Source organism: Streptomyces sp. NPDC049541, assembly GCF_044465725.1.
Classification (GTDB): Bacteria; Actinomycetota; Actinomycetes; order Streptomycetales; family Streptomycetaceae; genus Streptomyces.
In genome coordinates, this window is sequence record NZ_JBITLY010000001.1 from 571,054 (window position 1) to 620,331 (window position 49,278).

A 49,278-nucleotide genomic window follows, 5' to 3' on the forward strand; every position below is an offset into this window, starting at 1 on the left:
TTCCCCGAACGGGCGGGGGAATGGCGCGAGTCGGGGGCAGGACCGCCGCTCGCGACCGTCGAGGAGGGCAACCGTCCCGTGGGCGGGGCGGCCGCCGAGAGCCCGGACGACCGCCGATCCGCAGAGGCCTGGCGCATGCGGGCGGGGCTTGCGCTGCGGGAGCGGATGCCGCTGTGGCTGCAGGCCAGGTGCGGCCTGGAGCGGCGGAGCGTGGTCGCGCTCTCGACGCTGCTCGTCATTGCCGCGGTGCTCGCCGCCCAGCACTTCTGGGCCGGGCGGCCCCAGTCCGTGCGGGCGCCCGAGGTGGTGCGGGCGGCGGCTCCCTTCGGCGAACGGAAGGGGAGCGGGCGGCCAGGGCCGGAGGCTTCGCCCGGGGCGCCCAGTGCCGCAGGCACGGCCGGGGCCGAGATCGTCGTGGACGTCAGCGGCAAGGTCCGCGAGCCCGGGATCCATCGCCTGCCCGCCGGTTCACGCGTGGCCGACGCCTTGCGCGCGGCCGGTGGGGTGCGTCCCGGCACGAGCACCGACGGGCTGAACCGGGCCCGTGTCCTCGTGGACGGGGAGCAGGTGATGGTCGGCGGCCCCGCCGCCCCGGCCCCCGCCGGCGTGCCGGCCGGTTCGGCGGCGGGCACCGCACCCGCCGCTCCGGTCCCGCTCAACACCGCCACCCTGGACCAGCTCGAGACCCTGCCCGGCGTCGGACCCGTACTGGCCCAGCACATCGTCGACTACCGCACCCAGCACGGCGGTTTCCGCTCGGTGGACCAGCTGCGCGAGGTCAACGGCATCGGTGACCGCCGATTCGCCGATCTCCGGAATCTCGTACGGCCATGAGGCGCGCTCCCGATCCCCGGGCCGGGCGCGCGGCCGTCCACGCCGCCTCCCCGGGACGTCTCGGAGCCGCTCACCCCCGCCAGGAAGGACCGACGGACCTGCGCCTCGTACCGCCCGCACTCGCGGTCTGGGCGACGGCTGCGGTGATGCTGGACGCGACGGCGGCGTGGACCACGGTCACGGCGGTGGTGTGCCTCCTCGCGGCCGGTGCGCTGGTGCTCATGCGGAGACGGGCAGCAGCGGGCGGCGGTGGAAGCCGCGGGGGGCAGGGGCAGGGCGGTCACGGCGCCGGGGGTGGAAACTCCGGTGGTGGCCGGCAGGGCGGCGGTGCTCCCTCCCGCGACCCGCGGGCGAGCGGCGCTCCGGCCGGTGGCAAGCAGGGCGGCGGTCCGTTGCCCGAGCAGTCGGCGCCGGTGCCTGTGCCCGTGGGCCGGGCCTCGCGGGCGGGCGGTCGGCCCGCGGGTGCAGCGTGGCCGCGGGTCTCCGTCGCCGCCGTACTGCTCTGCGTCGCCGCGGCTGCCGTGTCTGCGGGGCTGCACGGCGCCGACGTCCGGCGTGGCCCCGTGCCGGATCTGGCGCGGCAGTACGCCACCGTGACCGCCGAGGTCGAGGTCGGCTCCGACCCACGGCTCAGCCGGCCCCGGATCAGCGGGGACCATGTCGCCCCGGCCTCCGTGCTGATCGACGGGGAGGTCCGGCGGGTGGAGGAGGCGGGCGGTACGGCGCTGGTGACGCGGGCGCCTGTGTTGCTCATCGTCGACGCGGGACCACGTGCTGCCGGAGAGGCGGGGCCACGGTCGCCGTGGCTCGAGCTGTTGCCCTCCACTCGGGTTCGGGTCGTCGTGCGGTTGGCGCCCGCGGCGGTCGAGGGCGACCGGGTCGCGGCCGTGCTGCGGGTGCGGGGCAAGACCGCGCCGGAGGTGGTGGTTGGACCGTCGGGGGTGCAGCGGTTCGCGGGACGGTTGCGGGCCGGGCTGCGGGAGGCGACCGACGGGCTGCCGGCGGACGCCAGGGCGTTGCTGCCCGGCCTGGTCGTCGGGGACACCTCGCGGATCACCCCGGAGCTGGACGAGGCCTTCAAGGAGACCGACCTGGCCCACACGCTCGCCGTGTCCGGGAGCAACCTCACGATCATCCTCGCCCTGCTCATCGGACCACCCGGCACGGCACAACTGGTGGAGCGCCGCGGACTCGCACCCCGGCTCGGTATCCCGCTCAGGACGACCGCGCTGCTCGGAGGAGCCCTCACGCTCGCCTTCGTGATCGTGTGCAGACCGGATCCGAGTGTGCTGCGGGCCGCGGCCTGCGGGGCCGTCGTCCTGCTGGCCCTGGCCACCGGACGCCGCAGATCGCTCATCCCGGCGCTGGCGACGGCGGTCCTGCTCCTGGTGCTGTACGACCCCTGGCTGGCCCGCAGTTACGGCTTCCTGCTCTCGGTCCTGGCCACCGGCGCCCTCCTCACGCTCGCGCCCCGCTGGAGCGAGGCTCTGTGCCGGCGCCGGGTCCCGCCGAGGCTCGCCGAGGGGCTGGCCGCGGCGGCCGCGGCACAGGCGTTGTGCGCGCCTGTCGTCGCCGTGCTGTCGGCGCGGGTGAGTCTGGTGGCGGTGCCGTGCAATCTGCTCGCCGAGATCGCGGTGGCGCCGGCCACCGTGCTGGGCTTCGCGGCGCTGGCGACGGCGCCGGTGCTGATGCCGGTGGCGAAGGTGCTGGCCTGGTGCGCGGGTTGGCCGACGGGCTGGATCGCGGGCGTCGCCCGGACGGGAGCCGCCCTGCCCGGCGGGGGAGTGGACTGGCCCGGCACCTGGGGCGGGGCGGGGCTGCTCGCCCTGGTCACGGCGACAGTGCTGCTGATCGGCCGGAGGCTGCTGAGACATCCGTGGTGGTGCACTGCCTGCGGGGTGCTGCTCGTGCTCGTCGTCGTGCAGCCGCCACCGCTGACCAGAGTGATCACGGGATGGCCGCCGCCTGGCTGGCGGTTCGCCATGTGCGACGTGGGGCAGGGCGACGCGACGGTCCTCGCGGCGGGGGACGGCACCGGTGTGGTGGTGGACGCCGGGCCCGATCCCACGCTCGTCGACCACTGCCTGCGCACCCTCGGCATCACCAGGATCCCCCTGGTCGTCCTCACCCACTTCCACGCCGACCACGTGGCCGGGCTGCCCGGTGTGCTGCGCGGACGTTCGGTGGGCGCCATCGAGACGACCGGCTTCGAAGAACCCGCGGACCAGGCGCGGTTCGTACGGAAGGAGGCGGCGGCACGACACATCCGGCTCACCCGCGCCGTGGCCGGGGAGCAGCGCCGGACCGGTTCGCTCTCCTGGCAGGTGCTGTGGCCCCCGCCCCGCCCGGCACCGGATCCGGACGGCCCGAACGACGCCAGTGTCGCCCTGCTCGCCAGGTCGGGCGGGCTGCGGCTGCTGCTGCTCGGGGATCTCGAACCCCCGGCCCAGCAGGCGCTGTTGAGATCGCCGCAGGGCGCGCTGCTCGGCGGTGTGGACGTGCTCAAGGTGGCCCATCACGGCTCGGCGTACCAGGATCCGGAGCTGATGCGCAGGGTGGCGCCGCGGATCGCCCTGATCAGCTGCGGGGAGCACAACATGTACGGCCACCCGGCCCCCAGCACGGTCGCGGCTCTGCAGGCCGAGGGCGCGGTGGTGCTGCGGACGGACCGGGACGGGGCCCTCGCGGTCGCGGGGGAAGGCGGGGAGCTGGGGGTGGCGCGAGACTGAGGACATGAATTCAGCACAGGTCGATGCCTACCTCCGCCGCCTGGGAGCCCCACGTCCGAAGCCGGCCGCCGGCGCCACCGCCGACGTGCTGCGCGAACTGCACCTGCGACACCTGCGGACAGTGCCCTTCGAGAACCTGTCGATCCACCTCGGCGAGGAGATCGTGCTGGAGGAGGAGCGGCTGCTGGACAAGGTGGTCGGGGCACGGCGGGGCGGGTTCTGCTACGAACTCAACGGGGCGTTCGGGGCCTTGCTCCGTGCGCTGGGGTTCGAGGTCACGCTGCTCGCGGCGCGGGTGCACGGGGACGAGGGGCGGCTCGGGATCCCGTACGACCATCTCGCGCTGCGGGTGCGGGCGTCGGACGGGAGCGAGTGGCTCGCGGACGTGGGCTTCGGGGCGCACAGCCACTACCCGCTGGCGTTCGGGGACAGGGGCGAGCAGAAGGATCCCGGTGGCGGCTTCCGGATCGTCGAGGCGGGGCCGGACCTGGACGTCGTCGTGAACGGCAGGCCGCAGTACCGGCTTGAGGTGCGGCCCCGCGAGCTCGGTGACTTCGTGGCCGGGGCGTGGTGGCACAGCACCTCGCCGGCGTCGCACTTCGTGCAGTCGCTGGTGTGTTCAAGGGTGACGGAGGACGGAGGGAGGATCACGCTCAGCGGGCGCACGTTCAAGGTCACGGGCGTGGACGGGGCGCGTCTGGAGCGGGAGTTGGGCACGGACGAGGAGGTGCTTCGGGCGTACCGGGAGCGGTTCGGGATCGAACTCGCCCGTGTGCCGACTGTGCGAAATCCCCTAGTGGCGACTGATTGAGGTCACATGGCGTCACATGGGACCAGAGAGGGCCAGTCATGGCTACTCGTGCGTAGGCACCCCGTGTTGCCTCGAAAGCCGCATCGGTGATCGAATGTCTCTTCGGCAACGGAAGATGTCGAGGCGCACAGGGGTGGCGTGGATGTTCGGCCGCTGGCTGGGAAACCGAACGAACAGGGTGCAACGGACGAGTCCCCTGGCGGCGGTACAGACCCCGCCGAATGCCGGGGTGCTGAGCTGCCGGGTGCTGGATCCGGTCCACGAGCCCGTGAAACACGCGGAGTTCGCGGTCAGCGACGCCATGGGACGCAAGGTGGTCGGCGGGGAGACGGACCCCTACGGTTCGTTCGTGACCGCGGTGCCCGCCGGGGAGTACCGGCTCGCGGTGTCCGCCGAGGGATACACGCCCTACCGGGCCGCCGCGACCGTCGGGGAGAACGAGCTCGCCTCGCTCGGGGATGTGACGCTTCAGGTCGCGAGGCCGCCGGAGCTGCCGCCTGCGGGGGACTGGGAGATCGAGCCCACGCATTCCTCGATCGGGTTCACCGCGCGGCACATCGGGCTGGCCCGGATCCACGGGCGGTTCAACTCCTTCGCCGGGGCCGTCCGGATCACCGAGCCGGTGGAGCAGTCGGCGATGCATGTGGTGATCGACGCGGCGTCCATCGACACGAACGTCCGGATGCGGGACGACCATCTGCGCTCCGGTGACTTCCTGGACGTGGCGCGCTTTCCGACGCTGGAGTTCTACAGCGAGCGGTTCGTGCACAAGGGCGGGAACCGGTGGGCGGTCACGGGTGCGCTGTCGCTGCACGGCGTGACGCGTACCGTCACGCTCGACACCGAGTACCTCGGGCTCGGCAACGGCATGGAGGGCGAGGTGCGGGCGGCCTGCCGGGCCACCACGGAACTGCACCGGGACGACTTCACGGTGAGCTGGCAGACCATGCTGGCGCGGGGGATCGCGGTGGTGGGCCCGAGCATCCAGGTCGACCTCGACGTGCAGATCGTCCGCAAAGGGTGACCTGCGGGCGCCCGCAGGGGGTGCCGGACAATGGCTGCCGTGAGCGATGTGAGACATGTACTGGTGCTGCCCGACCGGGATGCCGCGGAGGCGGTGGCCGAGGCGCTCGGGGAGCGGTTCGGGGTGGCCGAGGAGCCGCTGCTCGTACGGGACGCGCTGGCCGGTGAGGACGACGCGGAGGACGCCCAGTGGCTGGTCGTCCTGCGCGACGAGGACGGGCGGCTGGACCCCGGGGAACTGGACGAGTTCGCGGGGGAGTGGGACGGGTGGCGGGAGGAACCGTAGCGCTCCGCCGGGTCGCCGCTGGTGAGTGCGTGCTGAGTGCCGGCCGCGGGCGGGATCTGGTGCGCGGCCGTACCGACCGCGTTGTCAGTGCCGCATGCCATGCTTGTCGCGATGGCCAGGAAGACTGCTGAAGACGACCCTCTCGCCCCGGTGACGCTTGCCGTGGGCCAGGAGGACCTCCTGCTCGACCGTGCCGTGCAGGAGGTGGTGGCCGCCGCCAGGGCCGCCGACGCCGACACGGACGTACGTGACCTGACACCGGAGCAGCTGCAGCCCGGCACGCTCGCCGAGCTGACCAGCCCCTCGCTCTTCGCCGAGCGCAAGGTCGTGGTCGTACGCAATGCCCAGGACCTTTCCGCCGACACGGTCAAGGACGTGAAGGCCTATCTCGGGGCGCCCGCCGAGGAGATCACCCTCGTGCTGGTGCATGCGGGCGGAGCCAAGGGCAAGGCCCTTCTCGACGCCGCGCGCAAGGCCGGGGCGCGGGAGGTGGCCTGTCCGAAGATGACCAAGCCGGCGGATCGCCTGGCCTTCGTGCGCGGGGAGTTCAGGGCGGCCGGGAGGTCTGCCACGCCCGAGGCCTGCCAGGCGCTCGTCGACGCCATCGGGAGCGATCTGCGGGAGCTGGCGTCCGCCGTCTCCCAGCTGGTCGCCGATGTCGAGGGGACCATCGACGAGGCCGTCGTCGGGCGGTACTACACGGGGCGGGCCGAGGCGTCGAGCTTCACGGTTGCCGACCGGGCCGTGGAGGGGCGGGCGGCCGAGGCACTGGAGGCACTCAGGTGGTCCCTGGCCACCGGGGTGGCGCCCGTGATGATCACCAGTGCGCTGGCGCAGGGCGTGCGGGCGATCGGGAAGCTGTCGTCCGCGCGTGGGGGGCGGCCGGCCGACCTGGCGCGTGAGCTGGGGATGCCGCCGTGGAAGATCGACCGGGTGCGACAGCAGATGCGGGGGTGGACGCCGGACGGGGTGGCGGTCGCCCTGCGGGCGGTCGCCGAGGCGGATGCGGGAGTGAAGGGAGGCGGGGACGATCCCGAGTACGCGCTGGAGAAGGCGGTCGTGGTGATCGCCCGCGCTGCCCGGTCCCGGGGGCGGGCGTAAGGCCCACCGTCGAGGAGTACCGGCCAGGAATGCCCAAGGCCCCGGTATCCCGCCCTGGGGAAGGGCTGGATACCGGGGCCTTCGGCTCAAGCTGTCGGATCCGCGCCCGCGTGGCGAACGCAGGCCGCGCGCGGATCCCCGGTGCCGGTCGGGAGCGGATGAGAGAGGGCCCGCTCTGGGTCCTTCCGGCGGTTCGGTCCCGGGGGACCGGTCAGATCAGTAAGAGGTTCAGCCCTTGATGGAGGCGACCTTGGAAGCAAGCGCCGACTTCTTGTTGGCGGCCTGGTTCTTGTGGATGACGCCCTTCGAGACGGCCTTGTCGAGCTGACGCGCGGCAGCGCGCTGGTACTCGGTGGCCTTCTCGACGTCACCCGCGGCAGCGGCCTCGCGGGCCTTGCGGATCGCGGTCTTCAGGGAGGACTTGACGGCCTTGTTGCGCAGCCGGGCCTTCTCGTTGGTCTTGATCCGCTTGATCTGGGACTTGATGTTCGCCACTGATTGAGCCTTTTCAGGTTCAGGCACAGGGCCAGGAGCACTCCGCGCAGAGATACGCAGGAGATACCGGGTCCCGTACCAGGTGATTTCTTGGGAGTTGTGCCTCGCGCTGAGAGGGCATGAGACACAGCCACCCAGAGTACCAGTGGGCGTCCCGACGGCCCAAAACGGTCCCCGGTCGCCACCCGTGGGACGATGGAACCTACGTATCGATCCGACCCGAGGCATAAGGCGCCTCAAGAGACAGGACCCTGCGTGCCCGCGACCCCTAACAATGTGCCCGAGCCGAGCCGTACCGACCCGGCTCTGATCCGCAATTTCTGCATCATCGCGCACATCGACCACGGCAAGTCCACGCTCGCCGACCGGATGCTCCAGCTGACCGGTGTGGTCGAGCAGCGGCAGATGCGTGCTCAGTACCTCGACCGGATGGACATCGAGCGCGAGCGTGGCATCACGATCAAGTCCCAGGCGGTGCGGCTGCCCTGGGCTCCGACCCATGAGCCCGGCAACACGCACATCCTCAACATGATCGACACCCCGGGGCACGTCGACTTCACCTACGAGGTCTCGCGGTCGCTCGCCGCCTGCGAGGGCACCGTCCTCCTCGTCGACGCCGCCCAGGGCATCGAGGCCCAGACCCTCGCCAATCTGTACCTGGCGATGGAGAACGACCTCACGATCATCCCCGTACTGAACAAGATCGACCTGCCGGCCGCGCAGCCCGAGAAGTTCGCCGAGGAGCTCGCGAACCTCGTCGGCTGCGATCCGGACGACGTGCTGCGGGTCTCCGCCAAGACCGGTCTCGGCGTCGACGCCCTGCTCGACAAGGTGGTCAAGGAGATCCCGGCGCCGGTCGGCGTCGCGGACGCCCCCGCCCGCGCGATGATCTTCGACTCCGTATACGACTCCTACCGCGGTGTCGTGACGTATGTACGAGTCGTCGACGGCCAGCTCAACAAGCGCGAGCGGATCCGGATGATGTCCACCGGTGCCACCCACGAGCTGCTGGAGATCGGCACGAACTCGCCCGAGATGCTCGGCGCCGACGGCCTCGGTGTCGGTGAGGTGGGCTACCTGATCACCGGTGTGAAGGACGTCCGCCAGTCCAAGGTCGGTGACACCATCACCAGCCTGGCCAAGGGTGCGACCGAGGCCCTCGGGGGATACAAGGACCCGAAGCCGATGGTCTTCTCCGGGCTGTATCCGCTGGACGGCTCCGACTACCCGGAGCTGCGCGACGCCCTCGACAAGCTCCAGCTCAACGACGCGGCGCTCGTCTACGAGCCGGAGACCTCCGCCGCCCTCGGCTTCGGCTTCCGCGTCGGTTTCCTGGGGCTGCTGCACCTGGACGTCATCCGTGAGCGGCTGGAGCGCGAGTTCGGCCTCGATCTCATCGCGACCGCGCCGAACGTGGTCTACCGCGTGCTCATGGAGGACGGCAGCGAGCACACGGTCACCAACCCCAGCGAGTTCCCCGAGGGCAAGATCAACGAGGTGTACGAGCCCGTCGTACGCGCCACGATCCTCGCCCCCAGCGAGTTCATCGGCTCGATCATGGAGCTGTGCCAGACCCGGCGCGGCACCCTCCTCGGCATGGACTACCTCTCCGAGGACCGCGTCGAGATCCGCTACACGCTGCCCCTCGCGGAGATCGTCTTCGACTTCTTCGACCAGCTGAAGTCGAAGACGCGCGGTTACGCCTCGCTGGACTACGAGCCCACCGGCGAGCAGACCTCCAGCCTGGTCAAGGTCGACATCCTGCTGCACGGCGACAAGGTCGACGCCTTCTCCGCGATCACCCACAAGGACGCGGCCTACGCCTACGGTGTGCGGCTCGTCGCCAAGCTGCGCGAGCTCATCCCGCGGCAGGCCTTCGAGGTGCCCATCCAGGCCGCCATCGGCTCCCGGGTGATCGCCCGCGAGACCATCCGCGCCATCCGCAAGGACGTCCTCGCCAAGTGCTACGGCGGTGACATCTCCCGTAAGCGCAAGCTGCTCGAAAAGCAGAAGGAGGGCAAGAAGCGGATGAAGATGGTGGGTTCCGTGGAGGTTCCGCAGGAGGCCTTCATCGCCGTGCTCTCCAGCGATGACAGCGCGGGGTCGGGCAAGGGCAAGAAGTAACCGGGAGTAACAACGGGTTGCGGCACCAATCCGGACACAACAGGGGCTCGGCGTACGAAAGTGCGGCGGGCCCCTACGCGTGCGTAGTGTCGCTCTCTGTAGGAAGTGACAGGCCGCCGCCCCTTACGAACCGGCCGGTCGGGCTCTACCCTGATCTCTGCTCGATAGTTACTCGCGAGTTAAACAACGGCTTGCGAGTGGATTACAGCCGCAGTCAATACCGCCGCACTTGAGCCAGCCGCGCTGCCGCGGGCCCCGGAGGATGTCGTGAGCGACACACAGACACTGATCGAGAACCGTCCGCCGAGCGTGGCGACCCTCTTCCTGGAACGCGTTGCGGCCACACCGGACGCGGAGGCCTACCGCTACCCGGTGGCGCCCGCCTCCGGCGAGGGCCCCGACGACTGGAAGTCGCTCAGCTGGGCGCAGGCCGCCGAGCGTGTCTACGCGATCGCGGCCGGTCTGATCGAACTCGGAGTGCAGCCCGAGCAGCGCGTGGCGCTCGCCTCCTCCACCCGGGTCGAGTGGATCCTCGCCGATCTCGGCATCCTGTGCGCCGGAGCGGCCACCACCACGGTCTACCCGCAGACCAACGCCGACGAGTCGGCGTTCATCCTGTCCGACTCCGACAGCCGGGTGCTGATCGCGGAGGACGCGGCCCAGCTCGCCAAGGCGGTCGAGAAGCGCGCCGATCTGCCCGACCTCACCCATGTCGTCGTGATCGACCCGGCCGGCGTCGAGACCAGTGACTGGGTGCTCACGCTCTCCGAGCTGGAGGCCCGTGGCGCCGCCCGTCTGGAGAAGGACCCCGACCTGATCAAGGAGCGGGTCGGTGCGATCACGTCCGATCAGCTCGCGACCCTGATCTACACCTCGGGCACGACCGGCCGCCCCAAGGGTGTGCGACTGCCGCACGACAACTGGTCGTACATGGCGAAGGCGATCGCCGCGACCGGGCTGATCAGCGGCGAGGACGTGCAGTACCTGTGGCTGCCGCTCGCCCACGTCTTCGGCAAGGTCCTCACCTCGGGGCAGATCGAGGTCGGGCACGTCACCGCCGTCGACGGCCGCGTCGACAAGATCATCGAAAATCTGCCGGTCGTGAAGCCGACGTACATGGCGGCCGTCCCGCGCATCTTCGAGAAGGTCTACAACGGGGTCGCGGCCAAGGCGAAGGCCGGCGGCGGCGCCAAGTACAAGATCTTCCAGTGGGCGGCCGGGGTCGCCCGCGAGTACGCCAAGGTCGCGCAGGACAACTTCCGGCGCACCGGCACGGCCTCCGTCCCGTTCTCGCTCGGCGCCAAGCACAAGGTCGCCGACGCGCTGGTCTTCGCCAAGATCCGCGAGGCGTTCGGCGGGAACCTGCGGGCGTGCGTCTCCGGATCGGCCGCGCTCGCGCCCGAGATCGGCTACTTCTTCTCCGGCGCCGGCATCCACATCCTCGAGGGCTACGGCCTCACGGAGTCCTCGGCGGCCTCCTTCGTGAACCCCGGCGAGGCCTACCGCACCGGCACGGTCGGCAAGCCGCTGCCCGGCACGGAGGTGCGGATCGCGGACGACGGGGAGATCCTGCTGCGCAGCCCGGGCATCATGGAGGGCTACCACGGGCTGCCCGAGAAGACCGCCGAGGTGCTGGAGTCGGACGGCTGGTTCCACACCGGTGACATCGGGGAGCTGTCGCCCGACGGGTATCTGCGCATCACGGACCGCAAGAAGGACCTCATCAAGACGTCCGGCGGCAAGTACATCGCGCCCGCGGAGGTCGAGGGGCAGTTCAAGGCGGTCTGCCCGTACGTCTCCAACATCCTGGTGCACGGGGCCGACCGGAACTTCTGCACGGCGCTGATCGCTCTGGACGAGCCGTCCATTCTCGACTGGGCCAAGGAGAACGGGCTGGAGGGCAAGTCGTACGCCGAGGTGGTGGCCGCGCCGGCGACGGTCGCGCTCATCGAGGGGTACGTCAAGGAGCTCAACCAGGGGTTGCAGCGGTGGCAGACGGTCAAGAAGTTCCGGCTGCTGCCGCGGGACCTCGACGTCGAGCACGGGGAGATCACGCCCAGCCTGAAGCTGAAGCGGCCGGTTGTCGAGCGGGAGTACAAGCACCTCATCGATGAGATGTACGCCGGTACGCGCGAGGCGTAGGGGGGTGAACGGGGATCGTTGGCGGCTGACCCGCCGTCGTGGCTGGTCGCGCAGTTCCCCGCGCCCATAAAAACTAAAACCCGCGGCCCCTGGCTACGAGTTCCCGGAGCTCTCGGACCTGGACCCGCAAGACTGCCAGGTCCGGGGGCTCCTCTGCGTTCAGTTCCCGTTCCAGCTCCGCCAGCCTACTGCCCACCTCCCCGTAGTCCGACTGCTCCTGGGCCAGCAGCCGCTCCAATTGCTGGTTCTTTCTGTGCAGGTCCAGGAAGACGGTGACCTTCGCCCGCAGGACCCAGGGGTCGAAGGGCTTGGTGAGGTAGTCCGCGGCGCCGGTGGCGTAGCCGCGGAAGGCGTAGCCCGAGTCGTCCTCCGCGCCGGTCAGGAAGATGATCGGGACGTCCTTGGTCTGGTCGAGCCGCTTGATGTTGGCGGCCGTCTCGAATCCGTCCATGCCGGGCATGCGGACGTCGAGCAGGACGAGGGCGAAGTGCTGGCGCAGCAGTGCCTTCATCGCCTCCTCGCCCGAACGTGCGCGTACCAGCGGCTCGTTGAGGGACCCCAGGACGGCCTCCAGCGCGATCAGGTTGTCCTCCATGTCGTCCACGAGGAGGATGCTGGCGCGCTCGTTGGTCGTTGCCTCAGCGCTCATGATGAGTGTGCCTCATTCGGTGGTCGGCCCTGCCGCCGCTTCCTCGGTCGTGCCCGGCTGCGGGGCAGTGGTGTCGGTGGTCTCGTCCGGGCCCTCCGGATCCAGCAGTGCGCAGACGACCGTCAGCAGCTGATCGACGTCCACCGGCTTCGGTACGTAGTCGTTCGCACCGCGGCCGATGGACTTCTCGCGGTCTCCGGGCATCGCCTTGGCGGTCAGGGCGACGATCGGCAGACCGGACCAGCGGGGGGTGCGGCGGATGGCGGAGATGGTCTCGTAGCCGTCCATCTCCGGCATCATGATGTCCATCAGGACCAGTTCGACGTCCGGGTTGCGCTCCAGCGTCTCGATGCCCTCGCGGCCGTTCTCCGCATACAGGACCGGCATGCCGACGCGGCCGAGGACATGGGTGAGGGCGAAGACGTTGCGGATGTCGTCGTCGACGATCAACACCCGCCGCCCGGGCAGGACTTGACCTGCCCGGCCCGTCTTCCAGGCCTCCAGCTTGGTGGGGGCCGGCCAGGAGTCGTCCACGTCGTGCGTGGCGGTGAAGGGCTCGGCGGACAGCTGTTCCGGCATCGGCAGCGCATGCTCCTCGGGGACCGGTCCGGTCGCCGGGTGTCCGGGGCTGACGACGGGGACGTACAGCGTGAAGGTGGACCCCTTGCCGGGCTCGCTGGTGGCGACGATGCGGCCGCCGAGCAGGCCCGCGATCTCCCGGCTGATGGACAGGCCGAGGCCGGTGCCGCCGTACTTGCGGTTGGTGGTGCCGTCGGCCTGCTGGAACGCCTCGAAGATGACCGGGAGTTTCTCGGGCGCGATGCCGATGCCCGTGTCGGTGACGGCGAAGGCGATCACGTCGTCGCTGTCGCGGACGTGGAGGCGCTCGGGGTCCTTGATCCGGTTCACGCGCAGTTCCACCCTGCCCGACGCGGTGAACTTGATCGCGTTGGAGAGCAGGTTGCGCAGGATCTGCTGGAGCCGCTGCTCGTCCGAGTACATCTCGCGCGGCACGTCCTCGCCGACCGCCACCTCGAAGGCGAGGCCCCGGTCGAGGGTGAGCGGGCGGAAGGTGGCGTGGACGTAGTCCAGGAGCTTGATGAGCGGCAGCTTCTTGGGGCGTACGTCCATGCGACCGGCCTCGATCTTCGACAGGTCCAGGATGTCGTTGATCAGCTGGAGGAGGTCCGAGCCGGAGCGGTGGATCGTCGTCGCGAACTGCACTTCCTGGTCGGAGAGATGGCCGTCCGGGTTGTCGGAGAGCAGCCTCGCCAGGATCAGCAGGGAGTTCAGCGGGGTGCGCAGTTCGTGCGACATGTTCGCCAGGAACTCCGACTTGTACTGCGAGGAAGTCGCGAGCAGCGCGGCCTTCTCCTCCAGTTCGGCGTTGGAGCGCTGCAGCTCGGCCTGCTGCTTCTGGAGTTCGTCCGAGCGCTCCTGGAGCTGCATGGCCAGCCGCTGGGACTCGCCGAGCAGGGACTCGGTGCGGGAGTTGGCGATGATCGTGTTGATCGCGACGGCGATGGTGTTCACGAACTGGTCGAAGAACGCGAGGTGGACGTCGGAGAAGCGGGAGAAGGAGGCCAGCTCGATCACGCCCAGGAGCTTGTCCTCGAAGAGGATCGGGATGATGACGACACTCGTGGGAGCCGCCTCACCGAGCCCACTGTTGATCTTGATGTAGTCCGGCGGGGCCTCCTCGACGAGGATCCGCTTCTTCTCCCGGGCCGCCTGCCGGACCAGGCCGTGCACGGGGAGGCCGCCGGTCTCGATGGTCGTGCCCTGAGCCGAGCCGTACCCGGCGATGAACGCGAGTCCCTTCGTGGGAACGGCGGTGCGCAGCCCGGCGCTCTCCTCGTCCGGATCCGCCAGGAAGAACGCGCCGTACTGGGCGTTCACCAGCGGGGTCAGCTCGCGCAGCAGCAGGTCGGCGACCTCCATCAGATCGCGGTGGCCCTGCATCAGCGCGGCCAGACGGGCCAGGTTGGACTCCAGCCAGTCCTTCGCGCGGGTGGTCTCGCGGAGGTTGGCCACCATCAGGTTGATGTTGTCCTTCAGCTCGGCGACCTCGCCCTGGGTCTCCACGGTGATCGAGCGGGACATGTCGCCCTGGGCCACGGCGGAGGCGACCTCGGCGATCGCGCGGACCTGGGTGGTCAGGTTCGACGCCAGCTCGTTCACGTTCGTCGTCAGGCGCTTCCAGGTGCCGTACACGCCCTCGACCCTTGCCTGACCGCCGAGCTGGCCCTCGGAGCCGACCTCGCGGGCCACGCGGGTGACCTCGGAGGAGAAGGAGGAGAGCGTGTCGACCATCGTGTTGATGGCGGTCTTCAGCTCCAGGATCTCGCCGCGCGCGTCCACGTCGATCTTCTTGGAGAGGTCGCCGTTGGCGACGGCGGTCGTCACCTGGGCGATGTTCCGCACCTGTGAAGTCAGGTTGTCCGCCATGTAGTTGACGTTGTCGGTCAGATCCCGCCACACCCCGGACACCCCGAGCACCTGGGCGCGGCCGCCGAGCCTGCCGTCGGTGCCGACCTCGCGGGCCACCCTCGTCACCTCGTCGGCGAAGGCGCGCAGCTGCTCCACCATCGTGTTGACGGTGTCCTTCAGCTCGAGGATCTCGCCGCGGGCGTCGACGGTGATCTTCTTGGAGAGGTCGCCGTTGGCGACGGCGGTGGTCACCTGGGCGATGTTGCGGACCTGTGAAGTCAGGTTCAGCGCCATGAAGTTGACGTTGTCGGTGAGGTCCTTCCAGACGCCGGAGACGCCCCGCACCTGCGCCTGGCCGCCGAGGTTTCCCTCGGTGCCGACCTCGCGGGCGACGCGGGTGACCTCGTCGGCGAAGGCGGAGAGCTGGTCCACCATCGTGTTGATCGTGGACTTCAGCTCCAGGATCTCGCCCTTCGCCTCGACCGTGATCTTCTTGCCGAGGTCGCCCTGGGCCACCGCGGTCGAGACCAGGGCGATGTTGCGGACCTGTGAAGTCAGGTTGTCCGCCATGAAGTTGACGTTGTCCGTGAGGTCCTTCCAGACGCCGGAGACGCCCCGCACCTGGGCCCGGCCGCCGAGGTTTCCCTCGGTGCCGACCTCGCGGGCCACGCGGGTGACCTCGTCCGCGAAGGCGGAGAGCTGGTCCACCATCGTGTTGATGGTCGACTTCAGCTCCAGGATCTCGCCCTGCGCGTCGACCGTGATCTTCTGGCTCAGGTCACCGTTGGCGACGGCGGTGGTCACCTGGGCGATGTTGCGGACCTGCGAAGTCAGGTTCGAGGCCATGAAGTTGACGTTGTCGGTCAGGTCCTTCCAGACCCCGGAGACGCCCCGCACCTGGGCCCGCCCGCCCAGCTGGCCCTCGGTGCCGACCTCACGGGCGACCCGCGTCACCTCGTCGGCGAAGGCGGACAGCTGGTCGACCATCGTGTTCACGGTCAGCTTCAGTTCGAGCAGCTCACCGGTCGCCTCGACCGTGACCGTACGGGTCAGGTCGCCGCGGGCCACCGCCGTCGTCACCAGCGCGATGTCACGTACCTGCGCGGTCAGCCGGGACGCCATCGTGTTGACGGCTTCGGTCACGTCCCGCCAACTGCCGGACAGGCCCGTCACCTTGGCCCGTCCGCCGAGCCGCCCCTCGGTGCCCACCTCGCGCGCGACCCGCGTCACCTCGCCGGTGAACAGGGAGAGCTGGTCGACCATCTTGTTCACGGCCCGGCCCAGCCGCCGCAGATCACCGCGCAGCTGCCGGTTGCCGTCGTGCAGGTCGACCCGCTGCGTCAGATCGCCGCCGGCCACCGCGTCGAGCACCCGCGTCGCGTTCGCCGCCGGGGCCACCAGGGCGTCGAGCAGCTGGTTCACATCGTTGACCCGGGAGGTCCAGGCGCCCTGCCCGGGGCTCGCCGTGACCCGCTCGTCGAGCCGCCCGTGCCGCACCAACTCCCGCTTCACGCGCTGCACTTCCCCGTTGAAATGCGTGCTGCGGTCCATGATCTGGTTGAACACGGCCGTCAGCTCGGCCACCATCCCGTGACCGGTCTCCGGAATCTTCGTGAAGTCGCCGTCCCGGGCGGCGGTCATCGCGGCGAGCAGCGGACGCAGCTCCGATGCTCGGAGTTGTTCCGGTTTTTGACCGTCTTCGAGCACACGCGTAGCACTGTTCTCACTCATGGCGGCCCACTTCGGTAACTCGACGCTTATGGGCGAGGCCAGTCTGTCACTCTGTCGGCATCGACTGAGGCGTATTCGTCCGAACCGCTCGGGGAGCTGTCCATGGGGGCCATTCCGACGCAACGGGAGACCGCTTCCTGCGCTTGCGATGCGCCTGCACACCTGCACGGCACCGCGCACGGGAGGGTGGACCCGCGTGCGCAGACGTACACGACGCTGCCCGGCAGCCCCCTCGCGCCGGGTTCCGCCCGCGCCCTCGTACGCGCCGCGCTCGCCGACTGGGCGGAGACCGGCCTCCCCGGCGCCGAACACCTCAGCGACCGGCTCGCCGACGACGCCGTGCTCGTCGTCAGCGAACTCGTCACCAACGCCGTCGTACACGCGGGCACCGAGGTCGACGTGGAGTGCCGCATGGAGGAGGCGCCCGCCGCGCTCGTCGTGGAGGTCTCCGACCACCATCCCTCCCGGGCACCCCGCGACTCGGACGTCCAAGGGCCCTACGAGACCGCCGAAGTGCCGTACGGGACACCGGAGTACGGGCGCGGGCTGCGCCTGGTCGCCACGCTCGCCGAGTCCTGGGGCGTCACCTTCCGCCGGGGCACCAAGACGGTGTGGGCGCGGCTGCCCGCCGACCGCGACCCGACCCAGGGCGAACCGGAGGCGCACGCCGGCCGGCAGGCACTGGAACGCGGGCTGCGCGCCGCCGAGATACTGGCGCCCGACCCGCAGCGCGCCGAGCGCGACCGGGACTGGCTGCACCGCGGTGCGCTGTCCTTCCTCGCGGAGGCGTCCGATCTGCTGGCCGGGCAGCTCGACGAGAACCTGGTCGCCGCACTCGCCGGACAGCTGATCGTGCCGCGGCTCGCCGACTGGTGCGCGGTGTGGCTGGAGGACGAGGCCATGGGCCGCGGAGGCTGGGCCGACGGCACCGGAGGCACCGGGCCCCGCCTGGCACGCGTCTGGCATTGCAGCGAGAACCGCATCGAGGAACTGCGCCGCGCCCTGGAGAAGGACCCGCCGCATCCGCCCGAGGCCACGGGCGCCGCCCCGGTCGTGGGGGCACCGCTCGACGAAGGCCGGGAGTGGGGGAGAAACCGCGAGTGGGGCAGGTCCGGGCCGGTGGTGTACCCCTGGCCGGGCGAGGCGTTCGACGTGCGCGACGAGCACGGCGCGGCGCTCGCCTACCGTCTCATCGCGGGCGGCCGGCCGCTCGGCACGCTCGTGATCGGACGCTCCGGGCTGCTGCGCTTCCCAGACGAGGTCACCGGGCTTGTCGAGGACCTCAGCCGCCGGGTGGCGCTCGCCATCGGCGCGGCCCGCCAGTACGCCCGCCAGGCCACCATCAGCCAGGTCCTGCAGCGCGGCCTGCTGCCCGCCGCCGTCGCCGAGATCCCCGGCGTACGCAGCGCCCTCGTCTACGAACCGTGCGACAAGGGCGGCCCCAGCGGCGACTTCTACGACCTCTTCCCGGCCGGCGACGGCCGCTGGTGCTTCGCCGTCGGCGACGTCCAGGGCAAGGGCCCCGAGGCCGCCGTCGTCATCGGCCTGGCCCGCCCCTGGCTGCGTCTGCTCGCGCGCGAGGGCTACCGCGTCACCGACGTACTCGACCGCCTCAACCGCCTCCTCCTCGACGACGCGACGGAGGCCGCGGACGCCGCCGCCCGGGCCCTGGTACGGCCGCCCGCCCCCGGCGACGGCCCGCAGACCCGCTTCCTCTCCCTCCTCTACGGCGAGCTGACCCCCTTCGACGGCGGCATCCGCTGCACCCTGGCCTCCGCGGGGCATCCCCTGCCGCTGCTCCTCGGCCCCGACGGCAGCGTCCGTACGGTCGCCCGACCGCAGACCCTGCTCGGCGTCGTCGAGGACGAGACGTACACCAGCGAGACCTTCGAGCTCCGCACCGGCGACAGCCTCCTGTGCGTCACGGACGGCGTGACCGAGCGCCGCTCCGGCTCCGACATGTTCGACGACGCCGACGGCCTCGCGACCGCCCTCTCCGGCTGCGCCGGGCTGAGCGCCGAGCTGATCGCGGAACGCATCCGCAGGCTCGTCCACGAGTTCGGCGGCCGCCCGCCGGAGGACGACCTGGCGCTGCTGGTGCTGCAGGCGGAGTGAGCAGTTCGTACGGTGCTGGACAATGGAAGGCATGCCTTCCGCACTCCCCGACGGCGAACCGGTCCCCGCCGACGGCGCACTCCCCGCCTCCGCCCTCGCCGGGGCCCCCGACCGCCCCCTCGGCTTCTATCTGCACGTCCCGTACTGCGCGACCCGCTGCGGCTACTGCGACTTCAACACCTACACCGCCACCGAGCTGCGCGGCACGGGCGGCGTCCTCGCCTCCCGCGACAACTACGCGGACACCCTGATCGACGAGATCCGCCTGGCGCGGAAGGTCCTGGGCGACGACCCGCGTCCCGTCCGGACGGTTTTCGTCGGCGGCGGTACGCCGACCCTGCTGGCCGCCGGTGATCTCGTACGGATGCTGGGGGCGATCCGCGACGAGTTCGGTCTGGCGGCTGACGCGGAGGTCACGACGGAGGCGAACCCGGAGTCGGTGGGCCCGGCGTATCTCTCCGTTCTGCGGGACGGCGGCTTCAACCGTGTCTCCTTCGGCATGCAGAGCGCGAAGCAGCATGTGCTGAAGGTCCTGGACCGCACCCACACGCCCGGCCGCCCCGAAGCATGCGTCGCGGAGGCCCGCGCGGCCGGATTCGAGCACGTCAACCTGGACCTGATCTACGGCACCCCGGGCGAGTCGGACGACGACTGGCGGGCGTCGCTGGAGGCGGCACTCGGAGCGGGCCCGGACCACGTCAGCGCCTATGCGTTGATCGTCGAGGAAGGCACACAGCTGGCGCGTCGCATCCGCCGGGGCGAGGTCCCGATGACGGACGACGACGTCCACGCCGACCGCTATCTGATCGCGGACGAGGTGATGTCGGCGGCGGGCTTCGACTGGTACGAGGTCTCCAACTGGGCCACCTCCGAGGCGGCCCGCTGCCTGCACAACGAGCTGTACTGGCGGGGAGCCGACTGGTGGGGCGCGGGCCCCGGGGCCCACTCGCACGTGGGCGGGGTGCGGTGGTGGAACGTCAAGCACCCAGGCGCGTACGCGGCGGCGCTGGCGGCGGGGAAGTCGCCGGGGGCGGGCCGGGAGCTGCTGTCGGAGGAGGACCGGCGGGTGGAGCGGATCCTGCTGGAGCTGCGGCTGCGGGAGGGCGTGCCGCTGGATCTGCTGCGGGAGGAGGGGCTGGCGGCTTCTCGGCGGGCGCTGGGGGAGGGGCTGCTGGAGGGCGGGCCGTACGAGGAGGGACGGGCGGTGCTCACGCTGCGGGGGCGGTTGCTGGCGGATGCGGTGGTCAGGGACTTGGTGGACTGATCCCCTGGCGGGTGAATCGGTGCGGAACGTCGGTTCGGTCCCTAACCTGGTTCGTACGCTGTCGCCGTAGTTGCACGGTGGCAGGAACCGGAGGGCTGCGGAGTGACCGCTGTGGACGACCGACCGATGACCACCGATGTCGTGGAGTTCTTCGAGAACCTGGAGGTTCCCGAGGGATACAAGGCCGAGCTCCTCCGGGGGGAAATCGTGATGATGGCGGCGCCAGACCTGGTGCACATCGACATCGTCGAAGCGGTTCTCGATCAGTTTCCGCGCCGGGACTGGCGGAGGCTCCAGACGGTGGCCGTCGCCATTCTGCAAGAGACCAGCGAGCCCCTGCCGGACCTCGTACTGGTAGAGCGAGGCGTCGGACCGCGTGAGGGGCAGCTGATGCCGTCCAAGGTCATCAGCATGGTCGTCGAGGTCGTGTCCAAGACGAGCGTCGAGCGTGATTACGTCGTCAAGCGTTCGATCTATGCAGCGGGCGGCGTGCCCGTCTATCTGATCATCGATCCGATCATGGGGCACTGTGTACTGCTCACCGAGCCGACTGGCGCGGGCGAGGAAGCCGACTACCAGGTGCAGCGGGTGACCAAGTTCGGCGACCCGGTGCCGCTGCGGATGCCGGAGATCCAACTGGATACCGCGGAGTTCGGCACCTACAAGGGCGTCAAGCCCCACCACCGACCGTGACGAAGTCGATCAGCTCCTCCACCCGCCCCAGCAGCTCCGGCTCCAGGTCCTTGTAGGAGCCGACCCGCTTCAGGATCGCCTGCCACACCGCCCCGGTGTTCTCCGACGGCCACCCCAGCGCCCGGCACACGCCCGTCTTCCAGTCCTGCCCGTGCGGGACGCGGGGCCACGCCTCGATCCCAAGCGACGACGGCTTCACCGCCTCCCAGATGTCGATGTACGGGTGGCCGACGACCAGCGCGTGCTCACTCGTCACCGCCTCCGCGATCCGCCACTCCTTCGTGCCCGGCACCAGGTGGTCGACCAACACACCCAGCCGCGCATCCGGACCCGGTGCGAACTCGTCGACGATCGACGGCAGGTCGTCCACTCCCTCCAGGTACTCCACCACCACGCCCTCGACGCGCAGGTCGTCGCCCCAGACCTTCTCGACCAGCTCTGCGTCGTGACGGCCCTCGACGTAGATCCGCCCGGCGCGAGCGACACGCGCGCGTGCGCCAGGAACGGCCACCGAACCCGATGCCGTACGAGTGGGCCGTACAGGAGCCGCGCCTGAGGGACGCACGAGCGTCACCACCCGCCCCTCCAGCAGGAACCCCCGCGGCTCCAGCGGAAACACCCGGTGCTTGCCGAAGCGGTCCTCCAGGGTCACCGTGCCCGCCTCGCAGCGGATCACCGCACCGCAGAAACCGGTGCCGGGCTCCTCGACCACCAGACCCGGTTCCGCCGGTACCTCGGGCACGGGCTTCGGCTTCTTCCACGGCGGGGTCAGATCGGCGGAGTACTGGCGCATTCGAGTGACGATAGGAGAAGCGGCCGGTCAGCGGCTACGACACGCCGAAACGCGCCGCCAGCTCGTCCCGCTGTCCCCGCACGAACGCCGCGTCCACCACCGCTCCGTGACCGGGCACATACAGCGCGTCCTCGCCGCCCAGGTCGAGGAGCCGGTCCAGGGCGGCCGGCCAGTGCGACGGTACGGCGTCGGAGCCGGCCTGCGGTTCGCCGGACTCCTCCACCAGGTCGCCGCAGAAGACGACCTCCGGGGAGCCGGGGACCAGGACCACCAGATCGTGGGCCGTGTGGCCGGGGCCCACGTTCGCCAGCAGCACCTGCCGGCCGCCACCCAGATCGAGGGTCCACTCGCCGGAGACGTGATGCCGGGGCGCGACCAGGGCGTCGACCGCCTCCTCGGCCAGGTGTGCGTCCAGTCCGTTGCCCACCGCGTCCGCCCGCAGCTCCTCGCGTGCGTGCCGGGCCTCGAACACCGTGTCCATGCCCACCGCGCCGTACACCTCCGCGCCCGCGAACGCCGCCGCCCCGAAGACATGGTCGAAATGGGGATGGGTGAGCGCGAGATGAGTCACACGGTGACCGGCGAGCTCCTGCGCCTCAGCACGCAACCGTGCGCCCTCCGCAAGGCTCGACCCGGCGTCGACCAACAGCGCCGTGCCCTCCCCGACGACCAGCCCCGTCGTGCAGTCCCAGTCGGGAAGACGGCACCGCCCGACCCCGGCCGCGAGCCGCTCCCACCCCAGCTCTTCCCAAGTCATCGTCATACCGCGACGCTAGCGGTACGCCCCGTTCAACGGGCGCCGACCTTGCCCCGGGTGTACCCCACCGCCGTACACTGGCCGGTAACGGCTGGCACTCGGACGGACAGAGTGCCAGGCGCAGCGCCTAGGGTGACGACTTCTGGAGGTGTGCGCTGGATGCTGAGTGAACGACGGCTTCAGGTATTGCGCGCCATCGTCCAGGACTATGTCGGCACCGAGGAGCCGGTCGGGTCGAAGGCCCTGACCGAGCGGCACAACCTCGGCGTGTCACCGGCGACGGTCCGCAACGACATGGCGGCCCTGGAGGACGAGGGATTCATCGCCCAGCCGCACACCAGCGCGGGACGCATCCCCACCGACAAGGGCTACCGCCTGTTCGTCGACAAGCTCGCGGGCGTCAAGCCGATGTCCGGGCCCGAGAAGCGGGCGATCCAGAACTTCCTCGACGGCGCCGTGGACCTCGACGACGTGGTGGCCCGGACGGTCCGGCTGCTCGCGCAGCTCACCCGGCAGGTCGCCGTCGTGCAGTACCCGTCCCTGACCCGTTCGACCGTGCGGCACGTCGAGCTGCTCTCGCTCGCGCCCGCGCGTGTGATGCTCGTGCTGATCACCGACACCGGCCGGGTCGAGCAGCGCATGGTCGACTGCCCGGCGCCGTTCGGGGAGGCCTCGCTCGCGGATCTGCGGGCGCGCCTCAACAGCAAGGTCGCGGGCCGCCGCTTCACCGACGTCCCGCGGCTCGTGGAAGACCTGCCCGAAGGCTTCGACGTCGAGGACCGGGGTACGGTCTCGACAGTGCTCTCCACACTTCTGGAGACACTGGTCGAGGAGAACGAGGAACGGCTGATGATCGGCGGCACCGCCAATCTGACCCGTTTCGGGCATGACTTCCCCCTCACCATCCGCCCCGTCCTGGAGGCGCTCGAGGAGCAGGTCGTGCTCCTCAAGTTGCTTGGCGAGGCGGGGGATTCGGGCATGACGGTGCGCATCGGGCACGAGAACGCCTATGAGGGACTCAACTCCACTTCCGTGGTGTCGGTCGGTTACGGTTCGGGCGGCGAGGCAGTCGCCAAGCTCGGCGTGGTCGGACCGACCCGCATGGATTACCCGGGAACGATGGGAGCGGTACGCGCAGTGGCACGGTACGTCGGACAGATCCTGGCGGAGTCGTAAGTGGCCACGGACTACTACGCCGTTCTCGGCGTGCGTCGCGACGCGTCGCAGGAAGAGATCAAGAAGGCCTTCCGGCGGCTCGCGCGCGAGCTGCACCCGGACGTCAACCCGGACCCGAAGACCCAGGAGCGGTTCAAGGAGATCAACGCCGCTTACGAGGTGCTCTCCGACCCGCAGAAGAAGCAGGTCTACGACCTCGGCGGCGACCCCCTGTCCCAGGCGGGCGGCGGTGGCGCGGGCGGCTTCGGCGCGGGTGGCTTCGGGAACTTCTCGGACATCATGGACGCGTTCTTCGGTACGGCGTCGCAGCGCGGCCCGCGCTCGCGCACCCGCCGCGGCCAGGACGCGATGATCCGGCTGGAGATCGAGCTCGACGAGGCGGCCTTCGGCACGACGAAGGACATCCAGGTCGACACGGCGATCGTCTGCTCCACCTGCAACGGTGAGGGAGCGGCGCCGGGCACCTCCGCGCAAACGTGTGACATGTGCCGCGGTCGCGGTGAGGTGTCGCAGGTGACGCGGTCCTTCCTGGGCCAGGTCATGACCTCGCGGCCGTGTCCCCAGTGCCAGGGCTTCGGCACCGTCGTCCCGACGCCGTGCCCGGAGTGCGCGGGCGACGGCCGGGTGCGGTCCCGCCGTACCCTCACGGTCAAGATCCCGGCCGGTGTCGACAACGGCACCCGCATCCAGCTCGCGGGCGAGGGCGAGGTCGGCCCCGGCGGCGGTCCCGCCGGTGACCTGTACGTCGAGATCCACGAGCTGCCGCACCCGACCTTCCAGCGGCGCGGCGACGACCTGCACTGCACGGTCACCATCCCGATGACGGCCGCGTCCCTCGGCACCAAGGTGCCGCTGGAGACGCTGGACGGCATGGAGGAGGTCGACATCCGGCCCGGCACCCAGTCCGGGCAGTCGATCCCGCTGCACGGGCGGGGCGTCACGCATCTGCGCGGTGGCGGGCGGGGTGACCTGATCGTCCATGTCGAGGTGCAGACCCCGACGAAGCTGGACCCGGAGCAGGAGCGTCTGCTGCGGGAGCTGGCCAAGCTGCGCGGTGAGGAGCGGCCGCAGGGGCAGTTCCAGCCGGGGCAGCAGGGGTTGTTCTCGCGGTTGAAGGATGCGTTCAACGGGCGCTGAGGTGGTGGCTGCGGGCGGCTGATTTCGCCTCCGCCGCCCTTACCCTTCCCGTCCCTGGGGGCTGCCGCCCCCAGACCCCGCTTTCGGCCTGAACGGCCTCGTCCTCAAACGCCGGACGGGCTGAAAGTGCAGGCACGTGACAAGGGGACGGGCCGATTCGGACTTGTTCGGAGGACGTGACAACATGCCGTCATGTCCTCCGCACTGACCGATCTCTTCCCTCATCCGATCGTGCAGGCCCCCATGGCGGGCGGTGTCTCCGTGCCGCATCTGGCCGCCGCCGTGTGCGAGGCCGGTGGGCTCGGGTTCCTCGCCGCCGGGTACAAGACGGCCGACGGCATGTACCAGGAGATCAAACAGCTGCGGGGGATCACCAACCGGCCGTTCGGCGTGAACCTCTTCATGCCGCAGCCCGAGTACGCCGACCCGGGTGCCGTGGAGATCTACGCCCACCAGCTGGCCGGGGAGGCCGGCTGGTACGAGACCGAGCTCGGCGATCCGGACAGCGGCCGTGACGACGCCTACGACTCCAAGGTCGCCGTGCTGCTCGACAACCCCGTGCCGGTGGTCTCCTTCCACTTCGGGGTGCCGAGCCGCCAGGTCCTCGACTCCCTCCGCCGGGCCGGCACCTTCACGCTGGTCACCGCGACGACCCCGGAGGAGGCCCTCGCCGTGCAGCTGGCCGGCGCGGACGCGGTGATCGTGCAGGGCGTGGAGGCGGGCGGCCACCAGGGCACCCACCGGGACAACCCGGAGGCGGGCGGCACCGGCATCGGGCTGCTCCCGCTCGTCGCCCAGGTCCGCGAGACCGTGAGCATCCCGATCGTCGCCGCCGGCGGCATCATGCGCGGCGGGCAGATCGCCGCGGTGCTGGCGGCGGGCGCGAGCGCGGCCCAGCTCGGCACGGCGTTCCTCGCCACCCCGGAGTCCGGTGCGAACGCCGTCCACAAGCAGGCCCTCACCAACCCGCTGTTCGCGCGCACGGAGCTGACCCGGGCGTTCACCGGCCGCCCGGCCCGTGGCCTCGTCAACCGGTTCCTGCGCGAGCACGGCCCGTACGCCCCCGCCGCCTACCCGGAGGTCCATCACCTCACCTCGCCCCTGCGCAAGAAGGCCGCCGCCGCCGGCGACGCACAGGGGATGGCGCTGTGGGCGGGGCAGGGGCACCGCATGGCGCGCGAGCTCCCGGCCGGGCAGCTGGTGGAGGTCCTCGCCGCCGAGCTGGACGCGGCCAGGACAGCGTTGTCGGGCAAAGGGGACCTGCGATGACCGCGCCGGTGTTCGTCGTCGAGTCGCTGGCGGGCGTGGGTCCCGGCTCCATCGTCGAACTGGACGGCCCCGAGGGGCGGCACGCGGTGTCCGTACGGCGGCTGCAGCCCGGCGAGGACGTGGTGCTGACGGACGGTCTGGGGCGCGGTGCCGCCGGTGCGGTGGTGCGGACGGAGGGCAAGGACCGGCTGTTCGTCGAGCCCGTCGAGTTCCCCGTCGAGCCCGAGCCCAGCCCCCGTATCACCGTCGTCCAGGCCCTGCCCAAGGGCGACCGCGGCGAACTGGCCGTCGAGACGATGACCGAGACCGGCGTCGACGCGATCGTGCCCTGGTCGGCGGCCCGCTGCATCACCCAGTGGAAGGGCGAGCGGGGGCTGAAGGCCCTCGCCAAGTGGCGGGCCACCGCCCGCGAGGCCGGCAAGCAGTCCCGCCGGCTGCGCTTCCCGGAGGTCACGGACGCGGCGACGACCAAGCAGGTTGCCGCACTTCTCGCCAAAGCCGACTTCGCCGCCGTACTGCACGAGGACCGCGACTACGACAGCGAGCCGCTGGCGACCGCCGAGCTGCCCGCCGCGGGCGAGATCGTGCTGGTCGTGGGCCCCGAAGGGGGCGTGTCCGAACAGGAGTTGACGCTCTTCTCGGAGGCGGGTGCGAAGGCGTACCGGCTCGGGCGTAGCGTGCTGCGTACATCGACCGCGGGCACCGCGGCGACCGCCCTGCTCCTGGGCCGCACCGGCCGCTGGTCCTGAAGATCACGGGGGAACACCATGGAACTCGCCCAAGTCCGGCTCCTGGTCAGCGACTTCGCCGCCTGCTACCGGTTCTACGCGGAGGTGCTCGGCCTCAAGCCGCAGTCGGGCGCGACCGCGGGGCCGTACGAGAAGTTCAGCCCGGCCACCGGCTCGGCGGGCATCGCCCTCCAGGACCGTTCGATGATGGCCGAGGTGCTGGACGAACTGGGCGACACGGCGACGGGCCACCGCTCCCTGGTGGTGCTGCGCGTCGACGACCTCGACACCTACTGCGAACAGATCGCCACCCGGGGCGCCGTCCTTGTGCACGGCCCGGCCCCCATGACGGACCGCATGCGGGTGGCCCATCTGAAGGATCCCGAGGGGAACCTGGTGGAGCTGCAGGAGTGGCTGCTGCTGCGCGGCTGAACCGGCAGGGCGCAGGGGCGCTTTCGTGACCGTATGCGCTCTACCGCCGGACGGCACTCGGTGGCAGGCTGCCGTCCATGGGGGCATTGAGGCGGATTTGGCGGCGGCCGCGGGGACGGCGGGCGGCGGCCGCGACGGTACTCGCCGTCCTGGGCGTCGGCGGAGCCGTGGCCTGTGATCCGGGCGGCCTGAACTCGGCGGCCGTGGCGTACACGACCGACCAGACCGCGACCAAGGAACTGGAGCGGCAGCACGTCGACGTGCAGTGGCTCAGCTGCACCGCCAACTACGGCAACGACAAGGTCTCCACGCGGACGGCACCCTCGGCGAGCGAGACCACCGTCGCCAACGTCGACTGCCAGGGGCAGACCAAGGACCGACGGGACATCACCGTCACCGGCAAGGTCACCCGCGCCGTCGACGGCGCCTGCGTACGCGGCGACCTCACCGCCAAGGTGGGCGGCAAACAGTGGTTCCACGTGACGGGGCTCGGCAACTGCAACGCGACACCGTCACCCATCGTCCACAACCCCTCGGGCGGAAACGGCGGTCAGCCCGGCGCCACCGTCACCGTGACCGTCACGCGGACCATCTGGTGCAAGGGCGATCCCCAGTGCTGGCCCGTCGAGGGCAAGTGATCCAAACCGCTGACCCCGGGCGGTGCCGCTGCGTAGGGTGATCGGGTGACACAGCCTGCGACGCCTGCCTATCTCCGGTTTCCGCATCTGCGGGGCGAGTTGGTCGCCTTCACGGCCGAGGACGACGTGTGGCTCGCCCCCGTGGACGGCGGACGCGCCTGGCGGGTCAGCGCGGACAACACACCGGTCACCCTGCCCCGCATCTCGCCCGACGGCACGACCGTCGCCTGGACCTCCACCCTCGACGGCGCCCCCGAGGTGCACATCGCCCCGGTCTCCGGCGGACCCGCCAAACGGCTGACGCACTGGGGCAGTTGGCGCACCCAGGTGCGCGGCTGGACCCCCGACGGACAGGTCCTCGCGGTCACCACCCACGGCCAGGCGAACCTGCGCCGCAGCTGGGCGCACGCCGTCCCGCTCGACGGCGGGCCCTCCACCGTCCTGCCGTACGGCCTCGTCGGGCATGTCGCCCACGGGCCGAGCACCGTCCTGCTGTCCGCACCCATGGGACGCGAGGCCGCCTGGTGGAAGCGGTACCGCGGAGGCACGGCGGGCAAGCTGTGGATCGACCGGGAGGGGCAGGGCGAGTTCGTACGGCTCCATGAAGAGCTCCGCGGGAACCTGGAGTTCCCGGTGTGGGCGGGCGAGCGCATCGCCTTCCTCTCCGACCATGAGGGGGTCGGGGCGGTGTACTCCTCCCTCGCCGACGGCTCCGACCTGCGCCGGCACACGCCCCTCGACGGCTTCTACGCCCGCCACGCCTCCGGCGACGGCACGCGTGTCGTCTACTCCTCGGCCGGTGAGCTGTGGATCCTCGACGACCTCGACGGCGCCGAGCCCCGCCGGCTCGACATCCGGCTCGGCGGGCAGCGCGCCGAACGCCGGCCGTTCGCGGTGAACGCCTCCCACTGGTTCGGCTCGGCCGCCCCCGACCACACCGCACGCGGCAGCGCGGTCGCCGTGCGCGGAGCCGTCCACTGGGTCACCCACCGCTCCGGCCCCACCCGCGCGCTCGCCGCCGAACCCGGCGTACGGGCCCGGCTGCCCCGCACCTTCCGCGCCGACGGCGAGGAATGGGTGGTCTGGGTGACGGACGCGGAGGGCGAGGACGCCCTGGAGTTCGCGCCCGCCACCGGTCTGGCACCCGGCGCCACCCCCCGCCGCCTCGCCGCCGGACAGCTCGGCCGCGTCCTCGGGCTCGCCATGGCGCCCGACGGCAGCCGGGCCGCGGTCGCCGCCCACGACGGCCGTGTCCTGCTCGTCGAGCGGGAGACCGGCGAGGTCCGCGAGATCGACCGCAGCGAGGACGGGGACGTCACCGGCCTCGTCTTCTCGCCCGACTCGGCCTGGCTCGCCTGGTCCCACCCCGGCCCGCGCCCGCTGCGCCAGCTCCGCATCGCCCACACCACCGACCTGACGGTCACCGAGGCGACCCCGCTGCGCTTCCGGGACTACGCGCCCGCCTTCACCCTCGACGGCAGACACCTCGCCTTCCTCTCCAACCGCTCCTTCGACCCGGTCTACGACGAGCACGTCTTCGACCTCGCCTTCGTGGTCGGCGACCGCCCGCACCTGATCACCCTCGCGGCGACCACACCCTCCCCCTTCGGCCCGCAGCGGCACGGACGCCCCTTCGACACTCCCGACAAGGACGAGACCCCCGACAGCGAGGGCATCCCGGCCACCCGCATCGACCTCGAAGGCCTCGCCGACCGGATCGTGCCCTTCCCGGTCGAGGCCGCCCGCTACTCGAACCTGCGGGCCGCGAAGGACGGCGTGCTGTGGCTGCGCCACCCGGTGCAGGGCGTCCTCGGGGTGTCCAGGGCCACCCCCGACGATCCCGACCCCAAGACCGAACTGGAGCGCTACGACCTCGTCCAGCACCGCCTGGAGCACCTCGCCGCCGATGCCGACCACTTCCGGGTCAGCGGCGACGGCAAGCGAGTCCTGCTGTGGACCGACGGACGGCTGAAGGTCGTACCCAGCGACCGCCGTGCGTCCAACGACGACTCCGGCGACACCAACATCACCGTCGACCTGACCCGGGTACGGCAGACCGTCGATCCCTCGGCCGAGTGGCGACAGATGTACGAGGAGACCGGCCGCATCATGCGGGACCACTTCTGGCGGCCGGACATGAGCGGCGTCGACTGGACCGGCGTGCTCGACCGCTACCGGCCGGTCCTGGACCGGGTGGCCACCCACGACGACCTCGCCGACCTCCTGTGGGAGGTGCACGGCGAGCTCGGCACCTCGCACGCCTATGTGATGCCGCACCGCGGATACGGCAACGGGCCCCGGCAGGGGCTCCTCGGCGCCGACATCTCCCGTCACGAGGACGGCAGTTGGCGCATCGACCGGATCCTGCCGACCGAGACCTCCGACCCCGACGCCCGCTCCCCGCTGGCCGCGCCGGGCGTCGCGGTGCGGGCCGGGGACGCGATCGCCGCGGTGGGCGGGCAGCCCGTGGACCCGGTGACCGGGCCCGGACCGCTGCTCGTCGGCACCGCGGGCAAGCCGGTCGAGCTGACGATCTCCCCGGCCGGCGGGGGCGAGGTGCGGCACGCGGTGGTCGTGCCGGTCGCGGACGAGGAGCCGCTGCGGTACCACGCGTGGGTCGCGGACCGGCGGGCCTACGTCCACGAGAAGTCCGGCGGGCGGATCGGCTATCTGCACGTCCCCGACATGCAGGCGCCGGGCTGGGCCCAGATCCACCGGGACCTGCGGGTCGAGGTGGCCCGGGAGGGACTCGTGGTGGACGTCCGGGACAACCGGGGCGGCCACACCTCGCAGCTCGTCGTGGAGAAGCTGGCGCGGCGGATCGTCGGCTGGGCCGTGCCGCGCGGTCTGCGGCCATACAGCTATCCGGCGGACGCACCCCGCGGGCCCGTGGTCGCCGTCGCCAACGAGTTCTCCGGCTCCGACGGCGACATCGTCAACGCGGCCATCAAGGCACTGGGCATCGGCCCGGTCGTCGGCACCCGCACCTGGGGCGGTGTCATCGGCATCGACAACCGCTACCGCCTGGTCGACGGCACGCTCGTCACCCAGCCCAAGTACGCCTTCTGGCTGGAGGGTTACGGCTGGGACGTCGAGAACCGCGGGGTGGACCCGGACGTGGAGGTGGTCCAGCGGCCGCAGGACCACGCGGCGGGACGGGACGTCCAGCTGGACGAGGCGATCCGCCTCGCGCTGGCCGCACTGGAGGAGACCCCCGCCAAGACACCCCCGAGCCTGGACTGACGTCCCTGGATACGATGCCCCCGTACTCGATCAGCGTGATCGATCAACCGGCTGGAGGAGACCACATGGCAGGGGAGCCACAGGACGACTGCCTGTTCTGCAAGATCGTCGCGGGGCATGTGCCGGCGACGATCGTCCGCGAGACGGAGACCACCGTCGCCTTCCGGGACATCAACCCCCAGGCGCCCACCCACGTCCTGGTGATCCCCAAGGCGCACTACGAGAACGCCGCCGCGCTCGCCGCCGGTGCTCCGGAACTCGCCGCCGACGTGCTCCGCGAGGCGCAGTCGGTCGCCGACGAGGAAAAGCTGGAGAGCTACCGGATCGTCTTCAACACGGGCGCCGGCGCCGGCCAGACCGTCTGGCACGCCCACGCGCACGTCCTCGGCGGCCGCGGTCTGCAGTGGCCCCCCGGATAACCGACCGTGTCCGTACGTGAATTGGTGGTCCTCGGCACCGCCAGCCAGGTCCCCACCCGGCACCGCAACCACAACGGCTATCTGCTGCGCTGGGACGGCGAGGGCATCCTCTTCGACCCCGGCGAGGGCACCCAGCGCCAGATGCTGCGTGCCGGGGCCGCCGCGCACGACCTCAACCGGATCTGTGTCACGCACTTCCACGGCGACCACTCCCTGGGCCTCGCGGGCGTCATCCAGCGCATCAACCTCGACAAGGTCCCGCACGAGATCACCGCGCACTACCCGCGCTCCGGGCAGCGATTCTTCAACCGGCTGCGCTACGCCACCGCCTACCGCGAGACGGTCGACCTCACCGAGGCCCCGGTCGACACGGACGGCCCCCTGGCTGTCACGCCCACGTACACACTGGAAGCCCGCAAGCTCTCCCACCCGGTCGAGTCCTACGGCTACCGGCTGACCGAGCCCGACGGCCGCCGGATGCTCCCCGACCGCCTCGCCGCGCACGGCATCAAGGGCCCGGACGTCGGCCGTATCCAGCGCGAGGGCGCGCTCGGCGGGGTGTCCCTGGAGGAGGTCAGCGAGGTGCGCCGCGGTCAGCGGTTCGCGTTCGTCATGGACACCCGGCTGTGCGACGGGGTGCACGCCCTCGCCGAGGGCTGCGACATGCTCGTCATCGAGTCGACGTTCCTCGACGAGGACACCGACCTCGCAGTCGAGCACGGCCATCTGACCGCGGGTCAGGCAGCGGCGGTGGCACGGGACGCGGGCGTACGGCACCTGGTGCTCACGCACTTCAGCCAGCGGTACACCGAACCGGACGAGTTCGAGCGGCAGGCGCGCGCGGCGGGCTTCGAGGGCGAGCTGACGGTCGCGCACGATCTTCTGCGGGTGCCGGTTCCGAAACGCCGGTAACGCGCCCGTACGATGCTTTGATGCCCCTCCCCAAAGCTGAACTGCACCTGCACATCGAAGGCACCCTGGAGCCGGAGCTCGCGTTCGAGCTGGCCGCCCGCAACGGCGTCGAGCTGCCGTACGCCGGCACGGACGAGCTCCGCAAGGCGTACGAGTTCGAGGACCTCCAGTCCTTCCTGAACCTGTACTACGAGCTCATGGCCGTCCTGCGCACCGAGCGGGACTTCGAGGACCTCACGAACGCGTACCTCGCCCGCGCCGCCGCGCAGGGGGTGCGGCACGCGGAGATCTTCTTCGACCCGCAGGCGCACCTGGTGCGCGGGGTGCCCATGGGCACGGTCGTCGAGGGGCTGTGGCGGGCGCTGGGGAGCAGCGAGGCGAACCACGGCATCTCCACCAGGTTGATCATGTGCTTCCTGCGCGACGAGTCCGCCGAGTCGGCGCTGCAGACCCTGGAGGCCGCGAAGCCGTACCTGGACCGGATCACCGGCGTCGGCCTGGACTCCGCCGAGGTCGGGCATCCGCCGGTGAAGTTCCGCGAGGTGTACGAGGCCGCCGCCGCGCTCGGTCTGCGCCGGGTGGCGCACGCGGGGGAGGAGGGCCCGCCGGAGTACATCACGGAGGCCCTGGACGTGCTCGGCGTGGAGCGCGTCGACCACGGGCTGCGGTGCATGGAATCCCTCGAGCTGGTCGAGCGGCTGGTCCGCGACCGCATCCCGCTGACTCTGTGCCCCCTGTCCAACGTCCGCCTGCGGACGGTCGACACCCTCGCCGACCACCCGCTGCCGGCCATGCTGGACGCGGGGTTGGTGTGCACGGTCAACTCCGACGACCCCGCCTACTTCGGTGGCTACGTCGGCGACAACTTCGAGGCCGTTCAGGGCACTCTTCGCCTGACCGAGGACCGCCTGCGCGAACTGGCCCGCAACTCCTTCCTCGCGTCCTTCCTGGAGGACGACGAGGAGCGCAGGGCGCGGTACCTCGCCGAGGTGGAGGCGTACGAGTTCTAGGCGGCCGTTGTGTCGTAGGCGTGCCGAGCAGGTGTCTGCACCGGGATCTCCACGAGCGGGAGGGGCCGCCTGCCGGCCCGCAGGGCCACGGCCGTCATCGGTACGGTGATCACCAGCAGCCCCACGGCCAGGACCGCGCCCATCACCGGGAACCCGGCCTGTGCCGCCAGCACGCTGCCGGTCAGTGGGCCCGCCGCCGTTCCGAGGGAGGACGCCGAGCCGACGAGGACCGCCCAGCGTCCGCGGGGGTCCAGGGAGGCCGCCAGGCCGATCACGTACGACAGGACGACCGGGTAGAGCACGTTCCAGGCGATCTCGCCGGTCGCGAAGGTGGTCAGGTCGGTCGCGGATGCGCTGAGCACGATGCAGCCGGAGATCAGCGCCGTGCCCGCTCCGATGGGCAGCGCCCGGCCGAACCGCGGCCCGACCGCTCCCGCGCCGACGACCCCGAGCAGTCCCGCGCCGAGCGCCACCGCGAAGACGGCACCCACGGTGGCCTCCGCGAGGTGCGCCTGGGTCAGGCCGATCCGGCCGCTGACACCCCACAGCGCGTTCTGCGCGAGCGACCAGCAGAACATGACGAGGGCGAGGACCAGACCGGAACGCGGCCGGGGCAGAGGGGTGCCCCCGAGGGAGCTGTGCGCGACCGCCGTACGGACCGGGAGCCGGCCGGTGAGCGGCCAGACGGCGAGCGCGGTGAGCGCGATCGCGGCGAGCGGCTGCCCGTGGCCCGCGCCCAGGTGGGGAACCGCCAGATAGACGGCGCCCGCGAGCGCGGAGACACCGAGCAGGCCCAGCGTGGTCGTCCGGTGCGGGTCCGGCTGCGCGGCGATGCCGGTGGCGGCGACCGTCGTCGCCGTACCGGAGCCGAAACCGCCGACGAGCGTGCCCGCGACGACCGCGGGGACGGCGTGGGTGAGCACGGCGCCGCCGTAGCCGACGACCGCGAGCACCAGACCGATGCGGGCCAGGGTGCGGGGGCCGATGCGGTCGACGCGGGAGGCGAGCAGGAAGCCGGCCGCGGCCGAACTCAGCAGCAGGGCACTGCCGATGGCACCCGCCTCGGTCGCGGAGAGCGCAAGCCCCGAGTCGAGCCGTCCGACGGTCGTCGGCAGCAGATACGGAGCCAGGTACCCGGCCGTGAAAAGGGCGACGAGGGGCCAGGCGGTGGTGCGAGGGGCGGACACGGGCGTTCCCAGGGCATGCGAAAGAAGCGGCTCAAGATGGGGTGGGGCGCCGACCGTCGACGGACAGGAACGCGCGGAGAATTTGTATCAAGCACGCGGTTCCGGAAAGAAGCGCGGGGGGTGTGATGTGGCGCACGTTGCGTTTGGGGCGGAAGAGGTCGGGTAAACGAGCGCCCCAACTGGCCTAGGCATGTGCGCTAACGCCAGCGTGCCGAGCCTCCCGCAGCCGGTGCCGTCGCCTCGATCTTCTGGCGGATCTCCCGCATCACCGCCACGATCCGCTCCTCGTGTTCCGGCGTCAGCCGAGCCACCGGCACCGAGCAGCTGATCGCGTCCTGCGCGGGGATGTCGTAGCGCAGCGCGAAGCCGAAACCGACGATTCCGGCCACGCCCTCCTCGCGGTCGACCGAGTAACCACGGGTGCGGACGCGCGCGAGATCCGCCGCCAGTGACTCCCGGCCGGTGTGCGTGTGGGGTGTGAGCGCCTGGTACGGCCCTTCGGGCAGCTCCTCGTCGTCCCGCTCGGCCAGCAGCGCCTTGCCGAGCGCGCCCGCGTGCGCGGGTAGCCGGCGGCCGACGCGGCTGATGGTCCGCAGATACTCGTGCGACTCCCGCGTCGCCAGATATGCCACGTCCCGTCCGTCGAGCCGCCCCATGTGGATGGTCTCCCCGAGCGCCTCGGACGCCTCGTCGAGATACGGCCGTACGACGCGCACCCGCGGGTCGGAGTCGAGGTAGCTGGTGCCGGTGAGCAGGGCGTGGATGCCGATGCCGTACAGCGAACCGGTGACGTCCGTACGCACCCAGCCCCGGCTGATCAGGGTCTGCAGCAGTGCGTACATCGAGCTGCGCGGCACGCCCAGCTCGTCCGCCAGCTCCTGCAGCCGTGCCGGTCGGTCGCCGCGGGCGGCGAGCAGCTCCAGCAGTTCGACCGTCCGCGCGGCCGACTTCACCTCGCGCACGCCGCCACCTGTGTCCGACATGGGGCGATGTTAGTCGGCCCCTGCCGGACAGGACCGTTGACTACTGCTGTTCGCATATCTAGGCTCTGTCTCCATATATAGATGACATCTACATGGGGAGACGACGTGGCGGGTGAGGCGGAGACAGTTGCGGCCAGGCTGCGCGACGGGATGGAAACAGGAGTGCTCTCCTTCCCGCTGACGTCCTTCCACGACGACGGCTCGCTCGACCCGGAGGGCTGCCGCGCCCATGTCGCCGCGCAGATCGCCACCGGTCCCGGCGCCGTCTTCCCCGCCTGCGGCACCGGCGAGTTCTTCTCGCTGGACGAGGACGAGTACCGCCAGGTCGTGACCATCGCCGTGGAGGAGGCGGGCGGGCGCCTGCCCGTGGTCGCCGGGATCGGGTACGGCTGGGCGCAGGCCGTCCGGTTCGCCCGCATCGCCGAGGAGGCCGGCGCCGACGCGCTGCTCGTCCTGCCGCACTACCTGGTCGCCGCCCCGCAGGAGGGCCTCGTCGCACAGCTGGAGCAGATCGCCGCCCGCACCCGGCTGCCGCTCATCGCCTACCAGCGCGGCCAGGTCGCCTACACGGCAGCCTCCTTGAGGCGCATCGCGGCCCTCCCGAACGTCATCGGGCTCAAGGACGGCCACAGCGACCTCGACCGCCTCCAGCGCCTGACCCTCGCCGCGCCCGCGGGCTTCCTCTTCTTCAACGGCGCGTCCACCGCCGAGATCCAGGCCCGCGCCTACGCCACCGTCGGCGTCCCTGCCTACTCCTCCGCCGTGCACGCCTTCGCCCCCGAGATCGCGAACGCCTTCTTCGCGGCCCTGCGCGACGGTGACGACAAGACGGTGCAGCGGCTGCTGCGCGACTTCTACGTCCCGCTCGTGGAGCTGCGCGACCGCGTACCGGGGTACGCCGTGTCGCTGGTCAAGGCTGCGGCCCGGCTGCGCGGCCGGCCCGTCGGCCCCGTGCGCGCCCCGCTCACCGACCCCTCGGCCGGCGACCTGGCCGATCTCGAAGCCCTGCTCACCACCGGACTCGACCTCGTAGGAGCCGCGCTGTGAACCTCACCATCACCGACGTACGGCTCACGCCGATCCTGGTCGCCGACCCGCCCCTCCTCAACACCCAGGGCGTCCACCAGCCGTACACCCCGCGACTGATCGTGGAGGTGGTGACGGCCGACGGCATCACGGGTGTCGGCGAGACCTACGGCGACACCAAGTACCTGGAGCTCGCCCGGCCCTTCGCCGAGAAGCTGAAGGGGCGTCAAGTCAGTGACCTGAACGGTCTGTTCGTCATCGCCGACGAGGTCTCCGTGGACTCCGCGCGGGTCCGGAACCAGGTCGACGTCGGCGGGCTGCGCGGTGTCCAGACCGCCGACAAGCTGCGGCTGTCCGTCGTCTCCGGCTTCGAGGTCGCCTGTCTCGACGCCCTCGGCAAGGCGCTCGGCCTGCCGGTGCACGCGCTGCTCGGCGGCAAGGTGCGGGACGCGGTCGAGTACAGCGCCTACCTGTTCTACAGGTGGGCCGACCACCCCGAAGGCGTGACCTGCGAGAAGGACGACTGGGGTGCCGCCCTCGACCCGGCCGGGGTGGTGGAGCAGGCCCGGCTGTTCAAGGAGCGGTACGGGTTCACCTCGTTCAAGCTCAAGGGCGGTGTCTTCCCGCCGGACGAGGAGATCGCCGCCGTACGGGCCCTCGCGGAGGCGTTTCCCGGCCATCCGCTGCGGCTTGACCCCAACGGCGCCTGGTCCGTTCAGACCTCGCTGAAGGTGGCCGAGGAACTCGGGGACGTCCTCGAGTACCTGGAGGACCCGGCGCTCGGCACCCCCGCCATGGCCGAGGTCTCCGCCGCCACCGGGGTGCCGCTCGCCACCAACATGTGCGTGACGACCTTCGCGGAGATCAAGGAGGCGTTCACGCGGGACGCCGTCCAGGTGGTGCTGTCGGACCACCACTACTGGGGCGGGCTGCGCAACACGCAGCAACTGGCTGCCATCTGCCGTACGTTCGGTGTCGGGGTGTCCATGCACTCCAACACGCATCTCGGGATCAGTCTGGCCGCGATGACGCATGTGGCGGCCACCGTGCCGAATCTGCACCATGCGTGTGACTCGCACTATCCGTGGCAGTCCGAGGACGTGCTCGGGGCGCGGCTGAGGTTCGAGGGTGGGAAGGTCGCCGTCTCCGATGCGCCGGGGCTCGGTGTGGAGCTCGACCGCGGGAAGCTGGGGTTTCTGCATCAGCGGTGGCTGGACGACGACGGGACGCTCCGGGAGCGGGACGACGCGGCGGCCATGCGGGTTGCCGAGCCGGGGTGGGTGACGCCCGCGGTGCCCCGCTGGTAGCGCCCCCGCCGCCCCTACCCGTTCCCGTCCCCTGGGGGCTGCGCCCCCAGACCCCCCTTTCGGCCTGACGGCCTCGTCCTCAAACTCCCCCACTCTCGGCTTCGCTCGAGCGGGGGGACCCCCACGACGGGCTGAAAGATCAGACGCCGGACGGGCTGAGAGATGGTGCACACTGGCCTGATCCGCACCATGTCAGGGAGTGCACCGTGAGCGCGTCCAACGGGAAGGGACCAGCACCCGTCACAGCGGGACCGGAGTGCCAGGCACAGGTCGATCCGCTGGCCCAACTGCGCACCCCGGACGATCCCCCCTGGGACGTGTATCTCACCGGTCCCGTCTTCCTCGACATCATCTTCACCGGGCTGGACTCCGCCCCGGTGCGCGGCACCGAGTCCTGGGCGCGGGGGATGGGGTCGAGCCCCGGCGGCGTCGCCAACATGGCCACCGCACTGGCCCGGCTGGGGCTGAGGACCTCCCTCGCGGCGGCCTTCGGCGACGACCACTACGGGGAGTACTGTTGGGACGCCCTGGAGCAGGGCGAGGGCATCGACCTCTCCACCTCGCGCAAGGTCCCCGGGTGGCACTCCTCGGTCACCGTCTCGATGGCGTACGAGGGCGAGCGCACGATGGTCTCCCACGGCCACGAGCCACCGCCCGAGACCTTGTTCAGCCTGGGGGGCGCGCCCCGCGCGCGTGCCGCCGTCGCCTCCCTCACCCCCGGCGGGCGCGCCCCCTGGATCGCCCAGGCCGCGCACCACGGCACCCGTATCTTCGCCGACGTCGGCTGGGACGAGACCGGCGCCTGGGACCTGGCGGGCCTGCCCGACCTCGAACACTGCGAGGCCTTCCTGCCGAACGCGGAGGAGGCCATGCGGTACACCGGCGCCGCCTCCGCGCGCGCCGCCGCCCACGCCCTCACCGAGCACGTTCCGCTCGCGGTGGTCACCCTCGGTGCGGAGGGCGCCTACGCCGTCGACCGGCGCACCGGGGAGACGGCCGAGGTGCCCGCGATCGCCGTGGAGGCCCTGGACCCGACCGGCGCGGGCGACGTGTTCGTCGCGGGCTTCGTCACCGGCACGCTCGCCGACTGGCCGCTGGCGGACCGGCTGGCCTTCGCGGGGCTGACGGCCGCGCTGTCCGTCCAGGAGTTCGGCGGCTCGCTGTCGGCGCCGGGGTGGGCGGAGATCGCGGCCTGGTGGCGCAGGGTGCAGTCGGTGGAGGGACAGGACCCGGCGGCGCTGCGGCGCTACGCGTTCCTGGAGCGCCTGATCCCCCAGGGGGAGGCCGCGAGACCGTGGCCGCGGCGCAGGGCCGTGCCGACGATCGGTTTCCGGTCGGCCTGACCACTGCCACCGGTGTGAAACAGCGTCTGCCGAAAAGGCCTACGGTGTTGTCAGTCCCCCGGCGTACCCTTGAAACCGCCAAGGCAGCCCCCGTGGCTGGCGTGCCGTTTCGAGGAGGACGAGCAAGGCCTACAGAGCCGGCCCATGACTCAGACACCCACAGCTCACACCCCCGCGCAGGGGCAGGCGAGAGCAGAGTTCACCGTACCCGCCCAACACCCCATGGTGACCGTTCTGGGGTCCGGCGACTCCCTTCTGCGCGTGATCGAGAAGGCCTTCCCGGCGGCCGACATACATGTCCGGGGCAATGAGATCAGCGCGGTCGGCGACCCCGCGGAAGTCGCCCTCATCGCGCGCCTGTTCGACGAGATGATGCTGGTGCTCCGCACCGGGCAACCGATGACGGAGGACGCAGTGGAACGCTCGATTGCCATGCTCAGAGCGAGTGAGAACGGCGAGGGCCAGGGCCAGGAGACCCCGGCCGAGGTCCTCACCCAGAACATCCTCTCCTCGCGCGGCCGGACCATCCGCCCCAAGACCCTCAACCAGAAGCGGTACGTCGACGCGATCGACAAGCACACGATCGTCTTCGGCATCGGCCCCGCCGGCACCGGCAAGACGTACCTGGCCATGGCCAAGGCGGTGCAGGCCCTGCAGTCCAAGCAGGTCAACCGGATCATCCTGACCCGGCCCGCGGTCGAGGCGGGCGAGCGGCTGGGCTTCCTGCCCGGCACGCTCTACGAGAAGATCGACCCGTATCTGCGCCCGCTGTACGACGCGCTGCACGACATGCTCGACCCGGACTCGATCCCCCGGCTGATGGCCGCGGGCACCATCGAGGTCGCGCCGCTCGCCTATATGCGGGGCCGCACGCTGAACGACGCCTTCATCATCCTGGACGAGGCCCAGAACACCTCGCCCGAGCAGATGAAGATGTTCCTCACCCGCCTCGGCTTCGACTCGAAGATCGTGATCACCGGTGACGTGACGCAGGTCGACCTGCCGACCGGCACCAAGTCGGGCCTGCGCCAGGTGCAGGACATCCTCGAGGGCCTCGACGACGTCCACTTCTCGCGCCTCACGTCCCACGATGTCGTACGGCACAAGCTCGTCGGCCGTATCGTCGACGCGTACGAGAAGTACGACAGCCAGCACGGCACCGAGAACGGCACCCACAAGGGCGGCCGGGGCAGGCAGTCCGGGCACAAGGGGCTGTGACATTTAAAAGCAGGAGAACAAGCAGCACCATGTCGATCGACGTCAACAACGAGTCCGGAACCGAGGTCGACGAGCAGGCGATCCTCGACATCGCCCGCTACGCACTCGCGCGGATGCGCATCCACCCGCTCTCCGAGCTCTCGGTGATCGTCGTGGACGCCGACGCCATGGAGCAGCTGCACATCCAGTGGATGGACCTGCCGGGGCCGACGGACGTCATGTCCTTCCCGATGGACGAGCTCCGTCCGCCGTCGAAGGACGACGACGAGCCCCCGCAGGGCCTCCTCGGCGACATCGTGCTCTGCCCGGAGGTCGCCAGGAAGCAGGGCGACGAAGCGCCCACCCGGCACTCCATGGACGAGGAGCTCCAGCTGCTCACCGTCCACGGGGTGCTGCATCTCCTCGGGTACGACCACGAGGAGCCCGACGAGAAGGCCGAGATGTTCGGTCTGCAGGCGGCCATCGTGGACGGCTGGCGCGCGGAGAAGGGCCTGACCGGTCCGTCCCCGGCCCCGACCGTCTCATGAGTCCCCAGATCGTCGCGGGCGCGATCGCCCTGGTCGTCGTCGCCTGGCTCGCCGCCTGCGCGGAGGCGGGCCTCGCGCGCGTCTCCAGCTTCCGCGCCGAGGAGGCCGTACGCTCCGGCCGGCGCGGCAGCGCGAAGCTCGCCCAGGTCGCCGCCGACCCGACCCGCTATCTCAACGTCGCGCTGCTGGTCCGCGTGGCCTGCGAGATGGCGGCCGCGGCCCTGGTGACGTACGCCTGTCTGCAGGAGTTCGCCGGCACCACCCGCGCCCTGCTGGCCGCGATCGGCGTGATGGTCCTGGTGTCGTACGTCGCCGTCGGTGTCTCCCCGCGCACCATCGGCCGGCAGCATCCGCTGAACACGGCGACGGCCGCGGCGTACGTGCTGCTGCCGCTGGCCAGGATCATGGGGCCGATCCCGTCCCTGCTCATCCTCATCGGCAATGCGCTGACCCCCGGCAAGGGTTTCCGCCGCGGCCCGTTCGCGTCCGAGGCGGAGCTGCGGGCGCTGGTCGACCTCGCCGAGGCGGAGTCGCTGATCGAGGACGAGGAGCGCCGCATGGTGCACTCGGTCTTCGAGCTCGGCGACACCCTCGTGCGGGAGGTCATGGTCCCGCGCACCGACCTGATCGTCATCGAGCGCTACAAGACGATCCGCCAGGCCCTGACCCTCGCGCTGCGCTCGGGTTTCTCGCGCATCCCGGTCACCGGGGAGAGCGAGGACGACATCGTCGGCATCGTGTATCTGAAGGACCTGGCCCGCAAGACGCACATCAGCCGGGACGCCGAGAGCGAGCTGGTGTCGACGGCCATGCGGCCCGCCGCGTTCGTGCCCGACACCAAGAACGCCGGCGATCTGCTGCGCGAGATGCAGCAGGACCGCAACCACGTCGCCGTCGTCATCGACGAGTACGGCGGCACGGCCGGCATCGTCACCATCGAGGACATCCTCGAGGAGATCGTCGGCGAGATCACCGACGAGTACGACCGCGAGCTGCCGCCGGTGGAGGACCTCGGCGAGGACCGCTACCGGGTCACCGCCCGCCTCGACATCACCGATCTCGGCGAGCTGTACGGGCTCGACGAGTACGACGACGAGGACGTGGAGACCGTCGGCGGGCTGCTCGCGAAGGCGCTCGGCCGGGTGCCCATCGCCGGTGCGTCGGCGGTCGTGGAGGTGCCCGACGGTCGCGAACTGCGCCTGACCGCCGAGGCCGCGGCCGGCCGCCGGAACAAGATCGTGACGGTCCTGGTGGAGCCGGTGGCCCCCGCGGAGCTGCCCGAGGACAAGGAGAAGGAGGAGTGAGCCCGGAGGAACTGCGCGGCTTCTGTCTGTCCTTCAACGCGGCGGTGGAGGACTTCCCCTTCGCCCCGGACATCTCGGTCTTCAAGGTGCTGGGCAAGATGTTCGCCCTGAGCTGGCTGGACGCCCGCCCGCTCACGGTCAACCTCAAGTGCGACCCGGAGGACGCGATCCGGCTCCGCAGCGAGTACGAGGGCCTGATCATCCCCGGCTACCACATGAACAAGCGCCACTGGAACACCGTCACGGTCGACGGCGACCTCCCGGACCGACTGGTGCGGGAACTCATCGAGGACTCCTACGACCTGGTGGTCGCCGGACTGCCGCGTGCCGAGCGACTCCGCCTGGACCGCCCCTGAGCGCACTGCACCCCGTGGCCGGATACGGCCGGTGGCGGTACGTATGCTCGGCTCATGACCGACAGCAACGCGCTTGACCCCGAGGACCGCAAGATCGTCACCCTGGCCCGTTCCGCCCGGGCCCGCAACGGTGTGCCCGAGGGGGCTGCCGTACGGGACGAGACGGGCCGTACGTATGTCGCCGGGACCGTCGACCTGGCCTCGCTGAAGCTGAGTGCGCTGCAGACGGCGGTGGCCATGGCGGTGGCGTCCGGGGCGAAGTCCCTGGAGGCGGCGGCCGTGGTGACGGAAGCCGAATCGGCCGCGGCCCAGGACCTGGCTGCCGTACGGGACCTGGGCGGGGCCGGGACGCCGGTGCTTGTGGCCGGGCCCGACGGAACGGTGCGGACCACCGTCACCGCGGGCTGAAAACCGGCCGCTTCAGAGCCGTCCGGAATTCACCCTTGCCGTTTCTTCCCCTCACGGGCATCAATGGAACCGGTAGTTCCGACGGACCGTCAGATTCACTCCACCCCCCACCGGCGCCCCGCACCGCGCCTGCCGGCTGTCCGTCCGGACCTCTCCCATCCATCCCCACATGGCAGTTCCCAGCTTCGGGAAGGGAGCCGGATCCCCATGAGAGCCAAACGGACAACCACAGGTGCGGCCATGGCGGTAGGGGCCCTCGCGGCCGTCTCGCTCGCGTTCGCGCCCAGCGCCCTCGCCGTCACTCCGCAGTCGGCGACGATCACCGCCGACTGCGGAAGCTTCGGCGGCGGGCAGGCCACGCTCACGGCCACCCAGGACGGCACGGCGGCCACCGTCACCGTCACGTCCGCCATCACCGCGCCGATCGCCCTGTCCCAGGACTCGATCTCCTCCACGCTCACCCTGGTCGACGCGAACGGCGGCACCACCGCCTTCACCGGCACCAGGAACCCGGCGATGGCCGCCGGAGACCCCGTCACCGTCGGCCCGCTCTCCGGCACCGTCGCCTCCGGCGACAGCCTGGAGGCCTACGGCGGCTCGCTGCAGATGACCGTCTTCGGCATCACCATCACCTGCACCGCGACCGGCCCGCAGTCGCCGGGACCGTTCGTGTTCGACTGAGTCGCTGCCGACGGGCCGTCAGTTCCTGCGAGGTCAACAGGAACTGACGGCCCATCAGTTCATTTCGACTTCTCCATTGACTTCTCACGCAATCCCCACATCAATGCCCCCAGTGAGCGCAGCAGAGAAGGGGGCACTCCCATGGGTTCGACAACCCGAAGACGACGTTGGGCTTCGCTGCTCGGCGGGACCGTGCTCGCGGTCACCGCGGGTGGCGCACTGGCCTGTCCGGCCGGTGCCGCCACCAACGTGGACTTCGCCACGCACTGCATCCCGCCCGCGGTCGCGGGCATCCCGCCGATCGACGGTACGACGACCGCGAGCATCGCGGTGGACAACGCCAGCCCGAAGGTCGGCGACACCGTCACCGTCACCTACACCGTCGTCAAGCCCGCCGCCAGCAACCCCACCGCCATCGCCCTGCCGGCCGACATCATGACGCCCACCGGCAAGGTCACCCTCGGCGGTGCGCAGACGGGCGACGTGACGGTCGCAGGGCCCAAGAAGAACGACCCGGTGCCGGGCAACGGCGCCTTCCCGTCGTTCTCCATGACCGGCACCTTCAAGGTCACCGCGGCCGGTGCGATCACGCTCTCGCCCGGTGACTACAACATCCACACCAGCTACATCCTGGAGCTGGACACCCCGTGCACGGTGACCAACCCGCCCGCCCCGGTCTCCCAGACGGTCACGGCGACGGACGCCACCCCGGTCAACGACCGTGCCATCTCGCTGGGTTCGGCCTCCGGCAACGCCGGTGCCGCCGTCACCGTCAACGGCAGCCACTTCACGCCGGGCGCGACCGTCACCCTCGCCGGGCGCTCCGGGGACACCCAGACGGCGGACAAGGCGACGGTCACCGCCGCCGCCGACGGCTCCTTCAGCGGCTCCCTCGTCGTCAACGACAAGACGACGACGGGGATCGTGGCGTACGAGGGGAGTGCGTGGAGCGCCGGCAAAGGGGCGGGGCCCGCGGCCTACGTCGTGAACGACACCACCCCGGTCCCCGCCGGCAGCCAGAAGGTCACCACCACGGTGAAGGCGGGCACGCTGTCCATGTCCCAGGCCGGGGACTCCGTCGCCCTGTCGGCGGTCGACTTCGGCAAGGGCGGTGCTTCCACCGGCGCCCTGAACGCCGTCACCGTGAAGGACTTCCGCGGCGGACCCGCGGGCTGGTCCCTCACCGGCAAGGTCACCGACTTCACCGGACCCGGCGCCAAGATCGAGGCCGGGAAGCTGAGCTGGACCCCCGCCTGCACCACCAAGGCGGGCAGCCCGAGCACCTGCCAGGCGGGTTCCGCGGGCACGGTGGGCAGTGCGGGAGCGACCCTGGCGTCCACCCCCAACGGCACGCTGACCGGCGGCGAGTTCACGGCGAACGCCGGGCTCTCGCTGGACGTACCGGCGTTCACGCCCCCCGGCTCGTACTCGGGCGTGCTCACCCTGACGCTCAGCTGACCGTACGGGCGTCCGCACCCGCCCGTTCTTCTCGTCCATGTGGGGGTCCGCACCCATGCGCAAGCCGTACGTCCTGCTCCTGGGCCTGTTCCTGGCCCTCTTCGTCGCGCCCGCGCACGCCGCCGACAACGGCAGTTGGTCCGTCTACCCGGCCGCCTCCAAGGTGGCAGCCCGCCCGTACTTCTACCTCTCCGCCGACCCCGGGACGACCATCGAGGACAAGGTGGTCGTGGCGAACACCACCGGGCAGCCGCTGAGCTTCCGGTTGTATGCCGCCGACGCCTACAACACCCCCCGCGACGGCGGTTTCGCCGTCAGGACGGTGCGGGAGAAGCAGCGGGGCGTCGGCGCCTGGGCGAAGCCCGCGCAGTCACGCGTGACCGTCCCCGCGCACGGCGCGGTCACCGTCCCCTTCACCCTGCACGTGCCCGAGGGCGCCGAACCGGGCGACCATCCGGGCGCGCTCGTGGCCCTCGACGAACGGATCGACAAGGGCGACGGCTCCCTCGCGCTCGGTGTGCAGCGGGCGGTCGCCGCCCGCGTCTACCTGCGCGTCGGCGGCCCGACCCTGCCCGCGATCGCCGTGGAGAACGTCCACATCGTCCACCACCAGCCGCTCGTCCCCGGCCTCGGCGACAGCACGGCGACCATCTCCTACACCCTGCACAACACCGGCAACGTCACCCTCGACCCGAAGGTGGAACTGCGCGCCACGGGCCTGTTCGGCCGCACGCTCCTGGCCCGCAACCTGTCCCGCATCCCCTCCGAGCTGCTGCCCGGACAGCGCGTCCACCTCACCGAACCATGGCGGGACGCGCCCCAACTCGACTGGGGCGACGTCACGTTGACGGCGAGCGCGACGGACACGCGGAACTCGGAGAGCGCGTCCTTCCTCGCCCTGCCGTGGGCGGCAGCACTGGCGCTGCTGGCGGCGCTGGTGGTGGGGGTCGCGCTGGTGATCAGGGCGCGCGGGGCAAGGGGCGTCCGTGGTCGCGGCACGGCGCTCGAAGCGGTCGTCGCCGCCGCGGCGCGGGGCGTCCGACGGGAGCGGGCCGCGGCGAGGAGGTGAACTCCGTCACGCGGCCCGGGTGGCAAAGGGTTTCAGAGCGCGTCCGGGCCGCGCTCTCCCGTCCGTACCCGTACGACCGTCTCGACCGGCAGCGCCCACACCTTCCCGTCCCCGATCTTCCCCGTCTGCGCGGCCTTGACGATCGCGTCGATCACGGCGTCCGACTCGGCGTCCTCGACGACGACCTCGATACGGACCTTGGGGACGAGGTCGACCTGGTACTCGGCGCCGCGGTACACCTCGGTGTGGCCGCGCTGCCGACCGTACCCGCTGGCCTCGGTCACGGTCAGACCGTGCACGCCGAGCTCCTGGAGGGCCGTCTTCACCTCGTCGAGGCGGTAGGGCTTGACGATCGCGGTGATGAGCTTCATGCCTGGGACTTGACCTTCTGCGCGGGGGAGAGGACGGAGGACGAGACCGGGGCGCCGTGGCCCAGGACGCCGTGATCGTATGCCGTCTCGGCGTGCACCGTAAGGTCCAGGCCCTTGTACTCCTGCTCCTCGCTCGCCCGGAAGCCCATCGCCTTGTCGATCAGCTTGCCGATGCCGTACGTCACGAGGAAGGCGTACGCGGCCACGACGACCACGGCCACCAGCTGCCTGCCGAGCTGGGCGAGCCCGCCGCCGTAGAGGAGGCCCTCGGTGGAGCCGGTCATCGCCCTCTCCGCGAACACGCCGATGAGGAGGGTGCCGATGATGCCGCCGACCAGGTGGACGCCGACGACGTCGAGCGAGTCGTCGTAGTTGAGCTTGAACTTCCAGCTCACGGCGTACGAGCAGACGACACCGGCGGCGAGGCCCACGACCAGGGCGCCGAGCAGCGAGACCGAGCCGCAGGACGGGGTGATGGCGACCAGACCCGCGACGGCACCGGAGGCGGCGCCGAGCGTGGTCGGGTGCCCGTCGCGCTTCTGCTCGACGAAGAGCCAGCCGAGCAGGCCGGTGCAGCCGGCGGCGAGGGTGTTGAGGAAGGCGGCCGCGGCCAGCCCGTTGGCGCCGAGTGCCGAGCCCGCGTTGAAGCCGAACCAGCCGAACCAGAGCAGGCCCGCGCCCAGCATCACCATGGGCAGGTTGTGCGGACGCATCGCGTCCTTCTTGAAGCCGAGCCGCGGGCCGAGGACCAGGCACAGGGCCAGACCGGAGGCGCCGGAGGTGATTTCCACGGGGAGTCCGCCCGCGAAGTCGAGGGCGCCGAGGCGGTGCGCGATCCAGCCGCCGGGGCCCCACACCCAGTGGGTGACGGGAACGTATACGAGCAGCGCCCAGACCGGGACGAAGACCAGCCAGGCCGCGAATTTCACCCGGTCCGCGATCGCGCCGCTGATCAGCGCCGCCGTGATGATCGCGAAGGTGAGCTGGAAGGTGGCGAAGAGCAGGGTGGGCACGGTGCCCTGCACGCTGTCCGGGCCGAGGCCCGCCATGCCGGCGTGCTTCAGGCCGCCGATGAGCCCGCCGCCGATGTCGTCACCGAAGGCCAGCGAGTAGCCGGCGGCCAGCCACACCACCGTGACCAGGGCGATCGACACGAAGCTCATCATCAGCATGTTGAGGACGCTCTTCGTGCGGACCATGCCGCCGTAGAAGAGGGCGAGGCCCGGGGTCATCAGCAGGACGAGGGCGGTGGCGGCGAGCAGCCAGGCGGTGTCGCCGGTGTCCGCGTGCGCTGCGGCGAGGGTCGTCACGTCGTCTCCATCGAGGTGGGGGCTCGTCAGAGGCTCACTTCCGTGCGTTTCCGGATGTGCACGTCCGTGTTTCCGTGATGTTTCGTTGCGTGGAGGTTTCCTGAATCTCACAGGGCGGACAGCGAACGGCCGGTGATCGCTCGGCTGTACGGCGGGGCTCTGTGGATCAGGGAGAATGGGCGCCATGAGCGTTCGTAGTCAGTCATCCGAGCCGTCGGCGTCGTCGGCACCCCACCGCGCCGGCTTCGCCTGCTTCGTGGGCCGCCCCAACGCGGGCAAGTCCACCCTCACGAACGCTCTGGTCGGCCAGAAGGTGGCGATCACCGCGAACCAGCCGCAGACGACGCGTCACACGGTCCGGGGGATCGTGCACCGGGAGGACGCCCAGCTGATCCTGGTCGACACCCCTGGGCTGCACAAGCCGCGGACGCTGCTGGGTGAGCGGCTCAACGACGTCGTGCGCACGACCTGGGCCGAGGTCGACGTGATCGGCTTCTGTCTGCCGGCGAACGAGAAGCTGGGGCCCGGTGACCGTTTCATCGCGAAGGAACTGGCGTCCATCAAGAAGACGCCGAAGATCGCGATCGTCACCAAGACCGACCTGGTGGACAGCAAGACGCTCGCCGAGCAGCTCATCGCGATCGACCAGCTCGGCAAGGAGCTGGGCTTCGAGTGGGCGGAGATCGTGCCGGTGTCGGCGGTCGGTGACAAGCAGGTGGACCTGCTGGCCGATCTGATCGTTCCGCTCCTTCCGGAGGGGCCCGCCCTGTATCCCGAGGGCGATCTCACCGACGAGCCCGAGCAGGTCATGATCGCGGAGCTGATTCGGGAGGCGGCGCTGGAGGGTGTGCGCGATGAGCTGCCGCACTCGATCGCGGTGGTCGTGGAGGAGATGCTGCCGCGTGAGGGGCGGCCCGCCGACAAGCCCCTCCTCGACATCCATGCCTTCGTCTACATCGAGCGGCCGAGCCAGAAGGGGATCATCATCGGGCCGAAGGGCGCGCGTCTGAAGCAGGTCGGCATCAAGAGCCGTCAGCAGATCGAGGCGCTGCTCGGTACTCCGGTGTTCCTGGACCTTCATGTCAAGGTCGCGAAGGACTGGCAGCGGGATCCTCGGCAGCTGCGCAAGCTGGGCTTCTGAGCCTTTTTCGCCCCCGCCGCCCCTTCCCGTTCCCGTCCCCTGGAGGCTGCCGTCCCCAGACCCCCGCTTTCGGCCTGAACGGCCTCGTCCTCAAACGCCGGACAGGCTGCGCGCCGGCCGCCGGGGTGCGGCGGTTCGTGCAGGTCAGCACGGGACTGGTGTACGGCACCGGGCGGGGGCGCCCGTTGACCGAGGACGACGAGAGCCGGCCCGGCGGGGCGATGTGGGGTGCCTACCCCGGGTCCAAGGCCGAGGCCGAGCGGGCACTGCTCGCGCTGGACGGCATGGACGTACGCGTCGGCCGACTCCCCTTCGTCTACGGCGAGGACGACCCGCATCTCGCCCAGTCCCTGATGTGGGCCAAGAACTGGGCGGCCACCCAGCGGCTGCACATGGGCCATCACGCGGACGTCGCCCAGGGCCTGCTGCGCATCCTGCACGCTCCGGGCATCGCCGGCCGGATCTACAACATCGCCGACGACACCCCCGTCACGGCGGTCGAACTGCACCAGCTCAACGACACCGAGATCCCCGCCGATCTCTACACCCGCACCGACCCCGACCCCTGGCTGGCGATCACCTCCACCGACCGCGTCCGCCGGGAGCTCGGCTATCGCCCGCTGTACCCCAGCGTCTATGCGGCCAGGG

42 protein-coding genes and 1 pseudogene (1 of these 43 only partly in view) are annotated in these 49,278 nt (G+C 71.0%); 34 read left to right on the forward strand and 9 right to left on the reverse strand.

Annotated elements, in window-relative coordinates; translation table 11 throughout:
* The 6 genes from ACIBW9_RS02580 to holA form a co-directional block, all read left to right on the forward strand.
* Window positions 1-834, forward strand: partial view of a helix-hairpin-helix domain-containing protein gene (locus ACIBW9_RS02580; protein ID WP_398950450.1) — the 3' portion only. It extends 168 nt beyond the left edge of the window; 834 of the gene's 1,002 nt are visible here — the last part of the coding sequence; its start codon lies beyond the left edge, outside the window; the stop codon is at window positions 832-834.
* Window positions 831-3,563: a ComEC/Rec2 family competence protein gene (locus ACIBW9_RS02585; protein WP_398950452.1), complete on the forward strand. Its 2,733-nt coding sequence runs from the start codon at window positions 831-833 to the stop codon at window positions 3,561-3,563. The genes ACIBW9_RS02580 and ACIBW9_RS02585 overlap by 4 nt, the downstream gene beginning before the upstream one ends.
* 4 nt (window positions 3,564-3,567) lie before the next feature.
* Window positions 3,568-4,374: an arylamine N-acetyltransferase gene (locus tag ACIBW9_RS02590; protein WP_398950454.1), complete on the forward strand. Its 807-nt coding sequence runs from the start codon at window positions 3,568-3,570 to the stop codon at window positions 4,372-4,374.
* A gap of 142 nt (window positions 4,375-4,516) precedes the next feature.
* Window positions 4,517-5,398 (forward strand): YceI family protein, encoded by an 882-nt coding sequence (locus tag ACIBW9_RS02595; RefSeq protein WP_398952068.1) that lies wholly within the window; start codon window positions 4,517-4,519, stop codon window positions 5,396-5,398.
* 39 nt (window positions 5,399-5,437) lie between these two features.
* Window positions 5,438-5,683: a hypothetical protein gene (locus tag ACIBW9_RS02600; RefSeq protein ID WP_398950456.1), complete on the forward strand. Its 246-nt coding sequence runs from the start codon at window positions 5,438-5,440 to the stop codon at window positions 5,681-5,683.
* 111 nt (window positions 5,684-5,794) lie between these two features.
* Window positions 5,795-6,784: a DNA polymerase III subunit delta gene (holA, locus tag ACIBW9_RS02605; protein ID WP_398950458.1), complete on the forward strand. Its 990-nt coding sequence runs from the start codon at window positions 5,795-5,797 to the stop codon at window positions 6,782-6,784.
* Between the two features lie 228 nt (window positions 6,785-7,012).
* On the opposite strand, the gene rpsT is transcribed toward holA, so the two are convergent.
* Window positions 7,013-7,279: a 30S ribosomal protein S20 gene (rpsT, locus tag ACIBW9_RS02610; RefSeq protein WP_194046147.1), complete on the reverse strand. Its 267-nt coding sequence runs from the start codon at window positions 7,277-7,279 to the stop codon at window positions 7,013-7,015.
* A 255-nt stretch (window positions 7,280-7,534) separates the two neighbouring features.
* Here rpsT and lepA point away from each other — a divergent pair, with 255 nt between their 5' ends.
* Entirely contained in the window at window positions 7,535-9,403 is a 1,869-nt protein-coding gene (gene lepA / locus ACIBW9_RS02615) for a translation elongation factor 4 (protein WP_389070524.1), read from the forward strand.
* Between the two features lie 267 nt (window positions 9,404-9,670).
* Entirely contained in the window at window positions 9,671-11,545 is a 1,875-nt protein-coding gene (locus ACIBW9_RS02620; protein ID WP_398950460.1) for an AMP-dependent synthetase/ligase, read from the forward strand.
* A 73-nt stretch (window positions 11,546-11,618) separates the two neighbouring features.
* Here ACIBW9_RS02620 and ACIBW9_RS02625 read toward each other — a convergent pair whose 3' ends face one another.
* Complete coding sequence (locus ACIBW9_RS02625) at window positions 11,619-12,194, reverse strand: two-component system response regulator (RefSeq protein ID WP_398950462.1); 576 nt, start codon at window positions 12,192-12,194, stop codon at window positions 11,619-11,621.
* A gap of 12 nt (window positions 12,195-12,206) precedes the next feature.
* Entirely contained in the window at window positions 12,207-16,355 is a 4,149-nt protein-coding gene (locus tag ACIBW9_RS02630) for a HAMP domain-containing protein (protein ID WP_398950464.1), read from the reverse strand.
* A 102-nt stretch (window positions 16,356-16,457) separates the two neighbouring features.
* On the opposite strand from ACIBW9_RS02630, the gene ACIBW9_RS02635 reads away from it, so the two are divergent.
* The 3 genes from ACIBW9_RS02635 (at window position 16,458) to ACIBW9_RS02645 (ending at window position 20,427) form a co-directional block, all read left to right on the forward strand.
* Window positions 16,458-18,470, forward strand: a complete 2,013-nt coding sequence (locus ACIBW9_RS02635) for a SpoIIE family protein phosphatase (protein ID WP_398950466.1) — start codon at window positions 16,458-16,460, stop codon at window positions 18,468-18,470.
* Window positions 18,471-18,501: 31 nt separating this feature from the next.
* Window positions 18,502-19,734, forward strand: a complete 1,233-nt coding sequence (gene hemW / locus ACIBW9_RS02640; RefSeq protein WP_398950468.1) for a radical SAM family heme chaperone HemW — start codon at window positions 18,502-18,504, stop codon at window positions 19,732-19,734.
* Between the two features lie 126 nt (window positions 19,735-19,860).
* The gene (locus tag ACIBW9_RS02645) at window positions 19,861-20,427 is read left to right on the forward strand and encodes a Uma2 family endonuclease (protein WP_398950470.1); all 567 of its coding nucleotides are present in this window, start codon (window positions 19,861-19,863) and stop codon (window positions 20,425-20,427) included.
* On the opposite strand, the gene ACIBW9_RS02650 is transcribed toward ACIBW9_RS02645, so the two are convergent.
* Together ACIBW9_RS02650 and ACIBW9_RS02655 are read right to left on the reverse strand one after the other, a co-directional pair.
* The gene (locus ACIBW9_RS02650; RefSeq protein WP_398950472.1) at window positions 20,405-21,220 is read right to left on the reverse strand and encodes a DUF3097 domain-containing protein; all 816 of its coding nucleotides are present in this window, start codon (window positions 21,218-21,220) and stop codon (window positions 20,405-20,407) included. The genes ACIBW9_RS02645 and ACIBW9_RS02650 overlap by 23 nt on opposite strands.
* Before the next feature lie 34 nt (window positions 21,221-21,254).
* Window positions 21,255-21,983: an MBL fold metallo-hydrolase gene (locus ACIBW9_RS02655; RefSeq protein WP_398950474.1), complete on the reverse strand. Its 729-nt coding sequence runs from the start codon at window positions 21,981-21,983 to the stop codon at window positions 21,255-21,257.
* Between the two features lie 153 nt (window positions 21,984-22,136).
* On the opposite strand from ACIBW9_RS02655, the gene hrcA reads away from it, so the two are divergent.
* From hrcA to ACIBW9_RS02705, 10 genes are all read left to right on the forward strand, one after another.
* Window positions 22,137-23,153 carry a heat-inducible transcriptional repressor HrcA gene (hrcA, locus tag ACIBW9_RS02660; RefSeq protein WP_398950476.1) on the forward strand — a complete coding sequence of 339 codons (1,017 nt, stop codon included), beginning with the start codon at window positions 22,137-22,139 and terminating at the stop codon, window positions 23,151-23,153.
* Entirely contained in the window at window positions 23,154-24,290 is a 1,137-nt protein-coding gene (dnaJ, locus tag ACIBW9_RS02665) for a molecular chaperone DnaJ (protein WP_344402434.1), read from the forward strand. It abuts the gene before it with no gap.
* A gap of 192 nt (window positions 24,291-24,482) precedes the next feature.
* Complete coding sequence (locus ACIBW9_RS02670) at window positions 24,483-25,559, forward strand: nitronate monooxygenase (protein WP_398950479.1); 1,077 nt, start codon at window positions 24,483-24,485, stop codon at window positions 25,557-25,559.
* Entirely contained in the window at window positions 25,556-26,308 is a 753-nt protein-coding gene (locus ACIBW9_RS02675; protein ID WP_398950481.1) for a 16S rRNA (uracil(1498)-N(3))-methyltransferase, read from the forward strand. The genes ACIBW9_RS02670 and ACIBW9_RS02675 overlap by 4 nt, the downstream gene beginning before the upstream one ends.
* Before the next feature lie 18 nt (window positions 26,309-26,326).
* Window positions 26,327-26,719, forward strand: a complete 393-nt coding sequence (locus tag ACIBW9_RS02680; RefSeq protein WP_398950484.1) for a VOC family protein — start codon at window positions 26,327-26,329, stop codon at window positions 26,717-26,719.
* Window positions 26,720-26,796: 77 nt separating this feature from the next.
* Window positions 26,797-27,357, forward strand: a complete 561-nt coding sequence (locus ACIBW9_RS02685) for a hypothetical protein (protein WP_398950486.1) — start codon at window positions 26,797-26,799, stop codon at window positions 27,355-27,357.
* A 45-nt stretch (window positions 27,358-27,402) separates the two neighbouring features.
* A complete protein-coding gene (locus ACIBW9_RS02690; protein WP_398950489.1) occupies window positions 27,403-30,600 on the forward strand; it encodes a S41 family peptidase in 3,198 nt (1,065 codons plus the stop codon).
* A 65-nt stretch (window positions 30,601-30,665) separates the two neighbouring features.
* Window positions 30,666-31,019 (forward strand): histidine triad nucleotide-binding protein, encoded by a 354-nt coding sequence (locus tag ACIBW9_RS02695; RefSeq protein WP_398950491.1) that lies wholly within the window; start codon window positions 30,666-30,668, stop codon window positions 31,017-31,019.
* A gap of 6 nt (window positions 31,020-31,025) precedes the next feature.
* Window positions 31,026-31,931 carry a ribonuclease Z gene (locus tag ACIBW9_RS02700; RefSeq protein ID WP_398950492.1) on the forward strand — a complete coding sequence of 302 codons (906 nt, stop codon included), beginning with the start codon at window positions 31,026-31,028 and terminating at the stop codon, window positions 31,929-31,931.
* A 20-nt stretch (window positions 31,932-31,951) separates the two neighbouring features.
* Window positions 31,952-32,941, forward strand: coding sequence for an adenosine deaminase (locus ACIBW9_RS02705; protein WP_398950494.1), 990 nt, complete (start codon window positions 31,952-31,954; stop codon window positions 32,939-32,941).
* Here ACIBW9_RS02705 and ACIBW9_RS02710 read toward each other — a convergent pair.
* Window positions 32,938-34,128 (reverse strand): MFS transporter, encoded by a 1,191-nt coding sequence (locus tag ACIBW9_RS02710; protein WP_398950496.1) that lies wholly within the window; start codon window positions 34,126-34,128, stop codon window positions 32,938-32,940. The genes ACIBW9_RS02705 and ACIBW9_RS02710 overlap by 4 nt on opposite strands.
* 197 nt (window positions 34,129-34,325) lie before the next feature.
* Window positions 34,326-35,111 (reverse strand): IclR family transcriptional regulator, encoded by a 786-nt coding sequence (locus ACIBW9_RS02715; protein WP_398950498.1) that lies wholly within the window; start codon window positions 35,109-35,111, stop codon window positions 34,326-34,328.
* 81 nt (window positions 35,112-35,192) lie between these two features.
* Between ACIBW9_RS02715 and ACIBW9_RS02720 the strand changes: the two genes are divergently transcribed.
* From ACIBW9_RS02720 to ACIBW9_RS02770, 11 genes are all read left to right on the forward strand, one after another.
* Window positions 35,193-36,158: a 5-dehydro-4-deoxyglucarate dehydratase gene (locus tag ACIBW9_RS02720; RefSeq protein WP_398950500.1), complete on the forward strand. Its 966-nt coding sequence runs from the start codon at window positions 35,193-35,195 to the stop codon at window positions 36,156-36,158.
* Entirely contained in the window at window positions 36,155-37,444 is a 1,290-nt protein-coding gene (locus ACIBW9_RS02725; protein ID WP_398950502.1) for a glucarate dehydratase family protein, read from the forward strand. Before ACIBW9_RS02720 ends, ACIBW9_RS02725 begins: the two co-directional genes overlap by 4 nt.
* Before the next feature lie 206 nt (window positions 37,445-37,650).
* Window positions 37,651-38,787: a carbohydrate kinase family protein gene (locus ACIBW9_RS02730; protein ID WP_398950504.1), complete on the forward strand. Its 1,137-nt coding sequence runs from the start codon at window positions 37,651-37,653 to the stop codon at window positions 38,785-38,787.
* A gap of 144 nt (window positions 38,788-38,931) precedes the next feature.
* Window positions 38,932-40,005 (forward strand): PhoH family protein, encoded by a 1,074-nt coding sequence (locus ACIBW9_RS02735; protein ID WP_398950506.1) that lies wholly within the window; start codon window positions 38,932-38,934, stop codon window positions 40,003-40,005.
* Window positions 40,006-40,034: 29 nt separating this feature from the next.
* Complete coding sequence (ybeY, locus tag ACIBW9_RS02740; protein ID WP_282699505.1) at window positions 40,035-40,532, forward strand: rRNA maturation RNase YbeY; 498 nt, start codon at window positions 40,035-40,037, stop codon at window positions 40,530-40,532.
* Window positions 40,529-41,836 (forward strand): hemolysin family protein, encoded by a 1,308-nt coding sequence (locus tag ACIBW9_RS02745; RefSeq protein WP_398950509.1) that lies wholly within the window; start codon window positions 40,529-40,531, stop codon window positions 41,834-41,836. The genes ybeY and ACIBW9_RS02745 overlap by 4 nt, the downstream gene beginning before the upstream one ends.
* Window positions 41,833-42,192: an MmcQ/YjbR family DNA-binding protein gene (locus tag ACIBW9_RS02750; protein ID WP_398950511.1), complete on the forward strand. Its 360-nt coding sequence runs from the start codon at window positions 41,833-41,835 to the stop codon at window positions 42,190-42,192. Before ACIBW9_RS02745 ends, ACIBW9_RS02750 begins: the two co-directional genes overlap by 4 nt.
* Window positions 42,193-42,246: 54 nt before the next feature.
* The gene (locus ACIBW9_RS02755; protein WP_398950513.1) at window positions 42,247-42,600 is read left to right on the forward strand and encodes a cytidine deaminase; all 354 of its coding nucleotides are present in this window, start codon (window positions 42,247-42,249) and stop codon (window positions 42,598-42,600) included.
* Window positions 42,601-42,807: 207 nt separating this feature from the next.
* Window positions 42,808-43,281, forward strand: a complete 474-nt coding sequence (locus tag ACIBW9_RS02760; protein WP_398950515.1) for a hypothetical protein — start codon at window positions 42,808-42,810, stop codon at window positions 43,279-43,281.
* A gap of 141 nt (window positions 43,282-43,422) precedes the next feature.
* Window positions 43,423-44,739, forward strand: coding sequence for a beta-xylosidase (locus tag ACIBW9_RS02765; protein WP_398950517.1), 1,317 nt, complete (start codon window positions 43,423-43,425; stop codon window positions 44,737-44,739).
* A gap of 55 nt (window positions 44,740-44,794) precedes the next feature.
* On the forward strand, window positions 44,795-45,808 hold the full coding sequence (locus ACIBW9_RS02770; RefSeq protein WP_398950518.1) for a WxL protein peptidoglycan domain-containing protein: 1,014 nt from the start codon (window positions 44,795-44,797) through the stop codon (window positions 45,806-45,808).
* Window positions 45,809-45,840: 32 nt separating this feature from the next.
* Here ACIBW9_RS02770 and ACIBW9_RS02775 read toward each other — a convergent pair whose 3' ends face one another.
* Together ACIBW9_RS02775 and ACIBW9_RS02780 are read right to left on the reverse strand one after the other, a co-directional pair.
* Window positions 45,841-46,179 carry a P-II family nitrogen regulator gene (locus ACIBW9_RS02775; protein WP_351470799.1) on the reverse strand — a complete coding sequence of 113 codons (339 nt, stop codon included), beginning with the start codon at window positions 46,177-46,179 and terminating at the stop codon, window positions 45,841-45,843.
* On the reverse strand, window positions 46,176-47,489 hold the full coding sequence (locus tag ACIBW9_RS02780; RefSeq protein WP_398950521.1) for an ammonium transporter: 1,314 nt from the start codon (window positions 47,487-47,489) through the stop codon (window positions 46,176-46,178). Before ACIBW9_RS02780 ends, ACIBW9_RS02775 begins: the two co-directional genes overlap by 4 nt.
* Window positions 47,490-47,664: 175 nt before the next feature.
* On the opposite strand from ACIBW9_RS02780, the gene era reads away from it, so the two are divergent.
* Window positions 47,665-48,630 (forward strand): GTPase Era, encoded by a 966-nt coding sequence (gene era, locus ACIBW9_RS02785; protein WP_398950523.1) that lies wholly within the window; start codon window positions 47,665-47,667, stop codon window positions 48,628-48,630.
* A 110-nt stretch (window positions 48,631-48,740) separates the two neighbouring features.
* A pseudogene (locus ACIBW9_RS02790) lies at window positions 48,741-49,278 on the forward strand (NAD-dependent epimerase/dehydratase family protein); the annotation flags it as partial.

Bases quoted from the DNA above. Each gene is read 5' to 3' on its own strand.
- ACIBW9_RS02585 (WP_398950452.1), top strand. From the start codon at position 831: ATGAGGCGCGCTCCCGATCCCCGGGCCGGGCGCGCGGCCGTCCACGCC.
- ACIBW9_RS02590 (WP_398950454.1), top strand. From the start codon at position 3,568: ATGAATTCAGCACAGGTCGATGCCTACCTCCGCCGCCTGGGAGCCCCA.
- ACIBW9_RS02595 (WP_398952068.1), top strand. From the start codon at position 4,517: ATGTTCGGCCGCTGGCTGGGAAACCGAACGAACAGGGTGCAACGGACG.
- holA (WP_398950458.1), top strand. From the start codon at position 5,795: ATGGCCAGGAAGACTGCTGAAGACGACCCTCTCGCCCCGGTGACGCTT.
- ACIBW9_RS02625 (WP_398950462.1), bottom strand. From the start codon at position 12,194: ATGAGCGCTGAGGCAACGACCAACGAGCGCGCCAGCATCCTCCTCGTG.
- ACIBW9_RS02630 (WP_398950464.1), bottom strand. From the start codon at position 16,355: ATGAGTGAGAACAGTGCTACGCGTGTGCTCGAAGACGGTCAAAAACCG.
- ACIBW9_RS02635 (WP_398950466.1), top strand. From the start codon at position 16,458: ATGGGGGCCATTCCGACGCAACGGGAGACCGCTTCCTGCGCTTGCGAT.
- hemW (WP_398950468.1), top strand. From the start codon at position 18,502: ATGCCTTCCGCACTCCCCGACGGCGAACCGGTCCCCGCCGACGGCGCA.
- ACIBW9_RS02645 (WP_398950470.1), top strand. From the start codon at position 19,861: ATGACCACCGATGTCGTGGAGTTCTTCGAGAACCTGGAGGTTCCCGAG.
- ACIBW9_RS02650 (WP_398950472.1), bottom strand. From the start codon at position 21,220: ATGCGCCAGTACTCCGCCGATCTGACCCCGCCGTGGAAGAAGCCGAAG.
- ACIBW9_RS02655 (WP_398950474.1), bottom strand. From the start codon at position 21,983: ATGACGATGACTTGGGAAGAGCTGGGGTGGGAGCGGCTCGCGGCCGGG.
- hrcA (WP_398950476.1), top strand. From the start codon at position 22,137: ATGCTGAGTGAACGACGGCTTCAGGTATTGCGCGCCATCGTCCAGGAC.
- ACIBW9_RS02670 (WP_398950479.1), top strand. From the start codon at position 24,483: ATGTCCTCCGCACTGACCGATCTCTTCCCTCATCCGATCGTGCAGGCC.
- ACIBW9_RS02675 (WP_398950481.1), top strand. From the start codon at position 25,556: ATGACCGCGCCGGTGTTCGTCGTCGAGTCGCTGGCGGGCGTGGGTCCC.
- ACIBW9_RS02680 (WP_398950484.1), top strand. From the start codon at position 26,327: ATGGAACTCGCCCAAGTCCGGCTCCTGGTCAGCGACTTCGCCGCCTGC.
- ACIBW9_RS02685 (WP_398950486.1), top strand. From the start codon at position 26,797: ATGGGGGCATTGAGGCGGATTTGGCGGCGGCCGCGGGGACGGCGGGCG.
- ACIBW9_RS02695 (WP_398950491.1), top strand. From the start codon at position 30,666: ATGGCAGGGGAGCCACAGGACGACTGCCTGTTCTGCAAGATCGTCGCG.
- ACIBW9_RS02705 (WP_398950494.1), top strand. From the start codon at position 31,952: ATGCCCCTCCCCAAAGCTGAACTGCACCTGCACATCGAAGGCACCCTG.
- ACIBW9_RS02715 (WP_398950498.1), bottom strand. From the start codon at position 35,111: ATGTCGGACACAGGTGGCGGCGTGCGCGAGGTGAAGTCGGCCGCGCGG.
- ACIBW9_RS02720 (WP_398950500.1), top strand. From the start codon at position 35,193: ATGACATCTACATGGGGAGACGACGTGGCGGGTGAGGCGGAGACAGTT.
- ACIBW9_RS02735 (WP_398950506.1), top strand. From the start codon at position 38,932: ATGACTCAGACACCCACAGCTCACACCCCCGCGCAGGGGCAGGCGAGA.
- ybeY (WP_282699505.1), top strand. From the start codon at position 40,035: ATGTCGATCGACGTCAACAACGAGTCCGGAACCGAGGTCGACGAGCAG.
- ACIBW9_RS02745 (WP_398950509.1), top strand. From the start codon at position 40,529: ATGAGTCCCCAGATCGTCGCGGGCGCGATCGCCCTGGTCGTCGTCGCC.
- ACIBW9_RS02755 (WP_398950513.1), top strand. From the start codon at position 42,247: ATGACCGACAGCAACGCGCTTGACCCCGAGGACCGCAAGATCGTCACC.
- ACIBW9_RS02760 (WP_398950515.1), top strand. From the start codon at position 42,808: ATGAGAGCCAAACGGACAACCACAGGTGCGGCCATGGCGGTAGGGGCC.
- ACIBW9_RS02765 (WP_398950517.1), top strand. From the start codon at position 43,423: ATGGGTTCGACAACCCGAAGACGACGTTGGGCTTCGCTGCTCGGCGGG.
- ACIBW9_RS02770 (WP_398950518.1), top strand. From the start codon at position 44,795: ATGCGCAAGCCGTACGTCCTGCTCCTGGGCCTGTTCCTGGCCCTCTTC.
- ACIBW9_RS02775 (WP_351470799.1), bottom strand. From the start codon at position 46,179: ATGAAGCTCATCACCGCGATCGTCAAGCCCTACCGCCTCGACGAGGTG.
- era (WP_398950523.1), top strand. From the start codon at position 47,665: ATGGGCGCCATGAGCGTTCGTAGTCAGTCATCCGAGCCGTCGGCGTCG.